The sequence below is a fragment of the Streptomyces sp. NPDC026575 genome (assembly GCF_055567415.1).
Genome location: NZ_JBVHQM010000007.1, coordinates 173,684 through 231,354 on the forward strand (window position 1 = coordinate 173,684; position 57,671 = coordinate 231,354).

Genomic DNA, 57,671 nt, shown 5'->3' on the forward strand with positions numbered 1-57,671 from the left:
GAGCCGCGAGCCGCGAGCCGCGAGCCGCGAGCCGCGAGCCGCGAGCCGCGAGCCGCGAGCCGCGAGCCGCGAGCCGCGAGCCGCGAGCCGCGAGCCGCGAGCGGCTGTGCGGGCGCCTGCGGCTGTGCGTGCGCCGATGGCGGCGACCCCCACCACGGCCTCATACCGCCGCTGCGGGTACCCGTCGGTGCGGACCCCGAGCGCTGGCTGACGTTCGCCGGCGAGCGCGTCGTCGTGGCGGTGGCGCGCACCGTCACCTCGACCGTCCGGGTCCTCGACGTCCTGCGCCCGGTGCTGCGCGATGACCCGCGCGTCTCCCTCGTCTTCGCCTACGACCCCACCTCCGCGTTCAACGACGGCGTCCAGGCCCTGCTGACCTCGGTCGGCGCCCGCATCCTGCCCTGGCACCAATTCGCCCGTATCACCCCCGACTTGATCATCACGGCGTCCGAGAACGCCGACCTCACCGCGTCACAGCACACCGCCCCCGTCCTGGTCCTCCCGCACGGTGTCGGCTTCCACAAGGTCGTCCCGGATTCCCGCAGCGACCGGGACCGGCTCGCCGGGGTCGTGCCGGACGATCTGCTGCGCAGCGGACGGGCCCGGCTCGCGCTCTCGCACCCGGACCAGGCGGCCCAGCTGGCCGCCGCCCACCCCGCCACCGTCGGCCACACCCTCCTGGTCGGCGATCCCTGCTATGACGCACTGCGCGACGGGCGGGATCTGCGCGCCGCCTACCGCCGGGCCCTCGGTGTCCCGGACGGCAACCGCCTGATCATGCTGAGTTCGACCTGGCGCGACGGTTCGCTCCTGGGCCGGGACCCCGCGCTTCCGGCCCGGCTGCTCGCCGAACTGCCCCTGGACGACTACACCGTCGCCCTGGTCACCCACCCCAACATCCCCTCCGCCCACGGCCATCACGCCGTCCGTTCCCTCCTCGACTCCGCGCATGGCGCCGGGCTGCTGACCATTGCGCCGACGGCGGGCTGGCAGGCCACGCTGATCGCCGCGGACCTTCTCATCGGCGACCACGGATCGGTCACCTTCTACGGTGCCGCGCTGGGTACGCCCCTGCTGCTCGGCGCGTTCAGCGAGGACGAGGCCGTGGCCGGCACCCCGATGGCCGAGCTGGGGCGGATCGCACCCCGGCTCGCCGCCGACGCGCCGCTCCGGCCGCAGATCGAGCAGGCACTCCACGCCGCGCACTCGCCCGGCGGCGACACCGTCGCCCGCCTCCGCGCGCTCGGCGAGAGCGCGTTCGCCGCCCCGGGCCGGGCCCTGGCCCTGATCCGGTCCGCCGTCTACGACCTCCTGGACCTCCCCGAACCGAACGGTCCGCCGCCCCCGCGCCGGGCGCCGGAGACTCCCGTACCGCAGGACCGCCCGGAGGTGGTCACCGCGGCTTACGTCACCACCTCGATCGACGAGGGACCCGACGGCCCCCGGGTGTCGGTCGAACGCACCCCTGCCACCGTCGACTCCTTCGCCGTACCCGAGCGATCCGACGCCCCCGACGGCCCTTTCCGCCATCTCTCCAGCGCCGATGACGAGTGGGACCGGCAACTGGCGGAGAGCGCCTCGGTCCTGGTCCGCCGCGATCCAGCCCCTACCGCTGTCGCCGCCGACCGATGGATCCGGGACACCTTCACCCGCTACTCCGGCTGTCTGCTCGCCGCTGCCGCCGTCGCGGGCCGCGGCTGCCGCGTCGGGCTGCGCGACGGCCGTACGGTCGAGGTGTGCGCCACCGGGCTCATGGCCGACCCCGCCGTGCTGGCCGGCGTCGTCTACGCCCTTGTGCGCTCCCGACGCCCGTTGGCCGGCATCGTCACCCTCGCCCTCGGCAACCGCACGGAGGACGCCGCGCTGAGCGTCGCCCGCCACGGCCACGGTGCATAACCCCCCTCCACCCCGCTACTCAGGCGTTTCCTCGGCCTCTGTCAGCCTGCGGCGCAGTTCGACGGCGCGCGGGCCGCCGCCCGCCTCGTATATCTCCAGCGCCCGGGTGAGCAGTTGCCGCCACCGCTCGCGGTCGCCGCGCTCCTCGGCCATCTCGGCCAGCGCCTCGCACACCGGGGCCTCGTAGTGGACGGCTCCGCGCTCACGCAGCATCCGCACGGCCTCCTCCAGGGCCGCGACCGCCTCATCGGTGCGTCCCAGCTCCCTCCGCACGCCACCGAGGGCGGCCAGCGCACGCGCTCCCATCCGGCGGTCGTCGATCGCCATGAACCCGTCGTAGGCGTCCTGCAAGGTGACGAGCGCGTCGTCGGTGCGTCCCACGGCGTGCTGTGCGCAGCCCATGAAGTAGCGGCCGATGGCGATACCGCGCTCGTCGCCCGCGGCGCGGTAGAACGTCATCGCCTCCTCGTATGTCGCCACGGCGCGTTCCGGCTCGCAGCGGTCCCAGTACCGGCCGTAGAACTCACGGGCGGAGGCACGCAGCAGCGTATGGCCGGATGCGTCGGCCCGTGCGATGGCCGTCTCCAGTTCGCCGCGGGCCCGGTCCAGCTCGTCGCGGTCCATCAGCGGACGCGAGAGGAGCGAACGCAGCCGGGCTTCGGCGGCCGGATTGGCGTCCGCCGCGGCCTCCCTGGCGCCGAGCTCCCCGGACACGGCCCAGTCGTTGAGGTATCTGCGGTTGAGGAACAGCGCGGTCAGCGCCTCGGCCAGCTCCCAGGCGTGGCGATGCCACCCGCGGTCCGCGGCGGCCCGCTGGACAGCCAGCAGCTCGCCGCGCCAGGCGTCCAGCCACTCCAACGCCTCCTGACGGTCCCGGAAGCCGAACCTGGGATCCACACCCTCCAGGCGCTCGACATACCCTCCGATGCGCATCCGGCGGCCCATGACGGCCAGGTCGGCATGTGCGGCCCGGGTGAGCAGATGATCCGCCACCCGGCGTACGACGGCGGTGCGCTCGGTCTCGGTGTCCTCACCGACCGCCTGCTGCCTGGCGTGCAGTCGCACCAGATCGTGGAAGCCGTACCGCCCGTCCGCCGCCACCGTGATCAGGCTCGCGGTCTCCAGGGCTTCGAGCTGCTCGGCCGCCGCGGAACCGCTGATCCCGGCAGCGGCGGCAGCCGTCTCCGTGTCCCATCGGCGCCCGGGGTACAGGCCCAGCACCCGATACAGCCGCGCCGTCTCCTCGGACAGCCCGGCGTAGGCCACCGCGAAGACCGCCGTCACGACCCGTTCGCCTCCCCTGCGCAGGGCGTCCAACCGACCTTCGTCATCCGCCAGTTCATCGGCGAGCGCCTCGACCGACAACCGCGGGTGCATCACCAGCCGCGCGGCGGCCACATGCAGCGCGACCGGCAGGCCGCCGCAGCTCGCCACGATCCGCTCGGCGGCCGCCGCCCCGTCCGCCATGATGCGCTCTTCTCCGCACAGGCGCTGGAGCAGCTGCAGGCCGTGCGCGCCGGTGAGGGGTTCCAGGGGCAGCAGACGCGCCCCCACCGTCAGCAGCTCGCCGAGCATGCCCTGGCTCGTCGCGAGCACGACGCTCCCCGGTGCGCCCGGGATCAGCGCCCGAACCTGCGCCGGTTCGGTCACATCGTCCAAAACCACCAGCACCCGCTTGTCGGCCGTCCGGCTGCGGAACATCCCGGTCAACTCGCCCAGCGTCCCCGGCAGATACTGGTCCTCGACTCCCAGCGCCCGCAGGCAGCGGCTGACACCGGCCGAGACGTCCCCGCCGACCTGCGCCCTCAGCTCGGCGAAGTCGACATAGAACTCGCCACCGGGGAACCGGCCGCGCTCCCCTTGCGCCCATCTGTGCGCCGTCGCGCTTTTGCCCACCCCCGGCAGACCGCTGAGCACGGCCACCCCGCCGCTTTCCCCCACCGATCCGCTGATGGCCTCGATCACCGGCTCGCGGTCGACGAACTGGGCGACTCCGGCGGGCACCTGCCGGGGCACCGGAACCTCCGGACGCCGCACCTCGAAGTGCACCCCGCCGTGGATCGCCCCGGCCTGCACCACCGGACCGTACGCGCTGCCACCGAACTCGTTCCGTACGCCGTCCCCCACGCCGTGCTCCCCCACGTCGACCTCGCCCTTCCGCCTCGGCCGGTCGATCCGCTCGGTCTGCCGGATCGACTCCGCACTCCAGAACGCTACTTGACGGCACTGACACCGCGGCCGCGATGGCGGCGGGAGCCCACCGCGTCAGGCGACTCCTCGATCAGATTCGGTCAGTGAAGACAAAAGAAGGGGAAAAATCGGCCGCGGGGGCGGCATGGAGGACGCATGGCCGCCCATGCCCTCCGCCCCCGGCCCGCCAATGGAGTCATCACGTACCGCTGGTCGCGACGGTGTCCTGGACTTCCGGCGGGAGCCCCAGGAGGCGGCGCGCGAGGGTGAGGGGTGCGTGCGGATCGCGGGTGGGAGTGGGGGCCTTGGTGCGGTGCGCGGGGAGCCGTTCGACGGTGGTGGCGCCGGTGTCGGATTCCAGGGCGGGTGCGTAGCCCGCGGCACGCAGGGCCTCCAGGGTGGCCGCCGGCGGGCTGCTGCTGACCAGGACGGTGGGGGCGATGGCCCGTAGCGCGAGAGCCTGCAGTGCGCGGTGCGCGGCCAGCTCCTTGACCAGGCTTTCGTCGTCGGAGCGGATACAGCAGGCGGCGGGCAGGACCCGCATCCGGCCGTGGGCGCGGGCGGCGTCCTGGACGAGGTAGCGCAGTGGCTGCGGCAGGGCCCCTGTCGTCGAGGCGCGGGTGAGGTCGTCGAGGAGGGTGTCGGCACTGTGGCCGGCGTCCAGCGCGCGGCGCACCGAGGCGGGGGTGAAACGCCAGGTCACGGCGTGCCCTTCGGACTCCCGGTCGGCCGCGGAGGCGAGCAGTCCGGCGAGCTCGGCGGCGGGGCGGCCGGGCACCACCGCGGTCAGATCGGCTTGGAAATGGGCCTGTTCGAGCAGCGGCGGGAGCAGGTCGCCGAGCGGTTCGTCGAGGGACCGCGGGTCGGCGAGCAGCGCCCGGCCGAGGGGGGTGAGGGTGCCGTGGGCGACCAGCCCCAGATAGGCCGCTTCGTGGAGGGTGTGCGCGGCGCGTTCCTCGGCCATCGGCTGCCGGCTGACGGCGAGGGGGCGGTGCCAGTCCGCCGCCCCCAGGAGACCGCGCAGCGCGGCGTCGGTGTGCGGCGCGGACTCCGGTCCGGGTGAGGGCGTGTGCGGCAGGGGTGCCCCCGCGCCCAGGGGGACGGCGGCCAGGGCGGCGAGGAGGGCGTGCCTCAGTGCGGGCGCGTGCCGGTCGTGGCCACGGACCAGCGCGGTGGGGGTCTCGCCGAACGGGGTGTGGGTGGGGATGGCCCACAGGGCGGACCAGGCGGCCAGGACGGGGGCGAGGCGCCGGCCCGGCGGGAGGAGGAGCCAGTCGTCGTAGGCGCCGGTGGGCAGGGCGGTGATACCGGCCGGGGTACGGGTCAGCGCGATCAGGTCGGCGGCGAGGGCCAGGTCGAGCAGGAGGCGGGTGTGCGGTTCGGAGGCCCCGGCCGCCTTGGCGAGCCGCTTGATCTCCCGTACGGCCAGGCCGCCCGCCTTGCGCAGCGCGGCGGGCTGTGTGGCCAGTGAGGCCAGCAGGCGGTCCACGGTGGCGGCGAGGGTCGCCGCGGCGGCCCGGGACTCGTCGTGCGGCGAGGTCGCGGGGACCGATGCTGAGGGCGTCCCGGGGTCGGCGGTGTCGTCCGGGACGAGCTCCGGGGCGTGCGCGAGGAACGGGCCGAGGTCGTGGGCGGCCAGGAGCTGCGGGGCGCGCGGCGGGACGACGACGCTGCCGTCCTCGGTCGGGGCGGCCAGTCCGTCGTCGTAGAGGGCGCGCAGTGCGCCTTCGGCGGCGGTACGGGCGTGCCCGGTGGCATCGAGGGCGGTGAGGACGTCCTCGGGCGGGACGGGGGCGGTGGCCAGTTGGGCGAAGGACAGCCGGTGCGCCATCAAGGACTGGTAGTCGGCGCCCGCGGCGGGGGCGGTGGGGCCGTGGGCGTCCCGTGCGGCACGCTCCTGGCTGATGCGGGCGGTGGCGGCGAGCACCTGGAGGCGGGGGTGGTCGAGGTGCAGCACCAGGTGGTGGAGGGTTTCGTAGGACCACAACGCGCTTGCCAGGCCGCGTAGTTCGGTGGGGGCTGGGCGGCGGGCGAGCGGCTCGGCGTGGCGGGTGAGGAGTGCCGCGAGCTGCTCGGGGGTGCGCTGGGCGAGGGATCGGGTGAGTGTGTCGAGACCTTCCACGGCCTTGAGGTTAGTCATCGCGCGAGCAGGGTGGTGAGGGCGCCTACGGGGTCGGGGTCGGCCGGTCCGGTGGGCCACCAGTCCTCGGCGCCTGGTTCGGATTCGTAGGGGTACCAGCGGTTGTCGTGGCCGAAGCGGAGCTGGATGCCGCGCTCGGGGTCGGTGAGGTGGTTGTGGCGTGGGCGCAGGGCGGGGAGGTCGGCGGCCAGGAGGGCGCTGCGGGCCCGGTCGAAGTCACCGGCCGGAGGGTTCCAGGTGGTGTCGAGGAGGGCGAGGCCCTCGGGGCCGCCCTGGCGCCAGGCCGCGACGGAGCGGGCCACGTCCGTGGGCGTGCGGCCGGCCGCCGCCGCGAGGTCGCGGTAGAGGGCCCGGGTCGTGGCGGTCAGGCCGGCGGTGGGGTGGGCGGCGGCGGCCAGCCGGAGGGCGTCCTGCCACGGGGGCAGATCCGGGAACGGGCTGGGCAAGGACTGCTGCCCGCCCCCGGGTGCGGGTGATCCGGCGGCCGAGGCGCAGGCGTGGGCGCGGGCGGCGGCGTCGGAGGCCAGGAATTCGAGGGTGGCGGGGTCGAAGGGGAGGTTGTCGCCGTCCGGCAGGGCAGGGGGGTGTCCGGGCCGGGGCGGCACCGGCAGGGGCGCCGGGAGCGGCGGCCGGGGGCGGTCGGCGAGAGCCGTGCGGGCGAGGACACCCGGGGGCGTCGACGTTCCGGGTGCCGCGGGTTCCTCGGGCGCGGCACCCGGGGCCATCTCGGCGGGGCGCTCACCGGCATCGGCTCGTACGGGTCCTTCGGGCCGCTGCCTGCCGGTGGCCCCTGCGGTGGTGCCGAGGGTGTGCGCACGGGCTTCACTGGCCGTCAGGGCGGCGTTGCGGCGGGAGAGTTCGTCGAGGAGTTCGCGTTCACCGCGGCCGCGCATCAGCAGCAGGACGAACGGATCGGCGTCCAGGAGCCTGGCCGCCTGGAAGCAGAGCGCGGCGGCGTGCTTGCAGGGCCTGCCGCTGTCGGGGCACGAGCATCGGGGAACGAGGTCGCCCGGCCCCGGGAGGAGGCGCACCTCGCCTTCGGCCAGGGCGCTGGGCAGTTGCTTGGCCAGCAGGGCGGTGAGCTGCCCGGGGTCCGCGGCGATCGCGTCCAGGAGCGCGTCCCACTCCTGGCCGGTGAGGGTTCTGAGGCGGATCTCGGCGCTGTAGGGGCGGGGCCTGCTGCCGCGTACGGTGGCGACGATGCGGCCCGGTGTGACGTTGATGGTGTCGACATGGCCGTCGCGGGCGTAGGTCCGGCCGCGGGCGAGCCGGGCGCTGTCGAGGGCGGCGCTCTCCAGCGCGTCCAGCCAGGCACTGCCCCACCAGGATTCGGCGAACAGCCCCCGGGCACCGGTCCGGACGGGCAGGGGCGGGAAGGTGCGGGTGCGGTCCGCGCGGGCCTGGCGATCGGCCGCCGCGGCGCGCCCGGAGGTGGGGCGGCGGTTCATCCGGGCCTCCTGAGGGAGACGAGATCGGCCAGTTCCGCATCGGTCAGTTCGGTCAGCGCGGTCTCCCCACCGGAGAGCACCGCGTCGGCGAGCGCCCGTTTGGCGCTGAGGAGTTGGGCGATGTTGTCCTCGACCGTGCCCTCGGCGATGAGCCGGTGGACCTGGACGGGCTGGGTCTGGCCGATGCGGTAGGCGCGGTCGGTGGCCTGTTCCTCCACCGCCGGATTCCACCAGCGGTCGTAGTGGATCACATGTCCGGCGCGGGTGAGGTTCAGGCCGGTGCCGGCCGCCTTCAGGGACAGCAGAAAGACCGGGGCCTGCCCGGACTGGAAGCGGTCGACCATCCTCTCCCGTTCGGCGACGGGGGTGCCGCCGTGCAGCAGCTGGGTCGGGACGCCTCGGGCGCCGAGGTGCCGTTCGAGCAGCCGCGCCATGCTCACGTACTGGGTGAAGACCAGTGCGGCGCCGCCCTCGGCGAGGATGGTGTCCAGGAGTTCGTCGACGAGTTCGAGCTTCCCGGAGCGGGCGGCCAACCCCGGGGCGGCTTCCTTGAGGTACTGCGCGGGGTGGTTGCAGATCTGCTTGAGGGCGGTGAGCAGCTTCATGACCAGACCGCGGCGCGCGATGCCTTCGGCGGTCTCGATCCGGGAGAGGGTCTCGCGGACGACGGCTTGATAGAGCGCGGCCTGTTCGCGCCCCAGCGCCACCGGATGATCCGTCTCGGTCTTGGGCGGGAGCTCGGGCGCGATCCCCGGGTCGGACTTCTTACGGCGCAGGATGAACGGGCGCACCAGCCTGGCCAGCCGCTCGGCCGCCTCCGGATCCTCGCCGCCCTCGACCTCACGGGCGTGCAGCGCACGGAACGTCTTGAGGGGGCCGAGGAGGCCGGGGGTCGTCCAGTCCAGCAGGGCCCACAGCTCGGAGAGGTTGTTCTCCACCGGCGTGCCGGTGAGGGCGATCCGGGCGGGGGACTTGATGCTGCGCAGCGCTCTGGCCGTCGAGGAACGGGGGTTCTTCACATGCTGGGCCTCGTCGGCGACGACCCATGCCCAGGGCTGGGCGGCCAGTTGGGCGGCGTTGCCGCGCATCGTCTGGTACGTGGTCAGGACGAAGCCGCCGTTCAGGCCGTCGAGGCTGCGGCCGGCACCGTGGAAGCGGCGTACGGGCGTGCCGGGCGCGAAGCGCTCGATCTCCCGCTGCCAGTTGCCGAGGAGGGAGGCGGGGCAGACCACCAGGACGGGTTCGGTGGGCTGCCGGTGCAGATGGAGCGCGATGACGGTGACCGTCTTACCCAGGCCCATATCGTCGGCGAGGCATCCGCCGAGGCCGATCGAGGTCATGGTGTCGAGCCAGGTCATGCCCCGTAGTTGGTAGTCGCGGAGGGTCGCTCGCAGTCCGGGTGGCTGGGGCAGCGGGTCCGTCTGGTCGGTGAGGCGGCCGCGCAGTGCGGCGAGGGCTCCGAGTGGCACCACCTCGACCGTTTCACCGTCCACCTCCGTGGTGCCGTGAAGCGTTGCCGCCAGGGCATCGACCGGTTCCAGATAGCCCAGTTCGCGCTTACGGGCTTTGCGTACGAGCCCGGGGTCGACCAGCACCCACTGGTCGCGGAGCCGCACGACCGGGCGGTGCGCCTCGGCCAGGGCGTCCATCTCCGCCTCCGTGAGCGGCGCCCCGTCCATCGCCAACTGCCAGCGGAATTGCAGTAGTGCGCTGGAGTCGAAGAAGCCGAAGCCGTCCGCGGCGGAGCCCGGCGCCGGACGCAGCACCGCCGCCGCGGTCAGCCCGCGGGCCACCTCCCTGGGCCAGTGGACGGTCACGCCCGCGGCACCCAGACGGGGCGCGACCTCGCCCAGCAGGTCGTACAGCTCATCCTCTGCCAGGGGCAGTACGTCGGGGACCGGGCGCTCCAGGAGGCGGGTGAGCGGGGTCCAGACGCGGGCGGCGCGGCGCAGCGCGAGGAGCGTGTCGACGCGGGAGCGGGGCCCGAAGTGGTCGGGGCCCTCGCCCTCCCACAGGGAGCGGGCGTCGGCCACCAGGGTCGGGTCAGTGAGGCTGTGCACCTGCAGGACGGCGGCCGCCGCGCTGCGCTCTTCGGCTTCGCCCGCCCCGCCCTCGCCCCGGATGTCGAAGAGCCGGTGCGGCGCGAGGTCCAGGCGCAGGGAGAGCCGCACACCGGCATCAACGCCCGCCGCGACCTCGGCGGCCCACTCCCGCGCACCGGGAAGCCACTGCGGCTCGCCGGCGGCGAACGGGGCACCGGCCACCAGTCCGGCGGCGGGTGTGCGCGGCAGCGTGTCGATGACCGCGTCCACATAGAGCCGCACCAGGGCCGCGGGGTCGTGCAGCTGGAGCGGGCGGCTGCCGGGAAGCGGCACGGGGTACGCCTCGGCGGGCATGGCGGCGGCGATGGCCCGGAGATGCGCGATGTCCTCGGGGTCGAGGGGGCCGGCGCGCCAGGCGTCGGTGTCGTCGGCGGTCAGGCCCGGCAGCAGCCTGCCGCGCGCGGCGAGGTGCAGTGCGTGCAGGGTGGCCGCGCCCCAGCAGGCGGCGGCCGGGGCGGCGGCCGGGTCGTGCCGGGCGCGGACCAGCAGCGGCACGGCCTCGGCCAGCGGGAGCAGCATCGCGGCAACCGTGCGACTGCGGGCGCCGTTGCCGTGCCGCCGGGCAACGGTCAGCTGCACTCGCTCCAGCACTTGATCCCCGCCCGGAGCCCCCGCCCCCTCTCCCCCGTCGGCGTCCGGGAGCGGACCGCCGTCGGGCCGCCAAAGAGCGATCTTGCCTGCGCGCGGCGGCTGGGCGGGCAGGAAGGCCACGGCACAGCCGGCCACGGCAGCGGCCCGACCGCCGCGCTCCCACCGCCTTGTCATGCCATCCCCTGATGTCTGGTCCTGCACCGCCGGCCGCGGCACCCGCCGGGCCGACCGCCCGCGGGCCGCTCCGGCGTGCCCGACCTGCGAGTCTACGGTCGTACGCACTACGCCTCCCCAGCCTCCCCGCCTCACGCCCGACGAGCCGCCGCGGCGACCTGCCCGTCCACTGCCGATGGAATCAGACGGCACTGACAACGCACCCGGCCCGCACTCCCGCGCGCGAGGGCGAGAGTTATCCACAGGCCACAGAAAGCCTCTTGCGCTCACCCCGCACTCGATTACAGTGAGTGACGAAATCACTCTCGGTAATCACCCCATCTCGGTGAGGAGCGCGATGCACACCCCCACACCCGAACAGACCGCAGCGGCGGAGGCCTTTGCGACCGGCGCGCATCTCGTGATCCAGGCCGGTGCCGGCACCGGTAAGACGACGACCCTCGCGATGCTCGCGCACTCCGCGCGGCGACAGGGCAGGCTCGGCCGGTACATCGCCTTCAACAGAGCCGTGGCCCGCCACGCCGCCCGGGAATTCCCCGACGAGGTCGCCTGCGGAACGGCGCACGCCCTCGCCTACACCGCCGTGGGCAGGGGCTACCAGACGCGGATGAACGCCCCTCGACAAGCGGGATGGCGCACCGGCGCGGCCCTGGGCATCGACGACGGCATGTCCGTACGCATCGGAGCACGCAAGGTCGACAACAGGGCGCTCTCCCATACGGTCCTGCGCACCGTCACCCGCTTCTGCCAGTCCGCCGACAGCCGGATCGCACCACATCACGTCCCGCCTTTGCGCGGCGCCGAATCCGAGCCGCTGCACGCTCAACTCGCCGACCTCGTCCTGCCCTACGCACGCAAGGCCTGGGCCGACCTCCAGCATCCGGACCACGGCGTCGTCCGCTTCGAGCATGATCACTACCTGAAGATGTGGGCGCTGCGCGAGCCGGTCATCAAGGCGGACTTCCTGCTGCTGGACGAGGCACAGGACACCAATCCCGTGGTCGAGCAGGTCTTCACCGCTCAGCGCGACCACGCACAGCTGGTGCTGGTCGGGGACTCCGCCCAGGCCATCTACGGCTGGCGCGGCGCGCGCGATGTGATGTCCGGATTCGACGGCAGACAGCTCAGCCTCTCCCGCTCCTTCCGCTTCGGACCGGCGCTGGCGGCCGAGGCCAACCGCTGGCTGGCGATCGTGGGCGCACCGATCCGACTCACGGGCTCCCCCCGCCTGGAGACGGAGTTGCACCGGGTCCGCGCCCCGGACGCGATCCTGTGCCGGACGAATGTGGGGGCGATGGTGGAGGTGATACGGCAGCTGGAGGCGGACCGCCGGGTCGCGCTCGCGGGCGGCGGCGAGGCACTGAGCGCGCTCGCACGCGCCGCACACGACCTGGAGGCCGGGCGCCGCACCGCACATCCCGAGCTGATGCTCTTCGAGACCTGGGCGGAGCTGCGTGAGTACGCAGAGTTCGACCCCGCCGGCCGGGATCTGCTGCCCCTGGTGGAACTCGTCGACGAGCACGGCACGCAAGCGGTACTCCAGGCCCTCGACCGGCTCTCGCCCGAGGCTTCCGCCGAGGTGACGGTGTCCACGGCGCATCGGGCCAAGGGGCGGGAGTGGGCAAGCGTGCGCATCGCCGACGACTTCACAGCCCCCGACGATTTCGACGACCGAGGCGAGGACGGCTCACCGGTCCCCGGGCCCATCGACATCGACGAGGCACGCCTGGCGTATGTCGCCGTCACCCGAGCGCGATCACTGCTCGACATCGGCGGGCTGTCCTGGATCAACAGCCATCCCGCCGGCGACCCACACCACGAGCACGGATGAACGGGAACGGGGGAGAGAGCGACAGGAAGGGAGGACGGGAGGGAGCGGGCGAGAAGCAGCAGATGGGTGGAGGGGGCGAGAGGGCCTCGTCATGGGGGAGCCGGCATGAGGCCGCGGCATGAGGGAGCCAGGGTGAGGGCCCCGGCCTAGGGGCCCCGGTCTGAGGGCCCCGGCCTAAGAGCCCCGGCCTGAGGGCCCGGCCTGAGGGCCCCAGCCTGAGGGGCGCCGGTGGCAGGGAGGGAATGGGGCGAGAGGGCGGTCCGGGGCGGAGGGATCCCGGGGGTGGGATCCCGGGGGTGGGATCCCGGGGGTGGGATCCCGGGGGTGGGATCCCGGGGGGAAGGAGTCCCGGGTGCCTGGGGGGAGGGGTCCCGGTGGCCCGGGTGGGGAGGGGCGGGGCGGGGGCGGGGGGAAGGGGAGGGGGAAAGGGAGGGGAAGACAGGTGACCGGCCAGTCGATCGGGTGGATCCTGGAGGTGGGAGATGGGTGCCGATGCGTACGGGAAATGAGCCGCTGCATGCACGCAGTCCGCTGAGAATGCGCTGCGGGCTGGCGCTGTGGGGGTTGCTGTGTGCCACCGCCGGAGCCGTTGCCTTCGTCGACGTCGGCCGGCCGGAATGGGCGGCGGCGTGTGCCGCCGTGGCCATGGTGGCGGTCATGGACCTGGCCATGGTGATCCGCCACATTCGTCAGGGGCCGCACTACCAACCGGGCAGGGACGTACCGCCCTACGAGCCTGATCGTGGCCGGAACGAGGCGTTCGGGATACGCAGGGACACCGGCCGCCGGCCCGGCAGCAAGCCGTAGGCAACCTCAGGGGCGAGGGCGTGTTCGCCGTCCTGCCCGGCAGGGCGGTGTCGGCGGCCGCGACCCACGGCCCGGCTGTTCGCCTCCGGGCCGTTCGCCGCTGACCATCACGTCAGGGGGTGGGTTCGCCGTTGCCCGTGTCGCCGGGTGCGAAGCGGGCGGCCTGGAGGAAGTCCGGGCGCGGTTCCAGGGCGGCTGCCAGGCGGAAGTGGCGCAGCGCCTCGTCCACCCGGCCGCCGCGCTCCAGAGTGCGGCCCAGCGCGAAATGGGCGAAGGCATTGTCCGGCTCGCGTTCCAGCACTATCTGGAACTCAAGTTCCGCCGGGCGCAGTTGGGCGGCGAGGAAGAAGGCGCGGGCGCGCAGCAGTCGGGCCGCGGTGTTCTCGGGGTGTGCGGTGATGACCGAGTCCAGCAGCCGGATCGCGCCACGCGGGTCGCGGGCCTCCAACAGCTGCTCCGCGGCGCGGAAGTCGATGACATGCGTCTCGGGGCTACGCTCGGGCACGGCCTGCTCCTCTCCCGTTGCCGTCGCCATCGGGGCATACCTCAGCCACGAGCCGTACGGCGTCACCTGCGGCACAACAACCCCGCCGGTCGCGGCATTCCCCGGCCGGGGCGACCTCAACCGGGCCCGGTGCCCCCCGACCGAGCCCCGTGACCCAACGGAGCCAGAGCCACTGCCAGAGCCGCTGCCGAAGTCATCGATCGGACAGGCAACCGCATGCGGACGCGGCGTTGCCGCACCACCGATGCAGGGCGCCGCGGCGACCAGCGCGGCAGCGGGGCCACAGCCATCGCCATCGCCACTGCCCTCGTAGGGGCCTGCGGCGCCCTCGCCGCCGCAGGACACCCGCCGCCTCCGTAACGGGCCCCGGCGCCGGAGCCCCAGCAGGTCACGGCGCCGGGTCGGCCATCCGCTACCGGCCCCCCGTTACAGGCCACCCGTTACAGGCTGATGTGGTAAGCCTTGCGCAGCGTCTCGTGGACCGTCCAACGGGTGCGGTCACCCTCGCGCAGAACGCATGCGTCGCCCGGGCCCACCTCGAGTACCGAACCGCCCTCGACCTCGATCGTGGCGCGGCCGCTGACGACCACGAACAGCTCATTGGCCTCGGTGTCGGTCACCACGCCCGGCGTGATCTGCCAGATTCCCCGGAGCTGGCGGCCGTCCGGCGACTCCCAGAGGACCTTGCCCGTCACCTCCGGCTCCCCGGAGACGATCTGCGAGGGGTCGAGCGGATCCGGCTCCAGATCCGCGTCCGCGATGCCCGGGATGTTCACGACGAACGACGCCGGGCCCGCGTCATCGGCGGAGGGAGCGGCGGCGGTGGCACCGGAAGCAGCCTCTGTGGCGGCGGGCTCCGGGCCGGTGGTCCTGGCGTCGAGATCGGAAGGAGGAGTCATGGCGGTGAGGGTACCGTCCGGGCTCATACGTCCCGCAGGCGCTCCCATACCGCGCGGACCTGCGGTTCCAGGGCCTCCAGCGCTCCATCGTTGTCGATGACGAGATCCGCGACCGCCAGCCGCTGGGCACGGGTCGCCTGAGCCGCCATCCGGGACCTCGCCTCGTCCTCGGCCATGCCGCGCAGCCGTACCAGGCGATCCAGCTGGGTCTGCGGGGCGGCGTCGACCACGACCACCAGGTCGTACAGCGGCGCCAGGCCGTTCTCCGTCAGCAGCGGCACGTCGTGGACGACTACCGCGTCCGGCCCCGCCGACGCCTCGAGTTCGGCCGAGCGGGCGCCCACCAGCGGGTGCACGATCGCGTTCAGCGCCTTGAGTTTCTCGGGGTCGGCGAAGACGATCCCGCCCAGCTTGGGCCGGTCGAGCGTGCCCTCCGCCGTGAGAACGCCGCCCCCGAACTCCTCGACCACCGCCGCCAGTCCGGGCGTACCCGGCTCGACGACCTCGCGTGCGATCTTGTCCGCGTCCACGATCACCGCGCCGTACGACGCCAGCAGTCGTGACACCTCGCTCTTGCCCGCGCCGATACCGCCGGTCAGCCCCACCTTCACCATGGGCCCACGCTATACGGTGCACCGGGGCGGCCGGCGCGCAGGAGACCACGGCCCCGCATCGGGCCACTCCCCGCCTCCGGCCCCGGCCCAGGTATCGGCCCCGGCTGAGGCGCCGCCTCCCCCTCAGGCGCCGCCGTCGCCCTCCCGCTCCGCAAGGAAGCGTTCGAACTCCCTGCCGATCTCGTCGGCCGAAGGAAGATCGACCGGCTCGGCCACCAGATTCCCCCGGGTCTCCGCGCCGGCCACCGCGTCGTACTGGTGCTCCAGCCCGCTGACCAGCGCGACCAGTTCCTCGTCGCCCTCCGAGATCTGCCGTTCGATCTCCTCCTGCGTCCGCAGGGCCTCCGTCCGCAGCGAATGCGCCGCCCCGGGGAGCACCAGGCCGGTCGCGGCCGTCACCGCCTCCAGGGCCGTCAGCGCGGCGTCCGGATAGGCGGACCGGGCGATGTAGTGCGGCACATGCGCCGCCACGCCCAGTACGTCGTGCCCCGCCTCGGCCAGCCGGAACTCGATCAGTGCCTCCGCGCTACCGGGCACCTGGGCCTCGTCGAAGAATCCGGCGTGGCCCGGCATCAGATCCGTGCGGTTGCCGTGCGGGGTGATGCCCACCGGGCGGGTGTGCGGGACGCCCATGGGGATGCCGTGGAAGTTCACCGAGAGGCGTACGCCGAGCCGCTCGACGATCTCCTTCACGGCACCCGCGAAGCGCTCCCACTCCACGTCCGGCTCGGGGCCGGACAGCAGCAGGAACGGCGCGTCGGTGGTGTCGCGCACCAGCCGCAGCTCGATGCTCGGGGTCTCATAGGCGGTCCAGCGGTTGCGCTCGAAGGTCAGCAGCGGACGCCGGGCGCGGTAGTCGACGAGGCGGTCGTGGTCGAAGCGGGCGACGACCTCGTTCGGCAGGCCGTCGAGCAGCCGCTGGACGATCTGGTCGCCCGTCTCGCCGGCGTCGATGTAGCCGTCGAAGTGGTACAGCAGCACGAGACCCGCGGAGTCCCTGGAGGCGATCGCCTCGACCTCCGCGAGCCCGCTCGGCTCCCATGTGTACAAGCTCTGGGGATCCAACACAGTGACCGCTCCTCCTCGTTCTCATGAACGCCAACGTGCGGTCGACCGCGAGCATTCCCGGCTGCGGATATGACCCCGACCCTTTCCGGACACTCTCCGCCCCCGCCTGACGCAGCCCCTGCACAACCCGGCCCGCCACCCCCTTCTCTACGGACGCGGCCCGCCCACCACCGGGCGCGGCCCACCTCCCGTCGTGTGCCGTCCCCTGAAGCCCGGTTCGGCAGGGCCCCACCACCCGCCCACCGCGCCGCCACCCCCCTCCCACTCAAAATTCAAGAACCTGAACACAACTCCCCCACGAGGAAGGGGAGTTCACCTCTCACCCCCTCCACCTGAAGTCTTGACGCACCCCACCCCCAGCCCTACCTTCACCCCCACGGAGAGGTTCACACTCAAACCCAACGTTCACATACACAAAGGAACTTATATGCCCACTCGCCGCACGCCCCTCCTCCCCACAGGCCCCGGCGCCGCCCTCCTGGGCGCCGCCGCGTTACTCCCGCTGGCCTTGTCGGTCACGTCCGTCACAGCGACCACCACGGCCAGCGCGGCCACCTCAGGCGCCTCCGCCTCCCCCTCCCCGTCCCGAGTGATCGACGTCTCGACGGCCGCGCAGCTCAAGGACGCGCTCGCCAGGGCGAAGCCAGGTGACCGGATTCAGCTCGCCGACGGCACATACCGCGGCAACTTCAAGACGACCGCCGCCGGCACCTCCTCGTCCCGGATCACCCTCACCGGCTCACCCAAGGCCGTGCTCACCGCGAGCGGCGGCTACGGGCTGTATCTGAACGGCGCCTCGAACTGGACGGTCGAGGGCCTCACCGTCACCGGCGGCCAGAAGGGGATCATGCTGGACGCCTCGGACGGTGTCGTCGTCGACTCCGTCAGCGTGCACGACCTGGACATGGAGGGCGTGCACTTCCGGAAGTCCAGCAGGAACGGTGTCATCAAGAACTCGACCATCCGTGACACCGGCAAGGACGGCAGCGGCATGGGCGAGGGCGTCTACGTCGGCCGATCTGAGCGATGCCACGGGGTCGGGCCGCTACGGCTTCCACATCACCCATGACGACGCATCCGACTGCCCGGTCACCATCGCGGGCGACAACACGGTCACCGGCGGCCGCGGCGTCGCCAATCCGGGCATTCCAGTGGGCTGACCGGCAGCTCCGGCCTCCGCGCCGGCCTCATCCCCCACCTCCCCCACCCCCGGACACGACGAAGGCCCGCTCCCCCAGAGGGGAACGGGCCTTCGCCTATCGGCTAGTGCCTAGCAGCGGCGAACCGCTGCCTGTCGGCGCAAGCTCAGCTCTGGCCGCCGGCCAGCTTCTCGCGGAGCGCGGCGAGCGCCTCGTCCGACGCCAGGGCGCCGGAGTTGTCCGCCGACTCCGAGGAGTACGAGCCGCCACCGGCGTTGCCGCCGCCGGCCTGGCCGCCACCCTGCGCCGCCGGCGCCGCAGCGCCCTCGGCCGCAGCCTGCTCGTCGGCCTCGCGCGACTTGATGACCTGGGCCTGGTGCTGCTCGAAGCGCTGCTGCGCCTCGGCGTACTGGTTCTCCCACGCCTCGCGCTGGGTCTCGTAGCCCTCGAGCCAGTCGTTGGTCTCGGGGTCGAAGCCCTCGGGGTAGATGTAGTTGCCCTGGTCGTCGTAGGACGCGGCCATGCCGTACAGGGTCGGGTCGAACTCGACGGCCGACGGGTCGGCGCCGAAGGACTCGTTGGCCTGCTTCAGCGACAGCGAGATCCGGCGACGCTCAAGGTCGATGTCGATGACCTTGACGAAGATCTCGTCGTTGACCTGGACGACCTGCTCCGGGATCTCGACGTGGCGCTCGGCCAGCTCGGAGATGTGGACCAGGCCCTCGATGCCCTCGTCGACGCGCACGAACGCACCGAAGGGAACGAGCTTGGTGACCTTACCCGGGACGACCTGACCGATCTGGTGGGTCCGGGCGAACTGCTGCCACGGGTCTTCCTGGGTCGCCTTGAGCGACAGGGACACGCGCTCGCGGTCCATGTCGACGTCCAGGACCTCGACCGTGACCTCCTGGCCGACCTCGACGACCTCGGACGGGTGGTCGATGTGCTTCCAGGACAGCTCGGAGACGTGGACGAGACCGTCGACGCCACCCAGGTCCACGAAGGCACCGAAGTTGACGATGGAGGAGACGACGCCGGAGCGCACCTGACCCTTCTGGAGGGTGGTGAGGAAGGTCTGGCGGACCTCGCTCTGGGTCTGCTCCAGCCAGGCACGGCGGGACAGGACCACGTTGTTGCGGTTCTTGTCCAGCTCGATGATCTTGGCCTCGAGCTCCTTGCCCACGTAGGGCTGAAGGTCGCGGACGCGGCGCATCTCGACCAGGGAGGCCGGGAGGAAGCCACGGAGGCCGATGTCGAGGATGAGACCACCCTTGACGACCTCGATGACGGTACCGGTGACGATCCCGTCCTCTTCCTTGATCTTCTCGATGGTGCCCCAGGCACGCTCGTACTGGGCGCGCTTCTTCGAGAGGATCAGGCGGCCTTCCTTGTCCTCCTTCTGGAGAACAAGGGCTTCGATCTCGTCACCGACGGCGACGACCTCGTTGGGGTCGACGTCGTGCTTGATCGAGAGCTCGCGGCTCGGGATGACGCCTTCGGTCTTGTAACCGATGTCGAGCAGGACCTCGTCCCGGTCGACCTTCACGATGACGCCGTCGACGATGTCGCCGTCGTTGAAGTACTTGATCGTCTCGTCGATCGCGGCGAGGAAGGCTTCCTCGTTACCGATGTCGTTGACCGCAACCTGCGGGGTGGTGGCGGTGGTCTCGGTGCTGCTCGTCATGTGGGAAAGGGCTCCGGTACGGACATTGAAGTCGTAGGTACTGCTACGCCGAGAGCCCGTATCGCCTCTGCATAAGTCCGGACAGTGTCAGAGACGCTCTCTATCGGAGGTCCACAAATGCCGGAGCACCGGGAACATTCCGGAACGCCTCAAAACCGAGGGGTACATACAGATGCGAGCGCGGCCTGCTCCGTCTGAGGCGCGCAAGCCCGCAGCGCAACTTGTAGCATACGGGGGCAGCCGGACACGGTCAATGCGCGAACGCGCACACCCGGGACAGAACGCCCCAAAAACGGCACGCGCGATGTTCCGCGAGGTCGAACGGCCTCACAGTCCCTGCAGCCACAAGCAGAGCGAAGACTACGACGACGGGCGCGATGAACCAAGAGCACGAGCCGGAGGCGACCCGCCGTGACGCCTCGGACACCGAGAGCAGCCGCGCCAATCGGGGCTGGTGGGACCGCAACGCGGACGAGTATCAGAGCGAGCACGGAGCGTTCCTCGGGGACGACCGGTTCGTCTGGGGCCCCGAGGGACTCGACGAGGCGGATGCCGGGCTGCTCGGGCCGGCCGAGGGGCTGAAGGGGCTGCGGGTCCTGGAGGTCGGGGCCGGCGCCGCGCAGTGCTCGCGCTGGCTGGCGGCGCAGGGCGCGCGCCCGGTGGCGCTCGACCTCTCCCACCGGCAACTGCAGCACGCGCTGCGGATCGCCGAGGGCGCGGACGACGACGCCACCGCCCTGGTGGAGGCGGACGCCGGGGCGCTGCCGTTCCGTGACGGCAGCTTCGACCTGGCCTGTTCCGCCTACGGCGCGCTGCCGTTCGTCGCCGATCCGGTGCGGGTGCTGCGCGAGGTACGGCGGGTGCTGCGGCCCGGCGGCCGGTTCGTCTTCTCCGTCACCCACCCCATCCGCTGGGCCTTCCCCGACGAGCCGGGGCCCGAGGGGCTGTCGGTGGCGGCCTCGTACTTCGACCGCACGCCGTACGTGGAGCAGGACGGTACCGGCCGGGCGGTGTACGTCGAGCACCACCGGACGCTGGGCGACCGGGTGCGGGACGTGGTGGCGGGCGGGTTCCGACTGGTGGACCTCGTCGAGCCGGAATGGCCGGAGGGCAACACCCAGGAGTGGGGCGGCTGGTCGCCGCTGCGCGGGCAGCTGATCCCGGGGACGGCGATCTTCGTGTGCGTGGCAGAGGGGTAACGGGGGCACCCGGGCCGGTACGGGAGGCCGGGGCGGCAGACTGGGGGCGTGATCGCCCGTGACGCCCTCGCCCAGCTGCCCGTACGTACCGCGCTGCCCGCGCTGCGCGCCGCCCTGGAGGAGGCCGGTGCGGCGGTGCTGTGCGCCCCGCCGGGCACCGGCAAGACGACGCTGGTGCCGCTGGAGCTCGCGGGCCTGACCGGCGCGGGGCCCCGGCGGCGGGTGCTGGTCGCCGAGCCGCGGCGGATCGCGGCCCGGGCCGCGGCGCGGCGGATGGCCTGGCTGCTCGGCGAGAAGGCCGGTGACCAGGTCGGATTCACGGTGCGCGGGGAGCGGCGGGTCGGACCGCGTACCTGCGTGGAGGTGGTGACCACCGGTGTGCTGCTGCAGCGGCTGCAGCGCGATCCGGAGCTGGCCGGGGTCGATGTCGTGGTGCTCGACGAGTGTCACGAGCGGCATCTGGACGCCGACACCTGCGCGGCCTTCCTCCTGGACGTACGCGAGACGCTGCGGCCCGAGCTGCGGCTCGTGGCCGCGTCGGCGACGACCGACGCCGAGGGGTGGGCCCGTTTGCTGGGCGGCTCCCAGGGGGCGGCGCCGGTGGTCGAGGCGGCGGGCGTGTCGCACCCCGTGGAGGGGGTGTGGGCGCCGCCGGAGCGGCCGGTGCGGCCGGCGCACGGGATGCGGGTGGATCCGGCGCTGCTGACACATGTGGCGGGCGTGGTGCGGCGGGCGCTGCGCGAGCGGTCGGGTGACGTGCTGTGCTTCCTGCCGGGTGTCGGGGAGATCGGGCGGGTCGCCGGGGAGCTGGCCGGGGTGGACGCCGAGGTGCTGCAGGTGCACGGGCGGGCGCCGGCCGAGGTGCAGGACGCGGTGCTGGCGGGCGGTGTGGGCGGTCGCCGGGTGGTGCTGGCGACCTCCGTGGCGGAGTCCAGCCTGACCGTGCCGGGTGTGCGGGTGGTGGTGGACAGCGGGCTGGCGCGGGTGCCGCGGATGGATCACGCCCGCGGGCTGAGCGCGCTCACGACCGTACGGGCCTCCAGGGCGGCGGCCCGCCAGCGAGCGGGCCGGGCGGGGCGCGAGGCGCCGGGTGTGGTCTACCGCTGCTGGTCGCAGGGCGAGGACGGGCGGCTGCCGGCGTTCCCCGAGCCGGAGATCAAGGTGGCCGATCTGACCGCGTTCGCCCTGCAGGCGGCCTGCTGGGGCGATCCGGCGGCGAGTGGTCTGGCGCTGCTCGACGCACCGCCGGCCGGGGCGCTGGCCGCGGCGCGGGAGGTGCTGACGGCCATCGGCGCGGTGGACGAGGACGGCCGGGCGACGGAGCGGGGCACCCGGATGGCGCGGGTCGGACTGCATCCCCGGCTGGCGCGCGCCCTGCTGGACGGTGCGCCCGAGGTGGGCGTGCGGCGCGCCGCGGAGGTGGTGGCCCTGCTGAGCGAGGAGCCGCCGCGGGCGTACGGGGACGATCTGGCGGAGGCGTGGCGCAGCGCGCGGCGGGGCGGCGACGGGTACGCCGCCCGGTGGCGGCAGGAGGCGCGGCGGCTGGTGTCGGCGGGCGCTGAGCCGGGGACGGGCGGGGCGGTCGAGGCCGGTGCGCCGAAGGGCGGCGGCGCCGGTGCGCCGGCGTCCGACGACGCGGTCGCCGGTCTGATCGCCGCGCTGGCGTTCCCCGAGCGGGTGGCGCGGGCCCGCGGCGCCGGGAGCTATCTCATGGCGTCCGGGACCGGTGCCGAGCTGGCGGGCGCGGGGGCGGGGCCGCGGGCCGGCCGGGACGGCTCCCGGCTGCGGGACGCGGCGTGGCTGGCCGTCGCGGTGGCGGACCGGCCGGTGGCGGCGGTGTCGGCCCGGGTGCAGCTGGCGGCGGTGATCGACGAGGAGACCGCGCGTGCGGCGGCGCGGGCGCTGTACTCCTCGGGCGAGGAGGTGCACTGGTCGGACGGGGACGTGGTGGCCCGGCGGGTGACCCGGCTGGGCGCGATCGAGCTGGTGTCGCGGCCGCTGACCGCCCCCGGCGCACAGCTGCTGCGGGACGCGGTGGTGGCGGGGCTGCGGCGGGAGGGGCTCGGTCTGCTGCGGTGGTCGCCCGGCGCGGTCTCGCTGCGGCAGCGGATGGCGTTCGTGCACCGGGAGTTGGGGGCGCCGTGGCCCGATGTGTCGGACGCGGCGCTGCTGGCGCGGGTCGAGGACTGGCTCGGGGTCGAACTCGGGCGGGCACGGCGGCGGGCCGATCTGGAGCGGATCGACGCGGGGCAGGCGCTGGCGCGGCTGCTGCCCTGGGCGAGTGGCGACGCGGCCCGCTTCGACGAGCTGGCGCCGGAGCGGATCGAGGTGCCCAGCGGTTCGCGGGTGCGGGTGGACTACGGCGGCGAGCAGCCGGTGCTGGCCGTGAAGCTGCAGGAGCTGTTCGGCTGGCAGGAGTCGCCGCGGGTGGCCGGCGGGCGGGTGCCCGTACTGGTGCATCTGCTCTCCCCCGCGGGGCGCCCGGCCGCCGTCACCGCCGATCTCGCCTCCTTCTGGAGGGACGGATACCGCTCCGTGCGCGCCGAGTTGCGCGGCCGCTATCCCAAGCACCCCTGGCCGGAGGACCCGGCGACCGCGCAGCCGACCCGGCACACCACGGCGCGGCTCAAGCGGGGCTGAGCGGAGCCTCGGGCGCGGCGGGGGCCGCACGGTCGGTGGAGGCGGGCCGCCGGCCGCGGGCCTCAAGGTGCAGGCTCAGGGCGAGCAGCGCCGCGCCCAGGACCAGGAATCCCCAGGGCAGGTAGCTGGTGAGCAGCAGGACGAGGGTGCGCTGGGACGTCACCAGGGCGACGGTGGAGTCGACGTAGTCGGCGCGCATCTTCACATGGCCGGCGAAGGCGGTGACCCTGCCGCCGCCGGGCAGCAGATCGCCGCCGCGCAGCTCCTCCTTGTGGATCTCCTCGCCGTTGACCGGTGCGCCGGTGACCGGTTCGACCCAGAACATCCGCTTGGTGCTGTACCAGCGGGTGGTGCCCATCTTCGCGACGGCCTGCGGGGTGACGCCCTTGACCGGCATCTTCTTGGGGAGCGCGACCTTCGTCCAGGGGATGGTCTGCTCGAAGTAGTAGACCTCCAGGCCGCGGAAGGTGCGGGTCCCCTTGTAGTGGATGGGCGCCGAGGTGCGGGTCTGGGCGTCGAAGTAGGTGTAGTCGCGCTTCTCGGTGAGGAACGGCCACTTGTACTCGATGCCGTTGCGGCGCACCGGGTCGCCGTCGACCATCTCCCCGGTGGCGTGCACGGGTTCCTGGGAGTGGGCGTCGAAGATGTAGCGCTCGGGGATCTGGGAGACCGCCTTGCCGTCGGGGCCGGCGACGTAGGACAGCGCGTCCCAGACGACGACGTCGCGGCCGGCGGTCTTCTCGATGCGGTCGGAGGCGGCGACGTCGCCCTTGAGGGTCTGGACGATGGTGACCTTGGGGACCCGCTCGGCCTTCATCGTGCCGTAGTTGATGAGGGTGGCGGGCCTGGCCTCCAGGACCATGTCCTGGTACTGGCCCGGCGGGATCTTGGCGAGCCGCGGGAAGGCGTACCACCGCATCAGCGGGGACAGGGCGGTGAAGAAGACGGCGAAGGCGAGCAGTACCAGGCTGGCGGTGCGGCGCATGACGGCGGCCTCCCTCCCTCAGGGGTGCTCGGGGACGGTGGTCCGCAGCGGCTTGGGGGAGGTCGTGCCGCTGGGCGCGCCGATCGCCGTGAGGGTGAAGAGGAGAGCGAGCGCCGCGGCCAGTCCGATCGCGGCTGCTGTCAGGGCGCGCATGGCCGGCCTCCCGGGTTGCGGTGCGTGTCCGGGGGTGCTCCCGGATCCTCGACGGCGTCAGGGCGGGGGCACCGTAGCAACGGGCGGCCGAGATGAGAACACGTTTCACCCGCGGACGTGATGCGCCGCCGTCCCGCCCCGGACGGAGGGCGGAACGGCGGCGTGGGGCCGGGCGGTCGCCGGCCCGGTCCACGGGGCCGGCCGCGGCTATGCGCCGTCCGGTGCGGTGACCTTCAGCTCGACGGTGAGCACGGCGCCGTCCGCGGTGGTCAGCCGGAGCAGGAACGTCCCGGTGCGGGTGTCGGTGCAGATCTTCGGGAGCTTCAGCAGGCCGTCGGCGTCCGTGGTGAGCCCGGTGCGGGTGCGGACCGGCTTGCCCTTGTCGGCGCCGGTGGCCTCGGGGTCCTCGAAGTAGGGGCCCTGGTCGTTCTCCACGGGCTGGTCCGGGTCGTCGGTGACCATGGTCGCGGTGACCGGCACGCCCGCCGCGAGCTTGCCGTGGTACGTCGCCTTGACCTCGACCGCGCCGGCCGCGAACGCCTGGCCGGCGGTCGTCGTCAGCTCCTTGTCCGAGGTGCGCACGAGCTTGTCGGCCTTCGGCGCCGGCGCGGCCTTGACGGTGGCGCCGAAGGCGGCGGCGGGCACGGTGCGGCCGACGGCCGTCGCCCGGATGGTGAAGGCGCCCGTCTTGTCGCCCGCGTGCAGCGTGGGCGCGGTGGCCAGACCGTCCTTGCCGGTGGTGACGGTGACGACGGTCGCACCGCCGGGGAAGCGGACACCGGAGGGCGCGGGGAGGGTGAAGCGGACGGGGACGCCGGCGACCGGCTTGCCCGTCGCGTCCTCGGCCCGCACCCGCGGCGACGCGGCGAAGTCGGTGCCCGCGGTGGCGCTGACGTCCTTGTCGCCGACCCGCACCAGGGCGGTGAGCGGGGCGGGCTCGGTGGGCGGCTTGGGGGTGGGCTTCTGGGGGTCCTTGCCGCCCGGCGCGGGGTCGGTGCCGCCGGGCTCGGCGGGCTTGTGCGGCTTCGGCTGGGCGGGCTTGTGCGGCTTGGGCTCGGCAGGCCCGTCCGGTTTCGGCTCGGCAGGGCCGTTCGGCTTCGGCCCGGCGGGACGGTGGCCGGCGCCGGTGCTCCGGCCGTGGTCCTTGCCGGTACGGCCTTCGGTCCGGCCGCCGCCGTGCCCGCCGCCGGCGCCGCCCCGTTGGACGGGGAGGACGCCCTTGCCGTCCGGCACCTCATGGGTGCCGGTGCGGTAGAAGGCGTACCAGGACAGCACCGTCCGCAGATACTCCTCGGAGTCGTTGTAGCCGAGGATCGCGCGGTCGAGGTCCTGCCGGGTCGACAGATCGCGACCGGCGGCGCACAGGTACCGGCCGGCGGCGAGCGCCGCGTCGAAGACGTTGTGGGGGTCCTTCTTGCCGTCGCCGTTGCCGTCGGCGCCCCAACCGGTGCCGTCGGGGCCGCCGCTGGACCAGGTGGAGGGGATGAACTGCATCGGCCCGACGGCGCGGTCATGGGTGAGGTCGCCGTCGTAGCGGCCGCCGTCGGTGTCGGTGATCCGCGCGAAGCCGTGGCCGTTGAGCTGCGGGCCGAGGATCGGCTGGAGGGTGGTGCCCTCGGCGTCGACGGCTCCGCCGCGCGCCTGGCCGGATTCGACGTTGCCGATGCCGGCGAGCAGTTGCCAGGGCAGGCGGCAGCCCGGATCGGAGGCGTCGATCCGGGACTCGGCCTTCTTGTACGCGGCCAGCACGGTGGCGGGGATGCCGGCCTGGGCGGGGCCGGTGACGACGGGGCCGCCCTTGGGGCGGTGCGAACCGCTCGGCGGTACCGGGCCCTTGAGCGGCGGCAGGTCGGTGTAGTACGCCGAGCCGCCGTCGATGGGGGTGTCGGCCGGCGGCGGGGCCGGCTCCCGCTCCCCGGCGGCCGCGCTTTCGGTGGCGGCCGGCGCCTGAGAGGCCGTCAGGGCGGCGCACACCAGGGCCGCCACGGCCGTCGAGGCCGCTCCCCGGCCGAGCCGCCGTCGGAACGTGGCTGCCATACGTGGTCCCCTCCCTGTGCCCGACCCGCGTCACCGACGCGGTTCCGCGCCCCCCGGCGCGTCAACTCAGGCGACACTACGACAACTCGGGCCGGGCATCTACCACCGTCATCGGACACATAATGATCCGAATCGTTCAAGGAGACACTCATGCCGTTCACGCTCAGCCATGCCGCCGCCGTGCTCCCGGCCATCCGGCGGACCGGCGCGGGCCGTGGCCCGCTGGTCTCCTCGGCGCTCGTCGCGGGCTCGTTCGCACCGGACATGACGTACTACGCGGACACCGTGGTGCCGGGCGCCATGGAGTTCGGCGACGTCACCCACTCGCTGCCCGGCGTGCTGACGGTGGACGTCCTGGTCACCGCGGGGCTGGTCGGCGGCTGGCTGCTGCTGCGCGAGCCGGCGCTGGCGCTGCTGCCCCGGGCCTGGCGGGGCCGGACGCACACAGTGCTGCGGGGCCGTCCCTGGCGACCGCGCGGGCCCCGCGAACTCGCCGCGCTGGTGGGGTGGTTCATCGTCTCGGCGGTGCTCGGGGCGGCGACGCATGTCGTATGGGACGCCTTCACCCACCCGGGCCGCTGGGGCACCCGGCTGATACCCGTGCTGAACGACACCGTGGGCGGTCTGCCGGTGGCGACGTATGTGCAGTACGGCACCTCGGCGCTGGCGCTGGTGGCCATGGCGTGGTTCGGGTGGTCGGCGCTGCGGGACACGGGCGGGCCCGCGGGCGCCGTGGCCGCGGTGCCCGGCCCGGGCGCCGTGCCCCATCTGACCGTGCGGCTGCGGCTGCTGCTGACCGCGCCGCTCGCCCTGTGCGTACTGATCGGCGCGACACATCGGACCCTGCGGGCGCACGCCGTCTACGGCGACGCAGCGACCTGGCCGAACTACATCCCGACCGTGCTCTTCGGCGCCGGCGCGGGCCTCACTCTGGGGCTGCCGCTGTACGCCGTGGCCGTACGGCTGCTGCAGCGGCGGGCACGCCGGGCGCGGCCGGACGTGGGCGAGCGCGAGGGCGTGTCCGACCGGTCCGCGCGCGTCCGCGGCTGAGCCGTGGGCCCGGTGCGGGGGCGGGCCGAGCGGGGGCCGGAGCTTTTCCGGCCCCCGTGGTGGGTCAGTGCGCCGCCGACTCCCAGTCCTTGCCCGAGCCGACCGAGACGTCCAGCGGGGCGCGCAGTTCGACCGCCGCGGCCATCTCCCGGCGGAGCAGTTCCTCGACCTTCTCGCGTTCGCCGGGGGCCACCTCGACGACGATTTCGTCATGGACCTGGAGCAGCATCCGGGACCGGAGCTCGGCCGCCCGCAGCGCCGCGTCGACCCGCAGCATCGCGATCTTGACGATATCGGCGGCGGTGCCCTGGATCGGGGCGTTCAGCGCCATCCGCTCGGCCATTTCGCGGCGCTGGCGGTTGTCGCTGTTGAGGTCGGGCAGATAGCGGCGGCGCCCGAGCATCGTCTCCGTATAGCCGGTGGCGCGGGCCTCCTCCACGACGCGGCGGAGGTAGTCGCGCACCCCGCCGAACCGCTCGAAGTAGTTGTCCATCAGCTTGCGGGCCTCATCGGGCTGGATGCCCAGCTGCTGGGCGAGGCCGAAGGCCGACAGACCGTACGCCAGGCCGTAGGACATCGCCTTGATCTTGCGGCGCATCTCCGCGTCGACCTGGTCCGTGGCGACCGAGAAGACATGGGAGGCGACGGTGGTGTGCAGGTCCTCGCCGGAGGTGAATGCCTCGATCAGGCCCTCGTCCTCGGAGAGGTGGGCCATCACCCGCAGCTCGATCTGGCTGTAGTCGGCCGTCAGCAGGGACTCGAAGCCCTCGCCGACGACGAAGCCACGGCGGATCGCCCGGCCCTCGTCCGTACGCACCGGGATGTTCTGCAGATTGGGGTCCGTGGACGACAGCCGGCCGGTCGCGGCCACGGTCTGGTTGAAGGTGGTGTGGATCCGGCCGTCCCCGCCGATGGTCTTGATCAGCCCCTCGACCGTCGTGCGCAGCTTGGCCTGCTCGCGGTGGCGGAGCATGATCACCGGGAGTTCGTTCTCGGTCTGCGAGGCCAGCCAGGCCAGGGCGTCGGCATCGGTGGTGTAGCCGGTCTTGGTCTTCTTGGTCTTGGGCAGGCCCAACTCGCCGAAGAGGACCTCCTGCAGCTGCTTGGGCGAGCCCAGGTTGAACTCATGGCCCGCGGCGGCATGCGCCTCCTTCACGGCCTGCTGCACGGCGCCGGCGAACTGCTGCTCCATGCGCTCCAGCCAGCCCCGGTCGGCGGCGATACCGGCCCGCTCCATCCGGGCCAGCAGCTCGCTGGTCGGCAGCTCCACATCGCGCAGCAGCTCGGCCGCACCGACCTCCGCCAGCTTCGCCTCGAACGCCACGCCCAGATCGAGGACCGTACGCGCCTGCCCCATCAGGGCGTCCGCCTCGGCCTCCTCGTCCGCGCCGAACGCCAGCTGCCCGTCGCCGGCGGCCGCCGGGGCGAGATCGCGCCCCAGATACTCGATGGACAGGGCGTCCAGGGCGAAGGAACGGCGGCCGGGCTTGACCAGATAGGCGGCCAGCGCGGTGTCCATCGTGACGCCGTCGATGCGCCAGCCGTGCTCGCCGAAGACCCGCATCAGCCCCTTGGCGTTGTGCATCACCTTGGGGCGGGCCGCGTCCGCGCTCCAGGCGGCGAAGGCCCGCTCATCGGCCTCGTCCAGCTGGGCCGGGTCGAACCAGGCGGCCGGGCCGGCGGGGGCGGCCAGCGCCACCTCGGCGACGCTGCCGCTGCCCAGGCTCCAGACGTCGACGGTGGCCACACCCAGCGGGCCCGCGGCGTGCTCGGCCAGCCACCCGGCCAGCTCGCCGGTGCCCAGGACCGTGCCGTCCACCTCGACGCCGGCGGCCGGGGCGGCCTCTTCGACGGCCTCGGCGGCACCCGGGTCGACGGCGTGCAGCCGGTCGCGCAGGCCCTGGTTGCGGATCTCCAGGGCGTTGAGGAAGACCGTGAGCGCCTCGCGGTCGTATGCCTCGCGGACCAGCTCCTGCGGGCCGCAGGGCAGCTCGACGTCGCGCACCATCTCGGTCAGCCGGCGGTTGAGCTTCACCGCCTCCAGGTGCTCACGGAAGTTGGCGCCCGCCTTGCCCTTGACCTCCTCGGCGCGCTCCACCAGCTCCGCGAACGAACCGAACTGGTTGATCCACTTCGTGGCGGTCTTCTCGCCGACGCCCGGGATGCCGGGGAGGTTGTCGGACGGGTCACCGCGCAGCGCGGCGAAGTCCGGGTACTGGGCGGGGGTCAGGCCGTACTTCTCGAAGACCTTCTCCGGGGTGAAGCGGGTCAGCTCCGAGACGCCCTTGGTGGGGTAGAGGACCGTGACGTCGTCGGAGACCAGCTGGAAGGCGTCGCGGTCGCCGGTGACGATCGAGACCTCGAAGCCCTGCGCGGTGGCCTGCTCCGTGAGCGTGGCGATCACGTCGTCGGCCTCGAACCCCTCCACGGCGAAGCGCTTGACGTGCATCGCGTCGAGCAGCTCGCCGATCAGCTCGACCTGGCCCTTGAACTCGTCGGGGGTCTTGGAGCGGTTCGCCTTGTAGTCCGCGAACTCCGCCGACCGCCAGGTCTTGCGCGAGACGTCGAACGCCACCGCGAAGTGCGTGGGCGCCTCGTCGCGCAGAGTGTTCGCGAGCATCGACGCGAAGCCGTAGATCGCATTGGTCGGTTGTCCGGTGACGGTCGTGAAATTCTCCACGGGCAGGGCGAAGAACGCCCGATATGCCATGGAATGCCCGTCCATCAGAAGCAGGCGGGGACGACCGCCCGCCGCCGCCTCGGTGCCGGTCGCTTCGCTCTTCTTCGCTGCCTTTGCTGCCACGCCCCCGATCCTGCCACGCCCCACTGACAATCCCCGCCGCGGCGGCCCGGCCCCCGGCCGCACACCGCCCCGCCCGCACCGCGAAAACGCGGGCCCCGCGCCGCCCGCGCCCGCCCCTACGCCGCCGGCCCCGGTCCGTGACAGGATCTGATGCGCACCGCAACGATCCGCCGCCAGGGCGGAGCGAGCACCACCTCACGGCTCAAGGGAGAGCGCCATGGCAGGCAAGCCGCCCGCGTCGGACCCCGTCCAGGACGCACCCAAGGTCAGCGAACCCCAGCACTCCGCCGTCGGCCTGCCCGCCATCACCCACGCCCTGCGGATCTCCCAGCAGCAGATGGGCGTGCGCCGCACCGCCCTGACCCTCCTGCGCGTCAACCAGCCCGACGGCTTCGACTGCCCCGGATGCGCCTGGCCCGAGCCCGACAAGACCCACGCCGCCGAGTTCTGCGAGAACGGCGCCAAGGCCGTCGCCGAAGAGGCCACCCTGCGTCGGGTCACCCCGGACTTCTTCGCCGCGCACCCCGTCACCGACCTCGCCACCCGCAGCGGCTACTGGCTCGGCCAGCAGGGCCGCCTCACCCACCCCATGTACCTGGCCGAGGGCGCCGACCACTACGTCCCCGTCCCCTGGGAGCGGGCCTTCGACCTCATCGGCGAGGAACTGACCGCCCTGGACTCCCCCGACGAGGCCGTCTTCTACACCTCCGGGCGCACCAGCAACGAGGCCGCCTTCCTCTACCAGCTCTTCGCCCGCGAGTTCGGCACCAACAACCTCCCCGACTGCTCCAACATGTGCCACGAGTCGTCCGGCTCCGCCCTGACGGAGACCATCGGCATCGGCAAGGGCAGCGTGCTGCTGGAGGACCTCTACAAGGCCGACCTGATCATCGTCGCCGGCCAGAACCCGGGCACCAACCACCCCCGGATGCTCACCGCCCTGGAGAAGGCCAAGGCCGGCGGCGCGAAGATCATCTCGATCAATCCGCTGCCCGAAGCCGGACTGGAGCGCTTCAAGAACCCCCAGACCCCCCGCGGCCTGGCGGGCGGCGGCACCGCCCTGACCGACCTGTTCCTCCAGGTGCGCCTCGGCGGCGACCAGGCGCTCTTCCGCGCCCTCAACCGCCTGATCCTGGCCGCCGACGGCGCCGTCGACGAGGACTTCATCCGCGAACACACCCACGGTTTCGAGGAGTTCGCGCAGCTGGCGCGGGCCGACGACGACTGGGACGAGACGCTGCGGGCCACCGGCCTGACCCGCGAGGAGATCGAGCGCGCACTGACCATGGTCCTGGCCTCCGAGCGCACGATCGTGTGCTGGGCGATGGGCCTGACCCAGCACAAGCACTCCGTCCCCACCATCCAGGAGGTCGTCAACTTCCTTCTGCTGCGCGGCAACATCGGCCGCCCCGGTGCCGGCGTGTGCCCCGTACGCGGCCACAGCAACGTCCAGGGCGACCGCACCATGGGCATCTTCGAGCGGCCCGCGCCCGCCTTCCTCGACGCCCTGGAGAAGGAGTTCGGCTTCGCGCCGCCCCGGGAGCACGGCCTCGACGTCGTCCGTGCCATCCATGCGCTGCGCGACGGCCGGGCCAAGGTGTTCTTCGCGATGGGCGGCAACTTCGTCGCCGCGACGCCCGATACGGATGTCACCGAGGCCGCGATGCGCCGCGCCCGGCTGACCGTCCACGTCTCCACCAAGCTCAACCGCTCGCACGTGATCACCGGCGCCCGCGCGCTGATCCTGCCCACCCTGGGCCGCACCGAACGCGATCTGCAGGAGAGCGGCGAGCAGTTCGTGACCGTCGAGGACTCCATGGGCATGGTGCACTCCTCCCGCGGCCGGCTGGCACCCGCGAGCCCCCACCTGCTGTCCGAGCCGGCCATCGTCGCCCGCCTGGCCCGCCGCGTCCTCGGCGACGCCAGCCGCACCCCGTGGGAGAAGTTCGAGCAGGACTACGCGGCGATCCGCGACCGGATCGCCCATGTCATCCCGGGCTTCGAGGACTTCAACACCAAGGTCGCCCGCCCCGGAGGCTTCGCCCTGCCGCACGCCCCCCGGGACAGCCGCACCTTCCCCACCGCCACCGGCAAGGCCAACTTCACCGCCGCGCCCGTCTCCTACCCCACCGTCCCCGAAGGACGGCTGCTGCTCCAGACGCTGCGCTCCCACGACCAGTACAACACCACCGTCTACGGCCTCGACGACCGCTACCGCGGCATCAAGAACGGCCGCCGCGTGGTGCTCCTGCACCCCGACGACGCCCGCGAACGGGGCCTGGCCGACGGGGACTACACCGACCTCGTCAGCGAATGGACCGACGGCAGCGAGCGGCGGGCGCCCGGCTTCCGCGTCGTGCACTACCCCACCGCCCGCGGCTGCGCGGCCGCCTACTACCCCGAGACCAACGTCCTGATCCCGCTCGACCACACCGCCGACACCAGCAACACCCCTGCCTCCAAGTCCGTGGTCATCCGCCTGGAGACCCCCCACGAGCACTGACCGCCACCAGGCCGCCACCGGCAGCGGACGGCCCCCGCGCTGAGCGCCCGCTCAGCGGCCTGATAGGAACAGGCACGGATCGATGACGATCACGGGCGAGCGAACGGAGCCGTAAGCATGGGCGAGCAGCACACCACGAAGTTTCCGCAGCAGATCCTCGACCAGTGGGCGGGCCTCGGCATCGACCTGCCCGGCCTCTTCTCCGCCGGACACCTCGGCGAGCGGATGAGCGTGCAGGTCATCGAGGCGGCGCCGGAGCGCGTCGTGGGCACCATGCCCGTCGAGGGCAACACCCAGCCCTACGGCCTGCTGCACGGCGGCGCCTCCGCCGTCCTGGCCGAGACCCTCGGCTCCGTCGGCTCGATGCTGCACGGCGGCCCCACCAAGGCCGCCGTCGGCGTCGACCTCAACTGCACCCACCACCGCGGAGTCCGCTCCGGACTGGTCACCGGCGTCGCCACCCCCGTACACCGCGGCCGCTCCACCGCCACCTACGAAATCGTGATCACCGACGAGCACGACAAGCGGGTCTGCACCGCCCGCCTGACCTGCCTGCTGCGCGACGTCGACACCGACACCTACCGCGGCTGACCAAAAACGGACGGCACAGCGCCGCCCTCCACCACGGCCCCGCCCCCCTTGGGAGCGGGGCCGTTCCCGTATCCGTAACACTGAGTAACATCCGTGCAATCCCGCCCCAACCCGCGCACCGGGTGAACGGCCGAGCGCGCCCCCGCCGCGCCCACCGCGTCCGATACCCGGACGCAATACCGACACCCCGGTTCAGATTCACCCACGGAAGTGCAAGTTCATCCTCCGCGCCGCGTCCGCCCCGGCTGTAAGGAGCATGAGACCGAAACGCTCGTAGCCGGTCATAACAAGAGCGTCACATCCTGCTCAGCGCCTCTGCCGGGCCGACGAACACCGCTCTAGAGTCACCGCCAGTCACCGCGCCCCCGGGCTCACTGTGAGGACGGACATCCCTGTACCACTTACAGCCCGGTGGCGAAACGGCCACGCGACAGCCATGGCCGCGCCAGGGAAAGGACTGATCGTGCGTCACCGTTCCTTGCTCATCCTCACCACCGCAGTCACCGCAGGCGCCCTCACGCTCTCCGCGTGCGGCTCCCGCGGCGACAACAAGAGCGGCGACGGCTCCAAGACGACCGTCGTCATCGGCCTCGACGCCCCCACCACGGGCGAGCTCTCCGCGCTCGGCCTGGGCATCCGCAACTCCGCCCAGCTCGCCATCGACAACGCCAACAAGGCCGGCGAGGTCAAGGGCGTCACCTTCAAACTCGAAGCCCTCGACGACAAGGCCCTGCCCAACGTCGGCCAGCAGAACACCACCAAGCTCGCCGGCGACAAGGACGTCCTCGGCATCGTCGGCCCGCTCAACTCCGGCGTCGCCCAGTCCATGCAGCAGGTCTCCAAGCAGAACGACCTCACCCTGATCTCCCCGGCGAACACCACGCCCGACCTCACCCAGGGCCCCGACTGGCGCAAGGACAAGCGCGTCCGCCAGTTCCCCACGTACTTCCGCACCGCCACCACCGACGAGGTGCAGGGCGCCTTCGACGGGCAGTACGCCTTCGAGAAGATGAAGGTCAAGAAGGTCTACGTCATCGACGACCAGAAGACCTACGGCGTCGGCCTGGCCTCCTCCTTCAAGGACCAGTTCACCAAGCTCGGCGGCAAGATCGTCGGCACCGAGCACGTCAGCCCCGAGGACCGCGACTTCAAGGCCGTCGTCTCCAAGGTCAAGTCCGCCAAGCCCGACCTGGTCTTCTACGGCGGCGAATACCCCGCCTCCGGCCCCCTCAGCCAGCAGCTCAAGGACGGCGGCGTCACCGTCCCCCTCATGGGCGGCGACGGCATGTACAGCGGCGACTACATCAAGCTCAACAAGAAGGCGCAGGGCGACTACGCCTCCTCCGTCGGCAAGCCCGTCGAAGAACTCCCCTCCGCCAAGAAGTTCATCGCCGACTACAAGGCGGCCGGCTTCAAGGAGGCATACGAGGCGTACGGCGGCTCCACCTACGACGCCACCTGGGCCCTCATCCAGGCCGTCAAGGCCGTCGTCGAAGGCAACGACGGCAAGCTCCCCGACGACGCCCGCAAGCAGGTCTCCAAGGCCATGAACAAGGTCAGCTTCGACGGCGTCACCGGCTCCGTCGCCTTCGACAAGTACGGCGACACCACCAACACCATGATCACCGCCTACCAGGTCGACAAGGGCAAGTGGGCCTCCCGCTTCAGCGCCGAATTCAAGAAGTTCGACAAGAGCTGACCGACCTGACACACCGCTGCACGCACCACCCCGGGCCGCGCCAGGACGCCACGAACGACCCTGGCGCGGCCCGTGGCACACCGGGACACCCCGGCATCCCCTCACTCCCACACAACGGAGGCCTGCGGTGAGCGAACTGCCGCAACAGCTGGCCAACGGACTCATCCTCGGCGCGATGTACGGTCTCATCGCGATCGGCTACACGATGGTCTACGGAATCGTCCAGCTCATCAACTTCGCCCACGGCGAGATCTTCATGGTCGGCGGCTTCGGCGCACTCAGCGTCTACCTCGCACTGCCCGCCGGAACCTCACTCGCCCTCGCCCTGCCGATCATGCTCCTCGGGGGCATCGCCGTATCCGTCCTCGTCGGCATCGCGGCCGAACGGTTCGCCTACCGACCGCTGCGCGGCGCACCCCGCCTCGCCCCCCTCATCACCGCCATCGGCCTGTCCATAGCCCTCCAGCAAGCCATCTGGAAGTGGTACCCCGACGGCAAGCAGGCCCGGGTCTTCCCCCAGTTCAAGGGCCACTCCTTCGAGATCCTGGGCGCCACCGTCCAGCGCGGCGACATCTTCGTCCTCATCGCCGCCCCCGCCTGCATGATCGCCCTCGGCTTCTTCGTCGCCAAAACCCGCAGCGGCCGCGCCATGCAGGCCACCGCCCAGGACCCCGACACCGCCAAGCTCATGGGCATCAACACCGACCGGATCATCGTCCTCGCCTTCGCCATCGGCGCCGCCTTCGCCGGCGTCGCCGCCGTCGCCTACGGGCTGCGCACCGGCGAGGTCCAGTTCCGCATGGGCTTCATCATGGGCCTCAAGGCCTTCACCGCGGCCGTCCTCGGCGGCATCGGCAACATCTACGGAGCCATGCTCGGCGGCGTCGTCCTCGGCATCGCCGAAGCCCTCGCCACCGCCTACATCGAAGAGATCCCCGGCATGCAGCAATTCGGCGGCGGAGCCTGGAAGGACGTCTGGGCCTTCGTGCTCCTCATCCTCGTACTCCTCCTGAGACCACAGGGCCTCCTGGGCGAACGCGTCGCGGATCGGGCGTGATAACGATGACCACAGAGATCACCAAGACCACCGCCCCCGGCACCCCGGGCGTCCTCGCGCTCCCCGAGCGCCCCGCCCGCATCGCCACCGCGGCGGCCGCCCTCGCCACCGCCGTCACCACCGGCCTCGCCTGGACCTGGAGCAACGACTTCCCCGGCGAACTCACCTACTACGGATCCCCCGCCGGACTGCAGCTCCTCACCCTCGTCGGCGGCCTCCTCACCCTCCTCCTCGCCGCGGCCGGACTCGGCATCCGCGGCCTGCAATGGCTCACCCCCGGCGGCCGCAACGCCCCCGTGCTGCTCGCCGCCCTCGCCACCTTCGCCGCCACCTGGTTCACCCTCGTCGCCATCGCCGTCCAACTCGGCGGACTGGTCAACCTCGAACCGGGCGGCTTCCTCGCCGGCGTCACCTCCCTGCTCACCCTCCTCGCCGCGCTCGGCCTCCCCGCCGACCGCACCCCGGACACCCCGCCCAAGGACGCCTGGCAGCGCTTCACCGCGGCCCTCGCCGCCACCCCCGTCACCCGCCGCACCCGCGAGCTCCCCGGCTGGGCCGAAATCCTCATCATCGCCGCCGCCTTCGCCGCCGGGCTCCTCGCCTTCACCTACGGCATCGACACCGACGACGGCGCCCCCTTCGTCGGGTACCTCCTCTTCATGGTGATCGCCATCCCCGCCCTCAACCGGGCAGGACTGGTCAAACGGCTCACCGAACTCACCCACGCACACCGCGGCCCGGCTCTGTGCGCCGCCTTCCTCGCCGCCGCCAGCTTCCCCTTCACCCAGGACACCGACCAGTACACGATCATCGGGGCCAACATCCTGATCTTCGCCACCGTTGCCCTGGGCCTCAACGTCGTCGTCGGCCTCGCCGGCCTCCTCGACCTCGGATACGTCGCCTTCCTCGGTGTCGGCGCCTACGCCGCGGCCCTCGTCTCCGGCTCCGCCGAATCCGCCCTCGGCATCCAGTTCCCCTTCTGGGCGGCCCTCCTGACCGGCGCCGCGGCCTCCCTCGTCTTCGGCGTCCTCATCGGTGCCCCCACCCTCCGCCTGCGCGGCGACTACCTCGCCATCGTCACGCTCGGCTTCGGTGAGATCTTCCGCATCGCGATGCTCAACCTCAACGGCACCACCGGCCCCGACATCACCAACGGCGCCATGGGCATCCCCAACATCCCCAACCTGGAGATCTTCGGCTTCAACTTCGGCGAACCCCACGACATCCTCGGCATCCCCATCGCCACCTACGGCAACTACTACCTGCTGATGATCCTCGTGACCGCCTTCGTCGTCATGGTCTTCCGACGCGCCGCAGCCTCCCGCATCGGCCGCGCCTGGATCGCCATCCGCGAAGACGAGACCGCCGCCATCGCCATGGGCATCAACAGCTTCCGGCTCCGGCTCCTCGCCTTCGCCCTCGGCGCCGCCCTCGCCGGACTCGCCGGCACCGTCCACGCACACGTGGTGACGACGGCCACGCCCGAGCAGTTCCAGTTCGCCGGGCCCCAACCGCCCAACTCCGCCTTCCTCCTCGCCGCCGTCATCCTCGGCGGCATGGGAACCCTCAGCGGACCCCTCGTCGGCGCCGCCCTGCTCTTCCTCATCCCGGCCAAGCTCGACTTCCTCCAGGACTACCAGCTGCTCCTCTTCGGCATCGCACTCGTGCTGCTGATGCGCTTCCGCCCCGAAGGGCTCATCGCCGACCGCAGGAAGCAGCTCGAATTCCACGAGACCGGCCAGCTCGACGTGCCCGACCAGCGCCTGCCCGACGCAGACGCGGCCATCGGCGTCACCAAGGCAAAGGCGTGACGACACCATGACCACACCCACCATCACCGCCACCGGCACCGGCACCATCCTCGAAGCCTCCGGTGTCACCATGCGCTTCGGCGGACTCACCGCCGTACGAGGCGTCGACCTCACCGTCAACAGCGGCGAAATCGTCGGCCTCATCGGCCCCAACGGCGCCGGCAAGACCACCTTCTTCAACTGCCTCACCGGCCTCTACACCCCCACCGAGGGCACGGTCAGTTACCGAGGCACCCGCCTCTCCCGCAAGCCCCACCTCGTCACCCAGGCCGGCATCGCCCGCACCTTCCAGAACATCCGCCTCTTCGCCAACATGACCGTCCTGGAGAACGTCCTCGTAGGCCGCCATACGCGCACCAAAGAAGGGCTCTGGTCGGCACTGCTCAGAGGCCCCGGCTTCAAAAAGGCCGAACTCGGCAGCGAAGAACGCGCCATGGAACTCCTGGAATTCACCGGCCTCGCCCACAAACGCGACCACCTCGCCCGCAACCTCCCCTACGGCGAACAACGCAAGCTGGAAATCGCCCGCGCCCTCGCCAGCGAGCCCGGACTCCTCCTGCTCGACGAACCCACCGCGGGCATGAACCCCCAAGAGACCCGCGCCACCCAGGAACTCGTCTTCGCCATCCGCGACCAGGGCACCGCCGTACTCGTCATCGAGCACGACATGCGGTTCATCTTCAACCTCTGCGACCGCGTCGCCGTACTCGTCCAGGGCCAGAAACTCATCGAAGGCACCGCCGACGTCGTCCAGGCCGACGAACGCGTCATCGCCGCATACCTCGGAGAACCCGTGGAACCGGCCACCACCAGCGACACCGCGGAGCCGGCCCACCAGCCGGCCGAGGAACAGACCGGAGACACCCCATGACCGCACTGCTAGAGGTCGAGGACCTCCGCGTCGCCTACGGCAAGATCGAAGCCGTCAAGGGCATCTCGTTCTCCGTCGAAGCAGGTCAGGCCGTCACCCTCATCGGCACCAACGGCGCCGGGAAGACCACCACCCTGCGCACCCTCTCCGGCCTCCTCAAGCCGCTCGCCGGAAAGATCACCTTCGACGGGGAACCCCTCGACGGCGTGCCCGCCCACAAGATCGTCGAACGCGGCCTCGCCCACTCCCCCGAAGGACGCCGGCTCTTCCCCCGCCTCACCATCGCCGAGAACCTCCAGCTCGGCGCCTTCCTCCGCAAGGACGCCAACGGCATCGAATCCGACATCCAGCGGATCTACGAGCTCTTCCCCATCCTCGGGGAACGCCGCAAACAAGCCTCCGGAACCCTCTCCGGCGGCGAACAGCAGATGCTCGCCATGGGACGCGCCCTGATGTCCCGCCCCAAACTCCTCATGCTCGACGAACCCTCCATGGGCCTGTCACCGATCATGATGCAGAAAATCATGGAGACCATCCGCGAACTCCGCTCCGAGGGCACCACCATCCTCCTGGTGGAACAGAACGCCCAGGCCGCCCTCTCCCTCGCCGACCACGCCCACGTCATGGAAATCGGCAAGATCTCCCTCTCCGGCACCGGCGAATCGCTCCTGCACGACGAATCCGTCCGCAAGGCGTACCTGGGCGAGGACTGACCACCCCACTCCCCCAAACAAGCGGCCCCGTACCGGAATCCACCGGTACGGGGCCGCCCACGCACAACGCGCGACTACTGGTCCTTCTTCTGCTTCTTCTCCTCGGCGTCCTCGATGACCGCCTCGGCGACCTGCTGCATCGACAGCCGGCGGTCCATCGACGTCTTCTGGATCCACCGGAAGGCAGCCGGCTCCGTCAGCCCGTACTGCGTCTGCAGAATGCTCTTCGCGCGGTCCACCAGCTTGCGCGTCTCCAGCCGCTGCGTGAGGTCCGCGACCTCCTTCTCCAGCGTCTTCAGCTCGGTGAACCGGCTCACCGCCATCTCGATCGCCGGCACGACATCGCTCTTGGAGAACGGCTTCACCAGATACGCCATCGCCCCCGCGTCGCGCGCCCGCTCCACCAGCTCGCGCTGCGAGAACGCGGTCAGCATCAGCACCGGCGCGATGCTCTCCTCGGCGATCTTCTCGGCCGCCGAGATACCGTCCAGAACCGGCATCTTCACGTCCAGGATCACCAGGTCGGGGCGGTGCTCCCGGGCCAGGTCGACGGCGGTCTGCCCGTCCCCGGCCTCGCCGACGACGGTGTAGCCCTCCTCCTCCAGCATCTCTTTGAGATCGAGACGGATGAGGGCCTCGTCCTCGGCGATCACGACGCGCGTGGTCAGCGGCGGGACATGCGACTGATCGTCATCGGCGACGGGCTGCTCGGGCTCGGCGGCGCTCACGGGACTCCTCGTTCCAGGCAGGTGGTGCCATTGCAGCCTACCTAGAGGCGGCCGTCATGATGCACACGGTAGGGTGTCTTGAGCAGCAAGCCGGGTTGGCGGAATGGCAGACGCTGATGCCTCAAAAGCATCTGTCCGAAAGGGCGTGCGGGTTCGAATCCCGCACCCGGCACCTCTGAACAAGCGGATCCCCACGTTCGCGTGAATCGTACGCGTTTTCGTTGCGCTCCCCGACTCCGTCACACACAGTGACGATATGAGACTTCACGGCACAAGCGTGCGACACAAAGCACTGGCCCAGCTCCGCGCGGGGCCAAGGAACGCGGACGTGGCCCGCGCCCTGGGTGTCCCCCTCGGCACCATCGGCTACTGGCTGCACATGGACCGCGCCAAGCGCGGAGAGTGCCCAGGATCCCACGATCCGAAATGCCCACGGTGCGACGGGCGTGAGCTCGACGCAGCCGCATACTCCTACCTCCTCGCCCTCTACCTGGGCGACGGCCACGTCATCCAGTACTCGGCGCATCGCGTACCGAGCCTCATGATCACGTGCGGCGACGACTGGCCAGGCGTTATGGACGCCTGCGAAGCCGCGATGCGCGCGGTGTTCCCAGACAACTCCGTGTGCCGCGTCAGCAGGACCGGATGCCACAACGTGAAGGTCTACTCCAAGCACTTATGGTGCATGTTCCCGCAGCATGGCGTGGGCAAGAAGCACGAGCGACCGATCGTTCTCGAACCCTGGCAGCAGCGGATCGTGGACGCACACCCGTGGGAGTTCATCCGCGGCCTGATCCACTCCGACGGCTGTCGGATCACCAACTGGACGACCAGGATGGTCGGCGGGGAGCGCAAGCGCTACGAGTACCCGCGGTACTTCTTCACCAACAAGTCCGACGACATCCGCAGGCTCTGCTCGGACACCCTCACGAAGGTCGGGGTCGAGTGGACGCCCCTCGCCCGCGGCAGCGACCCGTTCAACATCTCCGTGGCCCGCAGGGCCTCCGTCGCCCTCATGGACCAACACATCGGGCCGAAGTACTGACGGGGACGGCAGTCAGTTCCTCGGCCCAGCGGGTTCAAGTGTGGTGCGGGTGGGGCTACTTCGGGGAGTCGTCCTCGCCGATGTGGTGGACGCGGACGAGGTTGGTGGAGCCGGGGACGCCGGGCGGGGAGCCGGCGGTGATGATGACGATGTCGCCCTTCTGGCAGCGGCCGAGCTTCAGCAGCTGCTCGTCGACCTGGGCGACCATCTCGTCGGTGGAGTCGACGGTCGGGCCGAGGAAGGTCTCCACGCCCCAGCTGACGTTGAGCTGGGAGCGGGTGGCCGGGTCGGGGGTGAAGGCCAGGAGGGGGATCGGCGAGCGGTAGCGGGAGAGGCGGCGGACGGTGTCGCCGGACTGGGTGAAGGCGACGAGGAACTTGGCGCCGAGGAAGTCGCCCATGTCGGCGGCGGCGCGGGCGACGGCGCCGCCCTGGGTGCGGGGCTTGTTGGCCTCGGTGAGCGGCGGGAGGCCCTTGGCGAGGAGGTCTTCCTCGGCGGCCTCGACGATGCGGCTCATCGTCTTGACCGTTTCGGTGGGGTATTTGCCGACGCTGGTCTCGCCGGAGAGCATGACGGCGTCGGTGCCGTCGATGACGGCGTTGGCGACGTCGGAGGCTTCGGCGCGGGTGGGGCGGGAGTTGTCGATCATCGAGTCGAGCATCTGGGTGGCGACGATGACCGGTTTGGCGTTGCGCTTGGCGAGTTTGATGGCGCGCTTTTGGACGATCGGCACGGTTTCGAGGGGCATTTCGACGCCGAGGTCGCCGCGGGCGACCATGATGCCGTCGAAGGCGGCGACGATGTCGTCGATGTTGTCGACGGCCTGGGGCTTTTCGACCTTGGCGATGACGGGGAGGAAGCGCTCTTCCTCGCGCATGATGCGGTGGACGTCTTCGATGTCGCGGCCGCTGCGGACGAAGGAGAGGGCGATGATGTCGGCGCCGTAGCGCAGTGCCCAGCGGAGGTCGTCCTGGTCCTTTTCGGAGAGGGCGGGGACGGAGACGGCGACGCCGGGGAGGTTGAGGCCCTTGTGGTCGGAGACCATGCCGCCTTCGATGACCTTGGTGTGGACGCGGGGGCCGGTGACTCCCGTGACCTCCAGGGTGACCTTGCCGTCGTCGACGAGGATGCGTTCGCCGGTGGTGACGTCGTCGGCGAGGCCGGGGTAGGTGGTGCCGCAGATGTGGCGGTCGCCTTCGGTGGACGGTTCGACGGTGATCGTGAACTCGTCGTCGCGTTCGAGAAGTACGGGGCCTTCTCGGAATCGACCCAGGCGAATCTTCGGACCTTGAAGGTCGGCGAGGATGCCGACGCTGCGGCGGGTTTCTTCGGACGCTTTGCGGACCCGGTCGAATCGCGCCTCGTGGTCGGCGTAGGTGCCGTGGCTGAGGTTGAAGCGGGCGATGTCCATTCCGGCCTCGACGAGGGCTTTGATCTGCTCGTACGAGTCGGTGGCGGGTCCCAGTGTGCAGACGATCTTTGCTCGGCGCATGTTTCGACTCTATGACTTACCGGGCGGTAGGGAACTGTAAAGAAGTGACTGCTCAACGAGCGCTTGGTGAAAGGCTGTTGACAAGTAATGGAATGGGCATGACGGCGCTCCGATGAGCGGATTTCCGCCCTCGCGCGGTGGCGTCTCACAGTGTGGTCATAGTGCGGGGCGGGTCATCGTAAAGCGCGCATTGACATTGGCGTAGACGGTCTGGCGCTGGGGTTCGAGGTCGAGGGCGGGGGCGGATTCCTGGACGGGGGCGCCGCCGTAGCCGGCGAAGGAGCGCATGGCGGGGGCGGCGACGGGGGCGGTGTTCTCGGCGCCGAGGTCGGCGAGTTCGACGATGGCGTCGAGGTGGGCGCCGAGGGCCTCGGCGTATTCGCGGGCGCGCTGGACGGCTTCGCGTACGGCTTGGGTGCGGGCGTCGCGGTGAGCGGGTGAGTCGTGGCGCAGGGCCCACCAGGGGCCGTCGACGCGGGTGAGGTCGAGGTCGGCGAGGCGGGTGGTGAGTTCGCCGAGGGTGGTGAAGTCGTTGAGGGTGGCGGTGTGGGTGACGCGTCCGTGGTAGGCGCGGATGCGTTCGTGGCGGCCCTTCTCGGTGAGTTGGGGGGTGAGGCTGAAGGCGCCGGTTTCCAGTTTTTCGATGGCGTCGCCGTAGCTCTTGATGAGGGTGAGGGCTTGTTCGTTGCGGCGGGTGAGGTCGGTGAGGGCGGTGGTGCGGTCCGTGCCGCGGGCGCTGACGGTGACGCTGATGCGGGCGATTTCGGGGTCGACTTCGAGGCGGGCTTCGCCGCGTACGGCGAGGCGGGGGGTGTCGGGGGTGCCGTAGGGCAGGGCGGTGGGGGTGGCGGGGGTGATCTCGATGGGGGTGTCTTCGATGGGGGCGTCGTGACTCGGGTCGGTCATGGGGGGCTCCTTGGGGTGCGGGTGGGCGAAGGGTCGCATATCGCGGAGGGGCGGGGTGGGAGTTTGGGCCGCTGGGAGTACGGCGGCCGGGTGGGGTGCGGCGGGGCCCCGTCACGCAGTCAGGAGCATGACAAGCGCCACGCCTGAGGGGCGGCGGCGGTGCCGGGGAGGGCATCGCCGCCGTGGGTCAGTGGCGTGGGACGAGGGTGGATCCCTGGCGGGGGACGGTGCCGGCGCGGCCCGTGGTGGGCTGGGGAAGGCCGAAGGTGGTGAAGGCGGTGCGGGTGGGGAGGGGGTAGGGGGTGGTCTGGGTGAGGGAGTTGAGGATGGTGGCGCTGCGCCAGGCGGCGAGGCCGAGGTCGGGGGTGCCGACGCCGTGGGTGTGGGTTTCGGCGTTCTGGACGTAGAGGGAGCCGGTGACGCCGGGGTCGAGGACCAGGCGGTGGTCGGCGTCGACGCGGGGGCGTTCGGCGGCGTCGCGGCGTACGTAGGGGTCGAGGGCGGCGAGCAGGGTGTCCATGCGGCGTTCGCGGTAGCCGGTGGCGAGGACGACGGCGTCGGTGGTGAGGCGGGAACGGGTGCCTTGCTGGGTGTGGTCGAGGTGGAGTTCGACCTTGGTGGTGCCGACCCGGCCGGCGGTGCGCACGGAGACGCCGGGGGTGAGGGTGGCGTCGGGCCATCCGCCGTCGAGGGTGCGGCGGTAGAGCTCGTCGTGGATGGCGGCGAGGGTGTCGTGGTCGATGCCCTTGTGGAGCTGCCATTGGCGGGGGACGAGGTCGTCGCGGACGCGTTCGGGGAGGGCGTGGAAGTAGCGGGTGTAGTCGGGGGTGAAGTGTTCGAGGCCGAGTTTGCTGTATTCCATGGGGGCGAAGGCGGGGGTGCGGGCGAGCCAGTGGATGCCTTCGCGGCCGGTGGGGCGGGCGCGGAGCTGGTCGAGGAAGATCTCGGCGCCTGACTGGCCGGCGCCGATGACGGTGATGTGGTCGGCGGCGAGCAGCTGCTCGCGGTGGTCGAGGTAGTCGGCGGAGTGGATGACGGGGACGGCGGGGGCGTCGGCGAGGGGGCGGAGCGGGAGGGGGATGTGGGGGGTGGTGCCGATGCCGAGGACGAGGTTGCGGGCGTAGGTGCGGCCGAGTGCTTCGGCTTCGCCTTCGGTGCCGAGTTGGGTGAAGTCGATCTCGAATGCCTCGTGTTCGGGGTTCCAGCGCACGGCGTCGATCTGGTGGCCGAAGTGGAGGCCGGGGAGGTTTTCGCTGACCCAGCGGCAGTAGGCGTCGTATTCGGCGCGGTGGATGTGGAAGCGCTCGGCGAAGTAGAAGGGGAAGAGGCGTTCGCGGGTCTTGAGGTAGTTGAGGAAGCTCCAGGGGCTGGCGGGGTCGGCGAGGGTGACGAGGTCGGCGAGGAAGGGGACTTGGAGGGTGGCGCCGTCGATGAGGAGGCCGGGGTGCCAGCGGAAGGCGGGGCGCTGGTCGTAGAAGGCGGTGCGCAGTTGGGTGAGGGGGTGGGCGAGGGCGGCGAGGGAGAGGTTGAAGGGGCCGATGCCGATGCCGGCGAGGTCGAGGGGTTCGTCGGGGCTCGCGGTGTGGGTGGTGGCGGGGGTTTCGGGAGCGGTGCTCATCGGGGGATGTGGCCTTCCACGAGTTTGAGGAGGGTGGTGAGGTCTCCGGTTTGGGTGTGGGGGTTGAGGAGGGTGGCCTTGAGCCAGAGGCCGGTGGGGGTGGTGGCGCGGCCCAGGACGGCTTGTCCGTCGGTGAGGAGGGTGCGGCGGATGGTGGCGAGGGTGGTGTCGTCGGCGTGGGTGGGGCGGAAGAGGACGGTGCTGAGGGTGGGGCGGGAGTGGAGTTCGTAGTGGGGGTGGGCCTCGATGAGGTCGGCGAGGTCCTGGGCGGCGGCGAGGGTGCGGTCGACGAGTTCGCCGAGGCCGTGGCGGCCGAGGGCCTTGAGGGTGACGGCGATTTTGAGGATGTCGGGGCGGCGGGTGGTGCGCAGTGAGCGGCTGAGGAGGTCGGGGAGGCCGGCTTCGGTGTCGTCGTCGGCGTTGAGGTAGTCGGCCTGGTGGGTGAGGGGGGCGAGGGTGGCGGGGTCGGGGACGGCCAGCAGGCCGGCCGCGACGGGTTGCCAGCCGAGTTTGTGCAGGTCGAGGGCGACGGTGTGGGCGCGGGTGAGGCCGTCGAGTGCGGTGTGGTGGGTGTCGCTGAAGAGGAGCGGTCCGCCGTAGGCGGCGTCGATGTGGAGGCGGGCGCCGTGGTGTTCGGCGAGGTCGGCGAGGGCGGGGAGGGGGTCGATGGCGCCGGTGTCGGTGGTGCCCGCGGTGGCGGCGAGGAGGACGGGGCCGGTGTGGCCGGTGAGGTTGGCCAGGCAGGTGTGGACGGTGTCGGGGGCGAGGGTGCCGTCGGGGGTGGGGAGGGTGAGGGGCTGCGGGAGGCCGAGGAGCCAGGCGGAGCGGTGGATGGAGTGGTGGGCGTTGGCGCCGCAGACGATCTGGAGGGGGGCGTTGCCGGCGGCGGTCTCCCGGGCGAGGAGGATGCCGAGTTGGTTGGATTCGGTGCCGCCGGTGGTGATCAGGGCGTCGGGGGCGGTGGCCCGGGGGTAGACGAGGCGGGCGAGGGCGCGGCTGGTGAGGGCTTCGAGGGCGGAGGCGGCGGGGGCCTGGTCCCAGGAGTCCATGGAGGGGTTGAGGGCGCCGGCGGCGAGGTCCGCCGCGGTGGCCAGGGCCAGTGGCGGGCAGTGCAGATGGGCGGCGCAGTGGGGGTCGGCGGGGTCGGCGGCGCCGGCGGCGAGGGTGTGGACGAGGGTGCGCAGGGCGGTGTGCGGTCCGGTGCCGTGCTCGGGCAGCACGGGGTGGCAGGCGTCGTGTACGGCGCGGGCGACGGCGTCGGGGCCGCCGGCCGGGAGGGGGCCGGCGCGGTCCTCGGCGCCGGTGGTGAGGGCGTCGAGGACGGTGTCGAGGAGGGGGCGCAGTGCGCGGGGGCCGTTGGTGCCGCCTGCGAGGGCGGTGCCGGCAGGGGGCACGGACATGGATGCGCTCTTCCGTGAGGGGCGTTCGGGCTGCGTCGCGAAGGCCATCCGTTCGGATAGTCGTTAGGCGGCCCTAAGTTACTGCTCCGATACGCTCCGCATCCAGCGCTTGCGGTCATACCACCCGAAAGTGGTACGGGTGTACCGCAGGTGTTCGGGTGCCGCCGGCTGCCGGTCCGGCGGCACCCGCTGCGCGCGGGGGTGTGCGCTATGCGCCGTCGCCCGCCGCGGCGGCCCGTACCGCCAACGCCCGCCGCAGGTCGTCGAGTTGGTCGATGAGCTTGCGGCGGAGGGCGGGGGTGGGGTCGCCGTCGGCGAGGCAGGTCTCGCCGAGGCGGAGGGTGTCCTCCTCGACGAAGGCGGCGGGGAAGGCGTCGCGGCCGGCGGCCGCGGCGAGGGCCGGGCCGCGGGCGGCGGCGAGGGCGGGGACGTCGGTGAAGTAGCGGGCGACGTAGGGGCGGAGCAGGTCGTGGTGCTCGGGTGCCCAGAAGCCGGTTGCGGTGGCGGTGAAGAGGTAGTTGGACAGGGCGGTGCCCTCGTCGGTGGTGAACAGGGCGTCCCAGGCGGCTTGTTTGGCGGCCGGGTCGGGGAGGGCGGCGTGGCAGCGGGCGGCGCCTTCGCGGCCGGTGGCGCTGGGGTCGCGGGCGAGTTCGGCGTCGATCAGCTCGGGGGTGGTGGCGCCGAGGGTGGCGAGCCGGCCGAGGATGCGCCAGCGCAGTTCGGGGTCGAGGTGCGGGCCGCCGGGGACGCTGCCGTCGTCGAGCCAGTCCTGTATGCCTTCGGGGGTGGTGGCGCTGGAGATGAGGGCGCGGACGGCGACCAGCCGCAGTCCGGTGGCGCTGCCGTTCTCGGGGCCTTCGGTGCGGCGGAGTATGTCGCGGCTGAGGGCGGTGAGGGTGGCCAGGGCGGTGTGGCGCCGGTCGGCGGTCAGGTAGCGGTCGGCGATCTGGGTGCGGGCGAAGGCCAGCACGCCCTGGACGATGGCGAGGTCGGTCTCGTGCGGGAGGTGGGCGCGGGCGGCGTCGAGGTAGGCGGTGGGCGGCAGTTCGCCGTCGCGGACCATGTCGCGGGCGGCGTTCCATACGACGGCGCGGGTCAGCGGGTCGGGGAGGCCGGACAGGGCGGCGAGGGCGGTGTCCCAGGAGCGGGGGTCGAGGCGGACCTTGGCGTAGCCGAGGTCCTGGTCGTTGAGCAGGAGCAGGGCGGGGCGGTCGCCGGTGGCGGTGTGGTCGCCGTCGTGCGGCAGGTCCCAGGACAGCGGGGTGCGCGGGAGGAGGCGGCCGGGGGTGTGCGGGTCGTGGTCGTAGAGGCCGACGGTGAGGTGGTGGGGGCGGGTGCCGTCGGAGCTTCCGGTCTGGTGGACGGTCAGGCTCCAGGTGCCGTCGGTGTTTTCGCCGACTTCGGGGGTGAGGGTGTCGACTCCGGTCGTGCGCAGCCAGCGCGCGGCCCAGGCGTGGACGTCGCGGTCGGTGGCGCGGGCGAGGGAGTCGATGAAGTCGGCCAGGGTGGCGTTGCCGAAGCGGTGCCGGGCGAAGTGGTCGTTGATGCCGGTGAGGAAGTCCTTGTTGCCCATCCAGGCGACGAGCTGGCGCAGGGCGGAGGCGCCCTTGGCGTAGGAGATGCCGTCGAAGTTGAGCAGGGCGGAGGCGGTGTCGGGGACGTCCTCGGGGGTGGGGGCGACGGGGTGGGTGGAGGGGCGCTGGTCGGCGTCGTAGCCCCAGCCCTTGCGGGCGACGGCGAAGTCGGTCCAGGTGTCGGTGAAGCGGGTCGCCTCGGCCAGGACCTGGTAGCCCATGTACTCGGCGAAGGACTCGTTGAGCCAGATGTCGTCCCACCACTGGAGGGTGACCAGGTCGCCGAACCACATGTGGGCCATCTCGTGGGAGATGACCATGCCGCGGGTCTGGCGCTCGGTGTCGGTGACGGCGGAGCGGTAGACGAATTCGTCGCGGAAGGTGACCAGGCCCGGGTTCTCCATGGCGCCGGCGTTGAATTCGGGGACGAATGCCTGGTCGTAGGAGTCGAAGGGGTAGGGCTCCTCGAAGATCTCGTGGTAGCGGTCGAAGCAGCGGCGGGTGAGGTCGAGGATCTCCTCGGCGTCGGCGTCCAGGTGGGGCGCGAGGGAGCGGCGGCAGTGGATGCCGAAGGGCAGTCCGGCGTGTTCGGTGCGTACGGAGTGCCAGGGGCCGGCGGCGACGGCGACGAGGTAGGTGGAGATCAGGGGGGTGGGGGCGGCCTGCCAGCGGCCCCGGCCGAGGTGTTCGGTGATGCCGTTGGCGAGGACGCTCCAGCCTTCGGGGGCGGTGACGGTCAGCTCGAAGACGGCCTTGAGGTCGGGCTGGTCGAAGGCGGCGAAGACGCGCTGGACGTCGTCCATGAACAGCTGGGTGTAGACGTAGCTCTCGCCGTCGGCGGGGTCGGTGAAGCGGTGCATGCCCTCGCCGGTGCGGGAGTAGCGCATGGTGGCGTCCAGGCGCAGTTCGTGGTCGCCGGGGGCGAGGCCGGTGAGCGGGAGGCGGTTGTCTTCGAGGGCCTCGGGGTCGAGGGGCCGGCCGTCGAGGATGGCGGAGTGCAGCTCGGCGGGCTTGAGCTCGACGAAGGTGTCGCCGGCCGCTCGCGCGGTGAAGTGGATCACCGTACGGGAGCCGAACCGCTCCTCACCGTGGGTGAGGTCGAGTTCGACGGCGTAGCGGTGGACGTCGATGAGTCGGGCTCGGGTCTGCGCCTCGTCGCGCTGCAGTGCGGGCATGGGGCCATGCTGCCGTACGGCCGGTGGGCGGTGCACGGGGGTTTGACGGCGCTCCGCCTTGGCTGTGCTCGTATCTCGCTGCGGCCCGCCGGGGGCTCGGGGGGGTCGTCGGTGTCGCGGGGGCCGGAGGGGCCGCACGGGGGTCCGTCCTCGGCGCGGGCGCCTCTGGTACGTGGATCGGGCGCCCCGACGTTCGCTCCGGTCCTGCGGGCGGACCCCCGTACGTCCCCTCCGGCCTACGTGTGTGTGCCGTCTGCGGCCCGGTGGTGCCTCCCCGATCTATGGACCGTCATCGGTACGGACGGTCAGCCGCCCACGTGGCCGGTCGGAGGGGATGCCCCGTGCCCCGCCCGCAGGACCGGAGCGGGCGCCGGGGTGACTTCACCGCGTACCAGAAGCGCCCGCGCCGAGGAGGGGGTACGGGGCGTCCCCTCCGGCCCCCGCACCGAGAAGCGGGCGCGCACCGGCTCAGCGCACGAGCGGCGGATCGTCGGGGTCGGGGATCTGCGTGGACCAGCCGCCGGGGACGGCACGGACCTGGCGGTCGCGGAAGCGGACCGGGGCGGTGCCGACGCGGCGGGTGAACAGCCGGCTGAAGTAGGCGGGGTCGTCGTAGCCGACCCGGCGGGCCACTGCGGCGACGGGGAGGTCGGTGCCGATGAGGAGTTCCTTGGCCCGGCCGAGCCGGATGCCGAGGAGGTAGTCCTTGGGGCTGCAGCCGGCGCCGCGCCGTACGGCGGTGCGCAGTTCGGCGGGGGTCATGCCGTGCCGGGCGGCGTGCTCGGCGACGGTGAGGGGCAGGAAGGCGTCCCGGGCCAGGGCGCCCAGGACGGGGTCGCCGTCGGCATCGGTGTCGGCGCGGGCGCGGCGCAGGGCGACCAGGAGTTCGTGGACGGCGGCGGCGGTCTCCACTTCCAGCAGGGGGTTGCCGCGTCGCGCCGCGCGGGCGATGCGGCCGACGGCGGTCCGGGCCGGGCCGGTGTCGGCGAGCGGTACGAGGGGCCGGTCCGGTTCGATGTAGCCGAGCTCGGTGTAGGTCGCGGCGGCCGGTCCGGTGAAGTCGACGAAGCTCTCGTCCCAGCCGGTTTCGGCGTCGGCTCCGTAGTGGTGCGGTACGCCGGGGATGAGCCACAGCAGGGCGGGGGCGGTGACCGGCCGGCGGCGGCCGTCGGGGGCGGTGTACCAGCCGCGGCCGGCGCTGATGACGAGGGCGACGTGGTGGTCGAGGGTGCGGGGGCCGACCGTGGGCAGGGTGCCGTGCTGCAGGCCGACTCCCAGGCACACCAGGCCGAGCCGGTGGTGGAGCGGGCTCGGCGTGAAGTACCGCATCCAGGTGTGGTACACGCCCGGACCTCCCGTCGCTTGGTACCGCTGCCGTGGTGGCGGACTCCGCCGCCGTGCCGCCGTGGCGCTCCGTCGAACCGTCGAACCGTCCAATCAGGGCCGATCTTTGTCCATGGACCGCCGCGCCGCCAGAGGGTGAGGCTGACCGATGACGCGGCAGGACGACACAGGGGCGGGGTGGCGTGGCGCGATTCGCGGTGGGTGAGCGGGACTTCACGTGGGACGGGCGGCCGGTGCGGCTGCTGTCGGGGGCGTTGCACTACTTCCGGGTGCACGAGGGGCAGTGGGGCCATCGGCTGGCGATGCTGCGGGCGATGGGCCTGAACTGCGTGGAGACGTATGTGCCGTGGAATCTGCATGAGCCGCGGCCCGGCGAGTTCGCCGATCCCGAGGCGCTGGGCCGGTTCCTGGACGCGGCGCGGGCGGCGGGGCTGTGGGCGATCGTGCGCCCGGGGCCGTACATCTGCGCGGAGTGGGAGAACGGCGGGCTGCCGCACTGGCTGACCGGGCCGCTGGGCCGGCGGGTGCGCACCCGGGACGCGGAGTTCCTGCGGGCCGTGGACGCCTGGTTCGCGCGGCTGCTGCCGCAGGTCGTGGCGCGGCAGTGCACGGCGGCGGGGCCCGGTGGCGCGGGCGGCGGTCCGGTGGTCATGGTGCAGGTGGAGAACGAGTACGGCTCGTACGGCAGCGACGCCCGCTATCTGGCGCACCTCGTGGGGCGGCTGCGCGAGCTGGGGGTGCGGGTACCGCTGTTCACCTCGGACGGGCCCGAGGAGCACATGCTCAGCGGTGGGTCGGTGCCCGGTGTGCTCGCCACCGTCAACTTCGGGTCGGGGGCGCGGGAGGCGTTCGCGGCGCTGCGGCGCCGTCAGCCGGGCGGGCCGCTGATGTGCATGGAGTTCTGGTGCGGGTGGTTCGCGCACTGGGGGCGGGCGGAGTCGCCGCGCGCCCCCGAGGACGCGGCGGAGGCGCTGCGCGAGGTTCTGGAGTGCGGCGCCTCGGTCAATGTCTACATGGCGCACGGCGGCACCAGTTTCGGCGGGTGGGCGGGGGCCAACCGCGCGGGTGAGCTGCACGACGGGGAGCTGCGGGCGACGGTGACGTCGTACGACTACGGGGCGCCGGTCGATGAGCGCGGGCGCCCGACGGAGAAGTTCTGGCGCTTTCGCGAGGTGCTGGCCCGATGGGCGGACGGGCCGCTGCCGGAGGTGCCGGCACCGCCGCCGGGGCTGGCGGGTCCGGCGGCGGCGGTGGTGGAGGAGTGGGCGCCGGCCGGGGAGGTGATGGCGGCGCTGGGCGGCGACGAGGTCGAGGGCGGCGTCCCGGCGACCTTCGAGGAGCTGGGCGTGGACCGGGGGCTGGTCCGCTACCGGGTGGCGGTGCCGGGGCCGCGGGGCCGGTATCCGCTGCGGGTGAGCGGGCTGCGGGACCGGGCGGTGGTGTACGTCGACGGGGAGCGCCGGGCGGTGGTGGACGCCGAGGACGCCGTGGTCGGGGAGGTGGCGGGGCCGGCGTCGGTGGAGTTGTGGGTGGCGTCGCTGGGACGGGTCAATTACGGGCCGCGGCTGGGCGAGTCCAAGGGGATCGTGGGCGGGGTGCTGCACGAGCGGCAGTATCTGCACGGCGTACGGTCGCGGGGGCTGCGGCTGGACGCGCTGGAGGAGGCCGGGGCGCTGGCGAGGGTCCCGTTCCGGGGGGTGTCGGGGGCCGGCGGGGATCCGGGGCTGTACCGGGGGACGGTGACGGTGGCGGGGCGGCCGGGGGACGCCGATCTGGTGCTGCCGGGCTGGAGCCATGGGATCGCCTGGATCAACGGGTTCTGCCTGGGCCGCTACCGCTCGGTGGGGCCGCAGCGCGCCCTGTTCGTGCCGGGCCCGGTGCTGCGCGAGGGCGGCAACGAGCTGCTGCTGTGGGAGTGGGAGGGCGCCCCGGCCCTGGTGGGGGAAGGGGCGGGGGCGCCCGGTCTGGGGCCCTGCGCGGGGCCGGGGCGGGTCTCGCCGATCTGCGTGGATCACGCCTAGGGGGCCGTGGGGACGCACCGACCCGCCCCCACGGCCGGCTGCGCTACACCTCGCGCACCTCGAACGCGTCGAGGACGAACTCCGCCGTCCCGTCGTCGCCGGTCTTGCGCAGGCCGACCCAGGGCTCACCGCGGTCGGGTGCGGTGAACTCGTAGGTGTGGGTGGTGGGTCGGGTGGCGACCGGCAGGGGGCTGCGGATCAGCTCGCGGGGTGCGGGCTCGTCGACGGCGGTGATCCAGGCGTACTGGCCGGCCGTGGCGTTCTCGTAGCGGAAGGTGACGCGGTAGCGGCGGCCGGCGGTGAAGCGGACGGTGTGCGGGACGGTCCGGTAGACCAGGCCGGTGTTCTCGCCGCGCGACTTGAGGGACTGGCCGCCGTCGATGACGTCGTCGATCGCCTTGCCGTTCCAGCCGCGCTGGGTGAAGGGGGCGTGCCGTTGGGCGATATGGGTGCGGGGGTCGGTGCTGCCGCCCGCGTCGCCCTTGACGAAGACGCCCCAGCCCTGGGGGACGTGCTCGAAGTCCTCGTGGACCAGGGTGCCCTTCTTGGCGGTGGGTTCGGCGGGGACGACGCGGACGTTGTCGAACCGGACCCGGGCGCGGCCCGCCGCGGCGGTGAGGGCGAGGGTGACCGGGCCGCCGCCCTCGGGGACGGTGAAGCGGGTGAACAGGCGCTGGAAGCGGGTGCCGGACTTGCGGTCGGCCGCCACGTAGTTGCCGGCGGTGGAGGTGTCGGTCCAGTTGGCGGCGGTGACGCCGTCGGCGGTGCGGATCTCCAGGGCGGCCCGCCGCCGCTCCCCCGGCTTCGCGCCGACCTCGATCTGCACGGAGGCGGCGTAGGTGCCGGGGGCGAGGCGGGTGAGTTTCTGGGTGACGGCGGCGGCGCCGCCCGCGTCGACGACCAGCTCGTAGTCGCCCAGGTCGCTGCGTCGTACGGAGGCCGGGCCGGTGGTCTGCCAGGCGTCCAGGGTCCCGGCGTGGAAGCCGGGGTCGGTCAGCGCGGTGCCCTCGCCCCAGTCGGGGTCGCCCTGGGCGGGGGCCCGGTCGCGGTAGAGGACGTAGGCGACGCCGGGCTGCGCGGTGAGGGTGATCCGTCCGCCGGTGACGGGGATCGGGGTCTCCTGGGTGCGGCCCTGGTCGGTGAGCCGGTAGGCGTGTACGGCGGTGGCCGAGGACCATCCGCGCGGCAGGGTCCAACTGGTGGTGCCGCCCCGGGGGTTGTAGTGGTAGAGCTTGCCGGGGTCGGTGGCGCGGCGGGGCTCCCAGGGCAGCAGGTAGGTGCCGCCGTCGTAGACCAGGCGGCCGTCGGTGGTGATCCTGCGGGTGCCGCTCTTCGAAAAGCCCACGGAAGCGGAGCCGGCGTCGCTGACCGAGGTCCGGGTGGGGCCCTCGAAGGTGATCTCGTGTGCGCCCCAGGTCTTGATGGGGTACGCCTGGAGGTACTTGGCGGGCAGCGCCTCGGTCCAGATGACGGTGTGAAAGGCGTGCCAGTCGGTCTTGCCGACCCAGCCTTCGAAGTTGCCCATCCGGCCGTTGCCCAGCAGCGTGGGCCACTTGTCGGCGAAGACGTCCTTGTGGTGGTTGCGCAGGAAGCGGATCAGCTGGGAGTTGATGCCGCGGGAGGTGTCGGGGCCGTAGTCGGTCTCGGTGGCCCAGTGCGACCACAGGGCGGAGCGTTCCAAGCCGTGGCCCCATTCGGTGGTGAGGTGCCAGCCCTGGTCGCGCAGATGGCGCTGGAGGCGGTCGGAGTTCCAGCCGGATTCGCGGAAGACGTCGATGTAGAGGGTGTTGAGGGCGGGGTCGGTCTCCTCGCGCAGTTGCGCGAAGCGCCGGGCGATGTCGCCGGAGACCAGATCGCGGCGGGCGTCGATGCGGTAGGACTGGTCGAGCCAGTCCCACTGCTTGTCGTCCTTGTCGACCAGCGTCTCGGAGAAGGCGTGCGCGACGGGGTAGGACTCGGTGGCGTTGACGTGCACCGCGAAGTCGCTGTTCCACTTCTTGCCGGCGCGGACCAGGGCGTTGAGGTCGGCGAGGCCGCCGGCCCGCTCGTTGTAGTTGCCGCCGTAGTCGGGGTGCGCGGAGTCGTGGCCTTCGGACTGGTAGCCCTTGAGGAGGGTGAACTGCCGCAGTCCGTCGGTGGCCAGCGCGATCCGCTTGACGTTGTCGAGGGTGGCGAGGAACGGGTTGGTGGCCTGGCTGGCGAAGTTGAACGGGATGTGCGCGACCACCCGCAGATGCTGTTCGTCGGCGCCCAGCGGCATGACCATGATGTCGCGCAGCGCGATGGCGGCGTCCTGCCAGTCGGTGCGGCCGTCGCCGTTGCGGTCGCGGGTGACGATGACGGTGGCCTGCGGCAGCGGGTCGGTGGCGGCCACCGGCGCTCCGGCCGCCCGGTGGGTCCACTGGCCGGGGACCAGTTGCGCCTTGACGAAGCCGTCGCCCTTGAGGGTCTGCCGCGACAGCCGGCCGTTTTCCCAGGTGGTGGCGCCGGTGGGGGTGTCGTGGACGCTGTTGGTCTCGATGCCGGCGGCCAGCCGGTCGGTGGCGACGACGGCGTAGGCGCAGCCGGTGGGTGCGGCCTCGGCGGGGGTGGTGTCGGAGACCTCGATCAGGGTGTCGCCGCTCTTGACCTTGTCCAGTTCGAGGCGGGCGGCCAGCAGGGCGGCGCCGGGCTGGTCGCTGCGGACGCTGAGCAGCGCGAGGCCGGGGATCTCCAGGGTGCCCACGCGCAGCGCGGGGGTGTCGGCGACGTCGGTGACGCGCCAGGTGGTCCGCCATCCCTGGACGGCGATCTCGACGGTGATCTCGGTGCCGCCGTCGAAGGCGAGGGTGTAGGTGGCGCGGTCGGCGCGGGCCCGTTGGGTGACGCGGGGGGTGCGGGCGGTGCCGTCGATGAGGACCTGGGTGAGGGCGGTCTCCTGGCCGTGCAGCACGGCGCCGGTGCCGCGGTCGGTGTAGGAGACGATGCGCGGGAAGGCGGTGTCGACCCGGACCTCCAGCGCGTCGGACCGCAGCACCCGCTCGTCCGCGCGCGGTGCGGCCGCGGCGGGGGACGCGCCGAGCGGCAGGGCGCCGGCGACCGGGGCGAGCGCGGTGGCGGCGACGAGCTGTCTGCGGCTGGGCCCGCGCGGGGCACCTGACTGTGGGTTCACGCGCGCTGTCCTCCCCTTCGGGCGTGCACTGGCTTTCGGCGGACAGCGTGCTGCCGGGGCGGGGGGTGCGCCTATGGACAAAGGAGGGGCAGGTGTTGGACAGATGTTGTTGGGCAGATGTGGCCGCAGGGGTCAGGCGGGCCGGTCGCCGTCCAGGGGCAGTACGGCGATCAGCTCCCAGCCGCCCTCGGCGGCGGGGCCCGCGGCGAGCCGGCGGTCAGCAGCACCAGCAGCGCGATCCCCTCCCCAGGCCCCACACCTGCAGGGCGTGCTGCCCGGCGATCAGCACCGCCGAGGCGGTCAGCGAGACGGCGGCCGCGGTCCAGGCCGTACGGTCAGCGGGATCCGGGCGTACGGCACGGCGCACAGGCAGACGACGACGGCGGTGGCCACGACGATGGCGTGCGGGCGGGTGGGCTGGCGGGCCAGCACCACGGTCTCCACACCGACCAGGAACAGCAGGACCACCGCCAGGACGGCCTTGGCGGCGACGGCGCCTTGGGGGTGGCTGCGGGCCCACCCCGACATCGGGCTCATCCGCCTCTCCCACGGCGGCCGCTCATGTGCTCTCCGCGGCCAGGCCGCTCTCCCAGGCCCAGGCGGCGATCTCGACGCGGTTGCGGGCGGCCAGCTTGGTCTGCACCTGCGCCAGATGGGACTTGACCGTGGAGAGCGAGACATACAGCCGGTCGGCGATCTCGGCGTTGGTCCGGCCGCGCGCCAGTTCCCGTACGACGTCCCGTTCGCGCTCGGTGAGCGGTTCGGCGGGGGTGCGGGCCGCCGCGCCGCGGCCGGTGGCGGGGGCCGGCTCGCGCAGCAGCCGGACGGTGATCGCGGGCGAGACCAGGGAGTCGCCGGCGGCGGCGGCCCGTACGGCCTCCACGAGCAGGGCGGGGCCCTAGCGCAGGACGGCGCGGGCGGGGGCGTCGGCGGTCGACTCCGTCTCGACGGGGTCGTCGCGGTGGCCGCCCAGCAGGACGTAGGTCAGGGCCGCGGTGCAGGCGGCGAGGAGCAGGAGGGCGGCGACCGTCACGCGGTGGTCGCGGTCGCGCGCCGGGGGCCGGGTGCGGGGCTCGGTGGACATGCCGTTCACGCTAGGGAGGGGCCCGCGGGTGCGGCCAGGGGCCGTAGGGCCGTCGCTGACGCCACAGGGCCCGGTCGGCGGGGTGCGTTTGGTCCCGGGCTCGGGCGGACCAACGCCCCGTGCGCGGGGGGACCAAAGTCCCGGGCCGGGGTCCGGGAGCGCGGACACCGCGACGGCCCGGGGATCCGCTGCCCCCGGGCCGTGGTGTGCGTGGGTGGTGCGGTCAGCCGCCGAGCTCGCCCGCGGCCTTCTTGATGTCCGCGGCGAAGGTGCTCACCTCGCTGTAGACACCGGGCTTACCGGGCCGTGCGCAGCCCTCGCCCCAGGAGACGATGCCGACCTGGAGCCACTCGCCGGCGTCGTCCTTGCGGAACATCGGGCCGCCGGAGTCGCCCTGGCAGGTGTCGACGCCGCCGGTGTCCAGCTTGCCGGCGCAGATCTCGTCGCCGGGCGTGAGCTGGTCGCCGTATGCCTTCTTGCAGGTGGCGTCGTCCACGAACGGCACGGTCGCCTTGAGGAGGTAGCGCTGCTGGTCGCCGCCTTCCTTGTCGGCGCCCCAGCCGGCGATCTCGAAGTCGCCGTTGTTGAGCTTGTCGTTCTCGGCGATCTTCAGGGTCGGCTGGTCGATCGGCTTGGCGAGCTTGATCAGCGCCCAGTCCTTGCCCTTGCCGTTGTAGCCGGGGGCCTGGAGGACCTTGGTGGAGTTGACCTTGACGGCGCTTGCGTCCTCCAGGTCGACCACACCCGCGGTGGCCGTGATGGAGGTGTTGTCGCCGCTGCCGTCGACGCAGTGCGCCGCGGTGAGCACGATGTCCTTGGCGTAGAGGGCGCCGCCGCAGCCCATCGACAGCCGGACCATGAAGGGGTATTCACCCTGTTCGGCCTTGGTGCCGCCGACGACCTTGGTGTGGGACCCGGACGGGTCGGGGGCGG

39 protein-coding genes, 1 tRNA gene and 2 pseudogenes (1 of these 42 cut by a window edge) are annotated in these 57,671 nt (G+C 72.4%); 17 read left to right on the top strand and 25 right to left on the bottom strand.

From position 1 onward, the window contains the following. Positions 1-1,896 (top strand): CDP-glycerol glycerophosphotransferase family protein (locus ACZ4NB_RS12300; RefSeq protein WP_467660604.1); only part of this gene is annotated, 1,896 nt, incomplete at its 5' end. Between the two features lie 15 nt (positions 1,897-1,911). Here the strand turns inward: ACZ4NB_RS12300 and ACZ4NB_RS12305 are convergent. The 4 genes from ACZ4NB_RS12305 to ACZ4NB_RS12320 all read right to left on the bottom strand — a co-directional run bounded on the left by ACZ4NB_RS12305 (position 1,912) and on the right by ACZ4NB_RS12320 (position 10,541). Further along, complete coding sequence (locus ACZ4NB_RS12305) at positions 1,912-4,038, bottom strand: tetratricopeptide repeat protein (protein ID WP_467660606.1); 2,127 nt, start codon at positions 4,036-4,038, stop codon at positions 1,912-1,914. Positions 4,039-4,285: 247 nt separating this feature from the next. Further along, positions 4,286-6,208, bottom strand: a complete 1,923-nt coding sequence (locus ACZ4NB_RS12310) for a helicase-associated domain-containing protein (RefSeq protein WP_467660608.1) — start codon at positions 6,206-6,208, stop codon at positions 4,286-4,288. Positions 6,209-6,222: 14 nt separating this feature from the next. Further along, positions 6,223-7,674: an SWIM zinc finger family protein gene (locus ACZ4NB_RS12315; protein ID WP_467660610.1), complete on the bottom strand. Its 1,452-nt coding sequence runs from the start codon at positions 7,672-7,674 to the stop codon at positions 6,223-6,225. After that, positions 7,671-10,541 (bottom strand): DEAD/DEAH box helicase, encoded by a 2,871-nt coding sequence (locus tag ACZ4NB_RS12320; protein WP_467660612.1) that lies wholly within the window; start codon positions 10,539-10,541, stop codon positions 7,671-7,673. The genes ACZ4NB_RS12315 and ACZ4NB_RS12320 overlap by 4 nt, the downstream gene beginning before the upstream one ends. Positions 10,542-10,878: 337 nt before the next feature. Here ACZ4NB_RS12320 and ACZ4NB_RS12325 point away from each other — a divergent pair, with 337 nt between their 5' ends. Together ACZ4NB_RS12325 and ACZ4NB_RS12330 are read left to right on the top strand one after the other, a co-directional pair. After that, positions 10,879-12,372 carry a UvrD-helicase domain-containing protein gene (locus tag ACZ4NB_RS12325; RefSeq protein ID WP_467660613.1) on the top strand — a complete coding sequence of 498 codons (1,494 nt, stop codon included), beginning with the start codon at positions 10,879-10,881 and terminating at the stop codon, positions 12,370-12,372. Between the two features lie 492 nt (positions 12,373-12,864). Next, entirely contained in the window at positions 12,865-13,179 is a 315-nt protein-coding gene (locus ACZ4NB_RS12330; protein ID WP_467660851.1) for a DUF6343 family protein, read from the top strand. A 112-nt stretch (positions 13,180-13,291) separates the two neighbouring features. Here the strand turns inward: ACZ4NB_RS12330 and ACZ4NB_RS12335 are convergent, their stop codons facing one another. From ACZ4NB_RS12335 to ACZ4NB_RS12350, 4 genes are all read right to left on the bottom strand, one after another. Further along, positions 13,292-13,684, bottom strand: coding sequence for a tetratricopeptide repeat protein (locus ACZ4NB_RS12335; protein ID WP_467660615.1), 393 nt, complete (start codon positions 13,682-13,684; stop codon positions 13,292-13,294). A gap of 440 nt (positions 13,685-14,124) precedes the next feature. Beyond that, a complete protein-coding gene (locus ACZ4NB_RS12340; protein WP_467660617.1) occupies positions 14,125-14,583 on the bottom strand; it encodes a cupin domain-containing protein in 459 nt (152 codons plus the stop codon). Between the two features lie 23 nt (positions 14,584-14,606). After that, positions 14,607-15,197, bottom strand: a complete 591-nt coding sequence (gene coaE, locus ACZ4NB_RS12345; protein ID WP_467660619.1) for a dephospho-CoA kinase — start codon at positions 15,195-15,197, stop codon at positions 14,607-14,609. Between the two features lie 123 nt (positions 15,198-15,320). Beyond that, positions 15,321-16,265, bottom strand: coding sequence for a PAC2 family protein (locus ACZ4NB_RS12350; RefSeq protein ID WP_393492042.1), 945 nt, complete (start codon positions 16,263-16,265; stop codon positions 15,321-15,323). Positions 16,266-16,773: 508 nt separating this feature from the next. Here ACZ4NB_RS12350 and ACZ4NB_RS12355 point away from each other — a divergent pair. Beyond that, positions 16,774-17,280, top strand: a pseudogene (locus tag ACZ4NB_RS12355) (right-handed parallel beta-helix repeat-containing protein); the annotation flags it as partial. A 290-nt stretch (positions 17,281-17,570) separates the two neighbouring features. Here the strand turns inward: ACZ4NB_RS12355 and rpsA are convergent. Further along, positions 17,571-19,088 (bottom strand): 30S ribosomal protein S1, encoded by a 1,518-nt coding sequence (gene rpsA / locus ACZ4NB_RS12360; protein WP_361320327.1) that lies wholly within the window; start codon positions 19,086-19,088, stop codon positions 17,571-17,573. A 377-nt stretch (positions 19,089-19,465) separates the two neighbouring features. On the opposite strand from rpsA, the gene ACZ4NB_RS12365 reads away from it, so the two are divergent. Next, complete coding sequence (locus ACZ4NB_RS12365; protein ID WP_467660621.1) at positions 19,466-20,287, top strand: class I SAM-dependent methyltransferase; 822 nt, start codon at positions 19,466-19,468, stop codon at positions 20,285-20,287. Between the two features lie 48 nt (positions 20,288-20,335). Beyond that, positions 20,336-22,927 carry an ATP-dependent helicase HrpB gene (gene hrpB, locus ACZ4NB_RS12370; RefSeq protein WP_467660623.1) on the top strand — a complete coding sequence of 864 codons (2,592 nt, stop codon included), beginning with the start codon at positions 20,336-20,338 and terminating at the stop codon, positions 22,925-22,927. On the opposite strand, the gene pgfA is transcribed toward hrpB, so the two are convergent. The 3 genes from pgfA to ACZ4NB_RS12385 all read right to left on the bottom strand — a co-directional run bounded on the left by pgfA (position 22,914) and on the right by ACZ4NB_RS12385 (position 26,102). Then, positions 22,914-23,912 (bottom strand): cell envelope lipid trafficking protein PgfA, encoded by a 999-nt coding sequence (gene pgfA / locus ACZ4NB_RS12375; protein WP_467660625.1) that lies wholly within the window; start codon positions 23,910-23,912, stop codon positions 22,914-22,916. The genes hrpB and pgfA overlap by 14 nt on opposite strands. 18 nt (positions 23,913-23,930) lie before the next feature. Then, positions 23,931-24,065, bottom strand: a complete 135-nt coding sequence (locus tag ACZ4NB_RS12380; protein WP_393492056.1) for an SPW_0924 family protein — start codon at positions 24,063-24,065, stop codon at positions 23,931-23,933. A gap of 207 nt (positions 24,066-24,272) precedes the next feature. Then, positions 24,273-26,102 (bottom strand): lytic transglycosylase domain-containing protein, encoded by a 1,830-nt coding sequence (locus ACZ4NB_RS12385; RefSeq protein WP_467660627.1) that lies wholly within the window; start codon positions 26,100-26,102, stop codon positions 24,273-24,275. Positions 26,103-26,252: 150 nt separating this feature from the next. Here ACZ4NB_RS12385 and ACZ4NB_RS12390 point away from each other — a divergent pair, with 150 nt between their 5' ends. Continuing rightward, positions 26,253-27,152: a DUF4184 family protein gene (locus ACZ4NB_RS12390; protein WP_467660629.1), complete on the top strand. Its 900-nt coding sequence runs from the start codon at positions 26,253-26,255 to the stop codon at positions 27,150-27,152. Between the two features lie 64 nt (positions 27,153-27,216). Here the strand turns inward: ACZ4NB_RS12390 and polA are convergent, their stop codons facing one another. Continuing rightward, entirely contained in the window at positions 27,217-29,955 is a 2,739-nt protein-coding gene (gene polA / locus ACZ4NB_RS12395) for a DNA polymerase I (RefSeq protein ID WP_467660631.1), read from the bottom strand. Positions 29,956-30,172: 217 nt separating this feature from the next. Between polA and ACZ4NB_RS12400 the strand changes: the two genes are divergently transcribed. From ACZ4NB_RS12400 to ACZ4NB_RS12430, 7 genes are all read left to right on the top strand, one after another. Further along, on the top strand, positions 30,173-32,458 hold the full coding sequence (locus ACZ4NB_RS12400) for an FdhF/YdeP family oxidoreductase (protein ID WP_467660633.1): 2,286 nt from the start codon (positions 30,173-30,175) through the stop codon (positions 32,456-32,458). 117 nt (positions 32,459-32,575) lie between these two features. Beyond that, positions 32,576-33,049, top strand: coding sequence for a PaaI family thioesterase (locus tag ACZ4NB_RS12405; protein ID WP_467660635.1), 474 nt, complete (start codon positions 32,576-32,578; stop codon positions 33,047-33,049). Positions 33,050-33,527: 478 nt separating this feature from the next. Further along, positions 33,528-34,748 (top strand): branched-chain amino acid ABC transporter substrate-binding protein, encoded by a 1,221-nt coding sequence (locus ACZ4NB_RS12410; RefSeq protein ID WP_467660853.1) that lies wholly within the window; start codon positions 33,528-33,530, stop codon positions 34,746-34,748. 127 nt (positions 34,749-34,875) lie between these two features. After that, complete coding sequence (locus ACZ4NB_RS12415; protein ID WP_393492072.1) at positions 34,876-35,805, top strand: branched-chain amino acid ABC transporter permease; 930 nt, start codon at positions 34,876-34,878, stop codon at positions 35,803-35,805. Between the two features lie 5 nt (positions 35,806-35,810). Beyond that, positions 35,811-37,616, top strand: coding sequence for a branched-chain amino acid ABC transporter permease (locus ACZ4NB_RS12420; protein ID WP_467660637.1), 1,806 nt, complete (start codon positions 35,811-35,813; stop codon positions 37,614-37,616). A gap of 7 nt (positions 37,617-37,623) precedes the next feature. Next, positions 37,624-38,487: an ABC transporter ATP-binding protein gene (locus ACZ4NB_RS12425; protein ID WP_467660639.1), complete on the top strand. Its 864-nt coding sequence runs from the start codon at positions 37,624-37,626 to the stop codon at positions 38,485-38,487. Further along, positions 38,484-39,200, top strand: coding sequence for an ABC transporter ATP-binding protein (locus ACZ4NB_RS12430; protein WP_467660641.1), 717 nt, complete (start codon positions 38,484-38,486; stop codon positions 39,198-39,200). The genes ACZ4NB_RS12425 and ACZ4NB_RS12430 overlap by 4 nt, the downstream gene beginning before the upstream one ends. Before the next feature lie 74 nt (positions 39,201-39,274). On the opposite strand, the gene ACZ4NB_RS12435 is transcribed toward ACZ4NB_RS12430, so the two are convergent. Then, positions 39,275-39,928: an ANTAR domain-containing response regulator gene (locus ACZ4NB_RS12435; RefSeq protein ID WP_384437711.1), complete on the bottom strand. Its 654-nt coding sequence runs from the start codon at positions 39,926-39,928 to the stop codon at positions 39,275-39,277. An 89-nt stretch (positions 39,929-40,017) separates the two neighbouring features. On the opposite strand from ACZ4NB_RS12435, the gene ACZ4NB_RS12440 reads away from it, so the two are divergent. Together ACZ4NB_RS12440 and ACZ4NB_RS12445 are read left to right on the top strand one after the other, a co-directional pair. Further along, positions 40,018-40,100: transfer RNA gene (locus ACZ4NB_RS12440), tRNA-Leu, on the top strand. 84 nt (positions 40,101-40,184) lie between these two features. Beyond that, entirely contained in the window at positions 40,185-40,973 is a 789-nt protein-coding gene (locus ACZ4NB_RS12445; protein ID WP_467660643.1) for a helix-turn-helix domain-containing protein, read from the top strand. 55 nt (positions 40,974-41,028) lie between these two features. Here the strand turns inward: ACZ4NB_RS12445 and pyk are convergent, their stop codons facing one another. From pyk to ACZ4NB_RS12475, 6 genes are all read right to left on the bottom strand, one after another. Continuing rightward, positions 41,029-42,465: a pyruvate kinase gene (gene pyk / locus ACZ4NB_RS12450; RefSeq protein WP_467660645.1), complete on the bottom strand. Its 1,437-nt coding sequence runs from the start codon at positions 42,463-42,465 to the stop codon at positions 41,029-41,031. A 156-nt stretch (positions 42,466-42,621) separates the two neighbouring features. Continuing rightward, positions 42,622-43,371, bottom strand: coding sequence for an SIMPL domain-containing protein (locus tag ACZ4NB_RS12455; protein WP_467660647.1), 750 nt, complete (start codon positions 43,369-43,371; stop codon positions 42,622-42,624). 187 nt (positions 43,372-43,558) lie between these two features. After that, the gene (locus ACZ4NB_RS12460) at positions 43,559-44,989 is read right to left on the bottom strand and encodes a lysine N(6)-hydroxylase/L-ornithine N(5)-oxygenase family protein (RefSeq protein WP_467660649.1); all 1,431 of its coding nucleotides are present in this window, start codon (positions 44,987-44,989) and stop codon (positions 43,559-43,561) included. Beyond that, positions 44,986-46,389: a pyridoxal phosphate-dependent decarboxylase family protein gene (locus tag ACZ4NB_RS12465; protein ID WP_467660650.1), complete on the bottom strand. Its 1,404-nt coding sequence runs from the start codon at positions 46,387-46,389 to the stop codon at positions 44,986-44,988. The genes ACZ4NB_RS12460 and ACZ4NB_RS12465 overlap by 4 nt, the downstream gene beginning before the upstream one ends. 208 nt (positions 46,390-46,597) lie before the next feature. Next, positions 46,598-49,138: an aminopeptidase N gene (gene pepN, locus ACZ4NB_RS12470; RefSeq protein ID WP_467660652.1), complete on the bottom strand. Its 2,541-nt coding sequence runs from the start codon at positions 49,136-49,138 to the stop codon at positions 46,598-46,600. Positions 49,139-49,606: 468 nt separating this feature from the next. Further along, entirely contained in the window at positions 49,607-50,482 is an 876-nt protein-coding gene (locus ACZ4NB_RS12475) for a helix-turn-helix domain-containing protein (RefSeq protein WP_467660654.1), read from the bottom strand. A gap of 182 nt (positions 50,483-50,664) precedes the next feature. On the opposite strand from ACZ4NB_RS12475, the gene ACZ4NB_RS12480 reads away from it, so the two are divergent. After that, positions 50,665-52,503, top strand: a complete 1,839-nt coding sequence (locus ACZ4NB_RS12480) for a glycoside hydrolase family 35 protein (protein WP_467660655.1) — start codon at positions 50,665-50,667, stop codon at positions 52,501-52,503. Between the two features lie 43 nt (positions 52,504-52,546). Here ACZ4NB_RS12480 and ACZ4NB_RS12485 read toward each other — a convergent pair whose 3' ends face one another. From ACZ4NB_RS12485 to ACZ4NB_RS12505, 5 genes and pseudogenes are all read right to left on the bottom strand, one after another. After that, positions 52,547-55,654 carry an endo-alpha-N-acetylgalactosaminidase family protein gene (locus ACZ4NB_RS12485; RefSeq protein WP_467660657.1) on the bottom strand — a complete coding sequence of 1,036 codons (3,108 nt, stop codon included), beginning with the start codon at positions 55,652-55,654 and terminating at the stop codon, positions 52,547-52,549. Between the two features lie 300 nt (positions 55,655-55,954). Then, on the bottom strand, positions 55,955-56,191 hold the full coding sequence (locus ACZ4NB_RS12490) for a hypothetical protein (protein WP_467660659.1): 237 nt from the start codon (positions 56,189-56,191) through the stop codon (positions 55,955-55,957). A 22-nt stretch (positions 56,192-56,213) separates the two neighbouring features. Next, positions 56,214-56,549: pseudogene (locus ACZ4NB_RS12495) on the bottom strand (response regulator transcription factor); the annotation flags it as partial. A 3-nt stretch (positions 56,550-56,552) separates the two neighbouring features. Beyond that, entirely contained in the window at positions 56,553-56,738 is a 186-nt protein-coding gene (locus ACZ4NB_RS12500) for a hypothetical protein (protein ID WP_467660661.1), read from the bottom strand. 223 nt (positions 56,739-56,961) lie between these two features. Then, positions 56,962-57,671 carry the 3' portion of a S1 family peptidase gene (locus ACZ4NB_RS12505; RefSeq protein WP_467660663.1) on the bottom strand. Its footprint extends 97 nt past the window's final position, so only the last 710 of its 807 coding nucleotides appear in the window; its start codon lies beyond the right edge, outside the window; the stop codon is at positions 56,962-56,964.

What these genes read in the sequence shown, in the direction of transcription:
- ACZ4NB_RS12315 (WP_467660610.1), bottom strand. Translation starts at nt 7,674, where the DNA reads ATGAACCGCCGCCCCACCTCCGGGCGCGCCGCGGCGGCCGATCGCCAG.
- ACZ4NB_RS12320 (WP_467660612.1), bottom strand. Translation starts at nt 10,541, where the DNA reads ATGACAAGGCGGTGGGAGCGCGGCGGTCGGGCCGCTGCCGTGGCCGGC.
- ACZ4NB_RS12325 (WP_467660613.1), top strand. Translation starts at nt 10,879, where the DNA reads ATGCACACCCCCACACCCGAACAGACCGCAGCGGCGGAGGCCTTTGCG.
- ACZ4NB_RS12330 (WP_467660851.1), top strand. Translation starts at nt 12,865, where the DNA reads ATGCGTACGGGAAATGAGCCGCTGCATGCACGCAGTCCGCTGAGAATG.
- ACZ4NB_RS12340 (WP_467660617.1), bottom strand. Translation starts at nt 14,583, where the DNA reads ATGACTCCTCCTTCCGATCTCGACGCCAGGACCACCGGCCCGGAGCCC.
- coaE (WP_467660619.1), bottom strand. Translation starts at nt 15,197, where the DNA reads ATGGTGAAGGTGGGGCTGACCGGCGGTATCGGCGCGGGCAAGAGCGAG.
- rpsA (WP_361320327.1), bottom strand. Translation starts at nt 19,088, where the DNA reads ATGACGAGCAGCACCGAGACCACCGCCACCACCCCGCAGGTTGCGGTC.
- ACZ4NB_RS12365 (WP_467660621.1), top strand. Translation starts at nt 19,466, where the DNA reads ATGAACCAAGAGCACGAGCCGGAGGCGACCCGCCGTGACGCCTCGGAC.
- pgfA (WP_467660625.1), bottom strand. Translation starts at nt 23,912, where the DNA reads ATGCGCCGCACCGCCAGCCTGGTACTGCTCGCCTTCGCCGTCTTCTTC.
- ACZ4NB_RS12380 (WP_393492056.1), bottom strand. Translation starts at nt 24,065, where the DNA reads ATGCGCGCCCTGACAGCAGCCGCGATCGGACTGGCCGCGGCGCTCGCT.
- ACZ4NB_RS12385 (WP_467660627.1), bottom strand. Translation starts at nt 26,102, where the DNA reads ATGGCAGCCACGTTCCGACGGCGGCTCGGCCGGGGAGCGGCCTCGACG.
- ACZ4NB_RS12390 (WP_467660629.1), top strand. Translation starts at nt 26,253, where the DNA reads ATGCCGTTCACGCTCAGCCATGCCGCCGCCGTGCTCCCGGCCATCCGG.
- ACZ4NB_RS12400 (WP_467660633.1), top strand. Translation starts at nt 30,173, where the DNA reads ATGGCAGGCAAGCCGCCCGCGTCGGACCCCGTCCAGGACGCACCCAAG.
- ACZ4NB_RS12405 (WP_467660635.1), top strand. Translation starts at nt 32,576, where the DNA reads ATGGGCGAGCAGCACACCACGAAGTTTCCGCAGCAGATCCTCGACCAG.
- ACZ4NB_RS12420 (WP_467660637.1), top strand. Translation starts at nt 35,811, where the DNA reads ATGACCACAGAGATCACCAAGACCACCGCCCCCGGCACCCCGGGCGTC.
- ACZ4NB_RS12425 (WP_467660639.1), top strand. Translation starts at nt 37,624, where the DNA reads ATGACCACACCCACCATCACCGCCACCGGCACCGGCACCATCCTCGAA.
- ACZ4NB_RS12430 (WP_467660641.1), top strand. Translation starts at nt 38,484, where the DNA reads ATGACCGCACTGCTAGAGGTCGAGGACCTCCGCGTCGCCTACGGCAAG.
- ACZ4NB_RS12445 (WP_467660643.1), top strand. Translation starts at nt 40,185, where the DNA reads ATGAGACTTCACGGCACAAGCGTGCGACACAAAGCACTGGCCCAGCTC.
- pyk (WP_467660645.1), bottom strand. Translation starts at nt 42,465, where the DNA reads ATGCGCCGAGCAAAGATCGTCTGCACACTGGGACCCGCCACCGACTCG.
- ACZ4NB_RS12455 (WP_467660647.1), bottom strand. Translation starts at nt 43,371, where the DNA reads ATGACCGACCCGAGTCACGACGCCCCCATCGAAGACACCCCCATCGAG.
- ACZ4NB_RS12460 (WP_467660649.1), bottom strand. Translation starts at nt 44,989, where the DNA reads ATGAGCACCGCTCCCGAAACCCCCGCCACCACCCACACCGCGAGCCCC.
- ACZ4NB_RS12465 (WP_467660650.1), bottom strand. Translation starts at nt 46,389, where the DNA reads ATGTCCGTGCCCCCTGCCGGCACCGCCCTCGCAGGCGGCACCAACGGC.
- pepN (WP_467660652.1), bottom strand. Translation starts at nt 49,138, where the DNA reads ATGCCCGCACTGCAGCGCGACGAGGCGCAGACCCGAGCCCGACTCATC.
- ACZ4NB_RS12490 (WP_467660659.1), bottom strand. Translation starts at nt 56,191, where the DNA reads ATGAGCCCGATGTCGGGGTGGGCCCGCAGCCACCCCCAAGGCGCCGTC.
- ACZ4NB_RS12500 (WP_467660661.1), bottom strand. Translation starts at nt 56,738, where the DNA reads ATGTCCACCGAGCCCCGCACCCGGCCCCCGGCGCGCGACCGCGACCAC.